Origin of the sequence: Micromonospora sp. NPDC023956, from assembly GCF_040639195.1 — a bacterium.
In the GTDB taxonomy this organism is placed as follows: Bacteria; Actinomycetota; Actinomycetes; order Mycobacteriales; family Micromonosporaceae; genus Micromonospora.
Genome location: NZ_JBEZZN010000017.1, coordinates 57672 through 113377, shown reverse-complemented (window position 1 = coordinate 113377; position 55706 = coordinate 57672). Strand labels below are relative to the sequence as shown.

The window sequence follows — 55706 nt, the reverse complement described above, 5'->3', positions numbered from 1 at the left end:
CCGCCGGCCGTGACGCAGGCGGAGGAGCCGGTCGTGACGCCGCCGGCGGACGCCGGCCCGGTCGCGCCCAGCGGTGCGGAGAGCCGTTCCGGTGAGATTCTGCCGGGGGTGGCGGTGTCCGCCCCGGTCGAACCGCCGGCCCTGCCCGTGGAGGAGAAGCCGACCCGCCGTCGCCGGGCCGCCCTCACCCCGCCGGTCGTGCTCTTCATGGCCCCCGAGCCGGAGGCGGTGCCGGTGCGGGTGACCCTGCCGGCCGAGGAGCCCGCCGCCGAGGAGACGACCGAGACCTCCCGCCGCCGGCGGCGGAGCCGCCGCGACGCCGAGCCGGTCGAGGTCGAGGTGGAGGTGGCGGCCGAGGCCGAGCCCGAGCCCGAGGTCGAGGAGGACGAGGAGGAGCCCACCGCCGACCTCGAGGACGAGGCCGCCGAGGACGACGACGAGGACGACGAGAGCGCCAACGGACGGCGTCGTCGTCGCCGGGGCCGCCGGGGTCGCGGTCGCGGCCGGGGCGGAGCCGACGAGGCCGAGGACGACGAGGCCGACGACTCGGCCCAGGCCGAGGAGGAGACCGAGGCCGAGGCCGAGACGGACGAGGAGGACGAGGAGAGCGCCGACGGGCTGACCCGTCGTCGCCGCCGTCGCCGTCGTCGCGGCTCGGGCGAGGTCGAGGCGACCGCGGACGACGGCGTCCCGACGGTGGTCAAGATCCGTGAGCCGCGCAAGACCGTCGACGAGGTGCAGGGCGTCTCCGGCTCGACCCGGCTGGAGGCCAAGCGCCAGCGCCGCCGTGACGGCCGGGAGCAGCGGCGTACCCGACCGCCGATCCTGAGCGAGTCGGAGTTCCTGGCCCGCCGGGAGGCGGTCGACCGGGTGATGGTGGTCCGCCAGCGCGGCGACCGTACCCAGATCGGCGTCCTCGAGGACGGCGTGCTGGTCGAGCACTACGTCACCCGCAACTCCTCCGGCACGATGGCCGGCAACGTCTACCTGGGCAAGGTGCAGAACGTCCTGCCCAGCATGGAGGCGGCCTTCGTCGACGTCGGGCGCGGCCGGAACGCCGTCCTGTACGCCGGTGAGGTCAACTGGGACACCACCGGCCTGGAGGGGCGGGCCCGGTCGATCGAGCAGGCGCTCCGGTCCGGCGACTCGGTGCTGGTGCAGGTCACCAAGGACCCGATCGGTCACAAGGGCGCCCGGCTGACCAGCCACATCGCGCTCTCCGGCCGGCACCTGGTCTACGTGCCGAACGGCAACGCCTCGGGCATCAGCCGGAAGCTGCCGGACACCGAGCGCAAGCGGCTGCGCGACGTGCTGAAGAAGCTGGTGCCGGACGGCGCAGGCGTGATCGTCCGGACCGCCGCCGAGGGGGCCAGCGAGGACGAACTGGCCCGGGACGTCAAGCGGCTCCAGGCGCAGTGGGAGGACATCCAGGCCAAGGCGGCCGAGGGCGGCGCCCCGGTGCTGCTCTACGAGGAGCCCGACCTGGTCATCCGGGTGGTCCGGGACCTGTTCAACGAGGACTTCCGCGAGCTGGTGATCGAGGGCGACGGGGCGTACGGCCTGGTCGAGTCGTACCTGTCGCACGTCTCGCCGGACCTGGTCGAGCGGCTGCGCCGGCACACCGGCACCGCCGACGTCTTCGCCACGTACCGCATCGACGAGCAGATCCTCAAGGGGCTGGACCGGAAGGTCTTCCTTCCCTCCGGCGGCCACCTGGTCATCGACCGCACCGAGGCGATGACCGTGGTGGACGTCAACACCGGCAAGTACACCGGTGCCGGTGGCAACCTGGAGGAGACGGTCACCCGCAACAACCTGGAGGCGGCCGAGGAGATCGTCCGCCAGCTCCGGCTGCGGGACATCGGCGGCATCGTGGTGATCGACTTCATCGACATGGTGCTCGAGTCGAACCGGGAGCTGGTGCTGCGCCGGCTCACCGAGTGCCTCGGCCGGGACCGCACCAAGCACCAGGTCACCGAGATCACCTCGCTGGGCCTGGTGCAGATGACCCGGAAGCGGATCGCCGCGGGCCTGCTGGAGGCGTTCAGCGAGACCTGCGAGTGCTGCAAGGGCCGTGGCCTGATCATGCACACCGAGCCGGTGCCGGAGAAGCCCCGGTCGGGCGGCACGCAGGAGAAGACCAAGGCGGTCGCCACGACCACCCCGGTCGCCCCGGCGCCCGCCGAGCAGAACGGCGCGTCCACGCGCCGGCGGGGGCGCAAGTCGGCCGCGCCGGAGCGGAGCACCGCCGAGGTCGAGGTCACCGAGACCCCGACCGAGACGTACCAGGACACCATGGGCTACGACCTGTCCCGGTACGAGGCCGACACGGCGGCCGCCCCCGCGGCCGCCGACGCCCAGCGCGGTGAGTCGGCCCGACTGGCCGCCGCCGACGACCCGGACGCCCTGGGCGACGGGGAGGGCGACGACGACTTCGCCGAGGCGGGCGGCGGTCGCCGCCGGTCCCGGCGGGGTGGCACGCGGCGGCGTACCCGGCCGTGAGGCGAGCAGTGGGCAGGTAGGTGGCGACAGGGCCCCGCCTCCGGCGACCGTGCCGGTGGGCGGGGCCCTGTCCCGTCCGGCAGAGAGTCGACCCGGTTTGGGGCCGAGGTCAGGCATGGCGTACTCTTGCCTGCGGCGTACTTTGGTGCGCCGAGTTCTCGCTGCCTGAGCCGCCGTGCCTCCGACGCCCGGTGAGTCGCCGCGGGAACGACCGTCAGCAGCCTCAACGACAGGGAGTCCGCCTCCGATGTACGCGATCGTCAAGACCGGCGGCAAGCAGTACAAGGTCGCCGAGGGCGACGTGATCGAGGTCGAGAAGCTCGCCGGTGCCCCCGGTGACGCGGTGAAGCTCACCGCGGTGCTCCTCGTCGACGGTGACGACCTGGTGACCGACGCGGCGAAGCTTGCCGAGGTCGCGGTGTCCGGCGAGATCGCCGCGCACACCAAGGGCCCGAAGATCCGGATCCACAAGTTCAAGAACAAGACCGGCTACCACAAGCGCCAGGGTCACCGCCAGCCGTTGACCCAGGTCAAGGTGACCGGCATCTCCAGCGGGAAGTAGGTCGTCCTCCAATGGCTCACAAAAAGGGTGCGTCCAGCTCGCGTAACGGTCGCGACTCCGCGGCTCAGCGGCTCGGCGTGAAGCGCTTCGGTGGTCAGGTCGTCAGCGCCGGCGAGATCATCATCCGGCAGCGTGGCACCAAGTTCCACCCCGGCGACCTGGTCGGCCGCGGCGGGGACGACACGCTCTTCGCGCTGGCTGCCGGCGCGGTCCAGTTCGGCACCAAGCGCGGTCGCAAGACCGTCAGCATCGTACCGGCGGGGCAGTAGTCTTCCGACGAAGCGGGCCGTGGACCTGGTGTCCCGGCCCGCTTCGTCTTTTTCTTCTTCAGTTGGGTACGTCGCGGGGTTGCCGCGGGGAGGATTGACGACGTGACGATGTTCGTGGACCGGGCCGTCCTGCATCTGCGGGCCGGCGACGGTGGGCACGGCTGTGTCTCGATCCACCGGGAGAAGTTCAAGCCCTTCGGTGGCCCCGACGGCGGCAACGGCGGACACGGCGGCAGCGTCTCGCTGGTCGTCGACCCGCAGGTGCACACGCTGCTCGACTTCCACTTCCGCCCGCACGTCAAGGCCGACAGCGGCAAGGGCGGCGCGGGCTCGAACCGGGACGGGGCCAACGGCCGCGACCTGGTGCTCAAGGTGCCCAACGGCACCGTGGTGCAGACTCCCGACGGCACCGTGCTCGCCGACCTGGTCGGTGCGGGCACCACCTTCGAGGCGGCCCGGGGCGGTCGGGGCGGCCGGGGCAACGCCTCGCTGGCCAACGCCCGACGCAAGGCCCCCGGCTTCGCCGAACTGGGCGAGCCCGGCGAGCAGCTCGACGTCGTCCTGGAGTTGAAGAGCGTCGCCGACGTGGGTCTGGTCGGTTTCCCGTCGGCCGGCAAGTCGTCGCTGATCTCGGTGCTCTCCGCCGCGAAGCCGAAGATCGCCGACTACCCGTTCACCACGCTGGTGCCCAACCTCGGGGTGGTCCAGGCCGGCGAGCACACCTTCACCGTCGCCGACGTGCCGGGTCTGATCCCCGGCGCGGCCACCGGCAAGGGCCTGGGACTGGAGTTCCTCCGGCACATCGAGCGCTGCGCCGTGCTGGTGCACGTGATCGACACCGCCACGCTCGAGCCGGGGCGGGACCCGGTCGCCGACATCGACACCCTCGAGGCGGAGCTGACCGCGTACGGAGGGCTGGAGGACCGGCCCCGGATCGTCGCGTTGAACAAGATCGACGTCCCGGACGGGCGGGACCTCGCCGAGATCGTCCGGCCGGACCTGAAGGCCCGCGGCTGGCCGGTCTTCGAGGTCTCCGCGGCGACCCGGGAGGGGCTGCGGGAACTGACGTTCGCGATGGCGGAACTGGTCGAGCAGGGCCGGCGGGCCGCGCCCCCGGCCGAGCCGACCCGGATCGTCATCCGGCCGACCGCGGTCGACGACGCCGGCTTCACCATCGAGGCGCAGGCCGACGGCTCGTACGTGGTGCGCGGCACGCGTCCGGAACGCTGGGTACGGCAGACGAACTTCGACAACGACGAGGCGGTCGGTTACCTCGCCGACCGGCTGGCCCGGCTCGGCGTCGAGGACAAGCTGGCGAAGGCCGGGGCGCAGCCCGGCGACCTGGTGCGGATCGGGGAGCGCGAGTTCGACTGGCAGCCCACCCTCTACGCCGGGGTCGACTTCGTCCCCGGCAACCGGGGCACCGACGTGCGGCTGGAGGACAAGTCGACCCGGTCCTCGGCGGCCGAGCGGCTCGCCGCCCGCAAGGCCCGCCGGCAGCGCCCGGCGGACGAGATCGAGGCCGGGACGGACGCGGACTACACCGACGACGTGGACGACGACGCCGAATAGCCGGCTGCGCTCCGGGACCGGGCCCACCGTCGGAAACCTGCGGGAAACCCGGTCGACCTACCGTGGCGGGATGCTGATCGAGACGCGTCCCGCCGGCGACCCCGAGATCGCCGCGCTGGTCACGGCGCAGCAGCGGGAGCTGCGGGAAGCCGACGGGGGACTGGACGGGCAGGTCACCGGAACCCGGGACGACATCCACTACCTGGCGGTCGTGCTCAAGGGGCGGGCGGTGGCCTGCGGCGGGGTCCAGGCGCTGGACAGCGGCACCGGCGAGATCAAGCGGATGTACGTCCGCCCGGCGTTCCGGGGACGCGGCGTCGGCCGGCAGTTGTTGGCCGCCCTCGAGGAGCTGGCCTTCCGGCAGGGGCACCACACCGTCTGCCTGGAGACCGGCACGTACCTGCCGGCCGCCATCGCCCTCTACACCTCCTGCGGGTACGCCCCGATCCCGGTGTACGGGGAGTACGTGGGCAACCCGTACAGCGTCTGCTTCGCCAAGCGGCTCCCGCTGGCCGCCTGACCCGCCGCCGTCCGCCGGCCCCGCCTCCGCTCCTGCTCCCGCTGCCACCCTTTCCGCCGCCGACGCCGCCACCGGCGCGTCGGCGGTTCGTCGTCGCACCACCCGAGTCGTGCCGGCGGTGCGGACCGCCTGAGATCGGGGTCACGCCGGATGTGGACGGACCGGAAAGAAAGCAGGCATGGACCGGCCGGCCAGGGGTAGGTCAATAGTCAGCCGACGACAGCGCCGGCGACATCCCCCCTAGTCGAACCGCGACGATTTCCTCAGCGGACGGAAGGCAGACGATGACTTACGATCCGGCAACCACGTCCTCGAACGGTACCGCAACCGGGTACGAAACGACCGGCGCGTACGGCTCGCACACCACGACCTACGAGTCGCACAACGCTCCCTCCACTTCGGACAGCGGGGTGCGCGAGCAGGCCAAGCAGGTCGGCGTGGAGGCCGCCCACGCGGGTGGCGCGGTCGCCCAGACGGCCAAGGAGCAGGGCCGGGAGGTCGTCGGAGAGGCCACCCGGCAGGCCCGCAACGTCTACGGCGAGGCCCGCACCCAGCTCGCCAGCCAGGCCGCCGACCAGCAGCGGCGCGCCGCGGGCGGGTTGCGGTCGCTGGCCGACGAGATGCGCTCGATGGCGCAGCAGGGCGGGCAGGGCGGCCCGGTGACCGAACTCGCCCACCAGGCCGCCGACCGGGTGCACGGCGTCGCGGGGTGGCTCGACGAGCGCCAGCCGGGCGACCTGCTGCACGAGGTACGCGACTACGCCCGCCGCAACCCGGGCACCTTCCTGGTGGGCGCGGCCCTGCTCGGCGTTCTCGCCGGCCGGCTGACCAAGAACATCGCGGCCACCGGCGACGACCAGCAGCCGGGTACGTACCAGCCGGTCGCCGACCCGGACCGCACCGCGGTGCTGCCGACGGAGGGCGCGTACGCGACGCCCGACCCGGGCTACGCCGACCCGCTGGCCGGTGGCTACCACCAGCCCCCGGCTCCGGGTGGCTATGCCGCGCCGACCGGTGGTGGCTATGCCGCGCCGACCGGTGGTGGCTACGTCGCCCCGGCGCCCGGTGGCTACGCCGGCCCGACCTCCGGTGGCTACGTCGCCCCGATGCCGCCGACCGGCACCGGCCAGCCGCTGCCGCCGGTCGACCAGACCGACCCGCTGCCGGGTGTCCCGTCCAGTGGGGTCAACCGTTCGTGAAGCCGCTGACCAGCCGGTACGCCCGCCCGAGGGCGCGGGCGGCCGGCGCGTACGGAAAGGAGACGGCGGCGTGAGCATGCCGACGCACCAGGGTTTCGACCCCGCGTACCAGCCCACCCCGAACCTTCACGGGCAGCACGCGGATCTGAACGGGCACCCCCAGCAGCACACCGCCGAGGAGGTCACCGGCCGTTCCGTCGGCGACCTGCTGCGGCAGGTCACCACCGACCTCTCCACGCTCATGCGACAGGAGGTGGAGCTGGCCAAGGCCGAGATCCGCGAGGAGGGCAAGAAGGCCGGCAAGGCGGCCGGGTTCTTCGGCGGAGCCGGCTTCGGCGGCTACATGGTCGCGCTGTTCCTCTCGCTCGCCCTCTGGGCCGGGCTGTCCAACGTGATGGACGCCGGTTGGGCGGCACTGATCGTCGCCGTCCTCTGGGGCGCGGTCGCCGCCGTCCTCTACTCGATGGGCAAGAAGAACGCCGAGCACGTACGCGGTCTGAAGCGCACCAACGACAGCGTGCACCGGATTCCGGACGCGTTGAAGCCCCACCCGGAGGGAGTCATCCGATGAGCACCGATCCCGACCAGATCCGCCGCGAGATCGAGGCCACCCGCAACAACCTCAGCTCCGATGTGGACGCGTTGGCGTACAAGGTCAGCCCGAGCCGCATCGTCGACGACCGCAAGCAGCGGGCGCGCGGCGCCCTGCAGAATGTGAGGGACAAGGTGATGGGAACCGCGTCGGACCTCGGCCACGCCGGCGGGAACGCCGCCCACTCGGTCGGCGACCGCGCCTCCTCGGCGGCGTCCAGCGTCAGCCACGCGGCGCACTCGGCCGCCTCGTCCGTGGGGGACGCGGCGCACTCGGTGGGGGACGCGGCGACCCGGGCCCCGCAGACGCTGCGGCGCAAGTCGCAGGGGAACCCGCTCGCCGCGGGCCTGATCGCCTTCGGCGTGGGGTGGCTGGCCTCGTCGCTGCTGCCCGCCACCGACCGGGAGCAGCGCGCCGCCACCCAGGTCAAGGAGAAGGCCCGCGAGCACTCGCACCTGGTCACCGACAGGCTGGGCGAGGTCGCCGGCGAGATGAAGGAACAGCTGCGCGAGCCGGCCCAGCACGCCACCGAGTCGGTGAAGTCGACCGCCCAGGAGGCCGTGCAGACCGTCAAGGACGACACCCGGTCCGCCGCCCACGACGTGCGGGACCAGGCCCAGCAGGCGCGCGAAGAGGTCCGGCACTGACCAGCCGTACGGACACCCGTGCGCCGCGGCTCGCGGCCACCCCCGGCTCGCCGGAGGTGGCCGCGAGCCGTTTGCGTCGACCCCACCTCGCCCGGTGTGACGTCCCGTGGATCGCGGACGGGTGCCGTCCACCTACGACCGGACCGGCGGTGGGCCGTCGGGGTCAGGTGGGCAGGGCCGGGGATCGGGTGCGGCGGGCGCGGGTGCGCAGGGCGCGGGGGGAGTGGGCGGCGAGCCGGATGCGGGTGCCCGCGTACCGCACGCCGCCGAAGACGACCCGCTGCCCGATAGCCAGCCAGGAACAGACCGCCCGCTCCAGCACCCAGAGCGGCGCGGCCAGGGCTGCGCCGGGCGGGAAGACCCGGGTACCGCCGGCCCGCCGGCGTCCCGCCTCGGCCAGCACCACCGTGGCGGCCAGCGCACCGAGGACCGGGCCGCCCCGACGCGCGACGACGGCCGCGCCGAGGGCGGGCAGCACCGCGAGGAACGCGGCCAGCCGTACCGGTTGGGCCAGGTCGTCGTACGCCTGCCGGACCCGTTGGCCGAGGAAGTGCCGGGCGGCCGGGGGCAGCCGACGGACGTAGAGACCGGCCGGGGCGGCCTCGGTGCCGCCGTACGCCCGTACGGTGCGGATCAGCTCCAGGTTCTCGAAGAGCACGTCCGGGTCGTAGCCGCCCATCGCGAGGAAGGTGCTCCGTCGCACGGCCAGGGTGCCCGGGTAGTCCGCGCCGAACGCCCGGTTCAGCAGGATCCGCCCGCTGTCCCAGTACGCGTGCCAGGGCATCGGGTCGAAGTAGTTCTGCGGGCGGACCAGGTCCACCCGGTCCAGCAGCCGGTGCACGGCGCGCAGCCCCGCCCCGTCGTACCGGACGTCGTCGTCGGCGATCACCACGTGCTCGTGCCCGGCCAGGTGGACGCCGGTGAGCACCCCGCGCACCTTCCCGTTCACGCCGTGCGGCACCGCCTCCGGTGGGACGTGTCGTACCAGGCCGTGCCAGGCGGCGGCGTGCCGGGCGTAGACCTCCGGTGGGGAGCCGTCGACGACGGTCACCTCGACCCGCGCGGCGAGGCGTCGCAGGTACCCGGTCAGCTCGGCCAATCCGGTGTCGTCCGCCCAGCGCAGGGGCAGTACGTACGACAGGGGCAGGTGGGTGGCGGGGGCGGCGGGGGCCGACCGACGCCGGATCGGGCGGGACGGGGCGCTCACGCCGCCACCCGCCGGTAGACCGAGACGTGCTGGCGGCTCCCGTCGGTGAACGGCCGGGCGGTCCAGTCCGCCCAGCGGTGCTCCCGGCGCATCCCGGCCAGTTCCGCCATCAGGTCGAGCTCCGCCGGCCAGGCGTAGCGGTGGTTGGCCGGCAGCAGCCGGATCCCGGAGGTGGTGACCCGTAGCTTGGTCGTGGTCATCCGCTGGTCCGCCGGGTGCAGGACGGCCGCCTCCAGCAGCACCTCGTCCTCGGCGACCCGGACCGGCCGCAGGGCCGTGCCGTCCCGGAAGGCGCCCGGGTCGGGCACCCACGTCTCGACGACGAACCGCCCGCCGGGGCGCAGGTGCGCGGCGGCGTTGCGGAAGCAGGCCACCTGGGCGGCCTGGTCGGGCAACGCGAAGATCGTGTTGAAGGCCAGCAGCACCAGCGCGAACTCACCGGGCACGCGGGCGGTGGAGAAGTCCCCGACGGCCACCTCGATCCGGTCGCCGTCGGGCTTCGCGCGCAGGCCGGCGACCATCGCCGGGGATCCCTCGACCCCGGCCACGTCCAGTCCGCGCCGCAGCAGGGGGAGGGCGAGCCGTCCGGTGCCGATGCCGAACTCGCAGACCGGGCCGCCCTCGGCGAGCGTGACCAGCCGGTCCACCGCGTCGTCGGTGGTGAGGTGGGCGTACGCCTCGTCGTAGACGTCCGCGACGTGCCGGCCGTACTCACTTGGGTCGAAGGACAACGGTGCTCCCGGGCGACGGTGTCACCCGGAGGCGTACCCGGGCGGCGGCACGTCCGTGCGGTGCCCGGACGGCGGTGGGCGGTTGCTCCGGGCAGGTGCCCGCAATCCGGGATACCAAACGCGCGCTGCGGCGGGAGAGTGGGCCGTTTCGGCAGCACCGGACCGGGTAGCGCAGGGACACGGACGATCCATCCCTGGGCGCCCGGTTGGAGGAGACGTTGATGACCAGCAACAGAGCGAGATGGACGCTGCTCGGCGCCGTCGTCGCCACCGGCGGGGCGGTCGGCGTCGGGCGGGCGATGGCCGCCCGACGGCACCGGCGGCAACCCGAGATGGTCGACGGTTGGTACGTGGTGCGCCGGGGGATCACGGTGGACCGGCCGGTCGAGGCCGTCGTCGGCTTCTGGACCGACCGGGAACGGCTCGACCGGGCCCTCGGCGGGTGGGCGACCCTGGAGCAGATCGACCCGAACCGGTGGCGGTGCGTGGCCCGTGACCCCGCCGACGACGGCGGGACCGAGTGGCGGGCGGACGTGACGGTGACCGGGCCGGGACAGCTGCGCTGGGAGGTGATCGACGGTCCGGTGCCCCAGGAGGGGAACGTCGACCTGACCACCGCCCCCGGCGGCCGGGGCACCGAGATCCGCGCCGAGTTGCGCTACCGCCTCGGCGGCCCGATGCGCCGGGCGCTGGGCCTGGCCCGGGGCGACGAGCCGGACCTGCGCCTGCGGACCACCCTGCGCCGGGTGAAGTCGCTCGTCGAGTGCGGCCAGGTCATCGACACGCACCGCGATCCGTCCGGTCGGAGCCCGCGGCAGGAGCAGGCGACGGACGCGGTACGCGACAAGCTGATCGCGGGAGGACGGCCGTGAAGGCACTCTGCTGGGAGGGCGTCGGCAAGCTGGCCGTCCGCGACGTACCGGAGCCACGGATCCGCGCCGCCGGGGACATCGTCGTCAAGGTCGCGGCCAGCAGCGTCTGCGGCTCCGACCTGCACCTGATCAACGGCTACCTGCCGGCGATGCGGGAGGGTGACGTCCTGGGTCACGAGTTCACCGGGGAGGTGGTCGAGACCGGGCCGGACGTCCGACGACTCCGGGTCGGCGACCGGGTGGTGGTCGGCTCCGTGGTCGCCTGCGGCGGCTGCTGGTTCTGCCGCACCGAGCAGTACTCGCTCTGCGACAACTCGAACCCGCAACCGGTCTTCACCGAGAAGCTCTGGGGGCACTCCCCGGCAGGGATCCTCGGTTACTCGCACGCGGCCGGCGGCTACTCCGGCAGCCACGCCGAGTACGTCCGGGTCCCGTTCGGTGACGTCGGGGCGTTCAAGGTGCCGGACGGGGTGCCCGACGACTCGGTGGTGTTCGCCTCCGACGCGATGCCGACCGGCTGGATGGCCGCCGACTTCTGTCACCTGACCGGTGGCGAGGTGGTCGCCGTGTGGGGCGCCGGCGGGGTCGGGCAGATGGCCGCGCGCGCCGCGCAGCTGCTCGGTGCCGAGCGGGTCGTCATGATCGACCGGCTGCCCGAACGGCTCACCACCGCCGCCGACCGGCTCGGCGTGGAGACGGTCAACTACGCCGAGACCGACGTGCTGGAGGCGCTGCGGGAGATGACCGCCGGGCGCGGCCCGGACGCCTGCATCGAGGCGGTCGGCATGGAGGCCCACGACGTCGGTCCGGCCTACGCCTACGACCGCGCCAAGCAGGCCACCCGCGCGCAGACCGACCGACCCACCTCGGTCCGGCAGGCGATCATGGCGTGCCGCAAGGGCGGCACGGTGAGCATCGTGGGGGTCTACGCCGGGTTCGTGGACAAGTTCCCGCTCGGCGCGGCGATGAACAAGGCGTTGGTGCTGCGGATGGGGCAGATGCACGCCCAGCGGTACATCCCCATGCTGCTCGACCGGATCGCCGCCGGGGAGATGGACCCCGGTTACCTGGCCACCCACCCGATGCCGCTGGCCGACGGGGTACGCGGCTACGAGATCTTCGAGAAGAAGGAGGACGCCTGCCTGCGCACCGTGCTGCATCCGCAGGCGTGACCTCCGCCCGGTGCCGGCCGTCCGGCCGGCACCCCCACCGGCCGACGGCCGGCTGCGTCCACCCCGGGGCACCCGGATGATGCGCCCCGCCCGGTCCGGTCCCGGTGCGGCACGGCGTTGACCCCGGGCTGCCCGGACGACGACGTACCGGCCCCGGCGGGGTGTGGGCCACCACCGGCCGCGTCCGCTGGCTCCTCCCCGTGGCACCGGATCCTGCTTGGCTGGGCGGAACCGGCAGCACGTTCCGACAGCAGGTGCCGGAGCGCGGCGTCCACCGACGGTGCGGGCCGGTGACGGGAGGGAACGGCAGTGAAGGACAACAGGTCGCCCCGGTGGTGGGTGGACGGGCGGCGGAACGGGCGACGGCTGCCGGTGCCGCCGCGCCTCTACACCGCGCATCTCGCCTTCGAGGCGGCGCATCTGACCGACGCACGCGAACGGGCGGTGGAGTACGCCGAGGCGCTCAGCCTGCTCCGCCCGGAGGTGGCGCTCGGCGGCGCCGCCTGTTCACCGGCGGGCGCCTGGCACCGGGCGGAGCCGCTGTTCTGCGGGACGGTCGGTCCGGACGGGGAACGCTGTGCCGACGTGAGCGGCCACCCCGGCTTCCACCACGCGCCCGGCCTCGGCGGCCTCGGGTGGGGCGACGGTGACGGTTGACCGGGATCCGACCGGGGCGACGTGGGTGTCCCGCGTGCCGGGAGCCCACGTCGCCGGTCGTCGATCCGGTCGCGGCGCCGGCTGCTCAGTCCAGGTCGAACTCGCCGTCCTGCGCACCGGCGACGAAGGCGTCCCACTCGGCCTGGGTGAAGACCAGAACCGGGCCTTCCGGCTCGGCGGAGTTGCGCATGCCGATCAGATCGTCGACGAAGGCGACCTCGACCGCGCTGTCGGAGGTGTCCCCCTCGGCGCGCTGCCAGACGGCCCGCGACAGATCGAAATCGCCCTTGGGGTGCTGACCCATTGTTGCTTCCTCCAGTGCCGGGAGTAATGGGAACACCATCCGTTCCCTCATCGGGCAGGATAAGCGGATGCCGAGCCTGAGCCGTGTAGAGGCGACTGCGCGTGGCGCGTTGATTACCGTCGAGTCCTATCAGGTGGACCTTGACCTGACCGGCGACGGCGACCGCTTCCACTCCCACGTCACCATCACCTTCCGGGCCACCCCCGGAACGGAGACCTTCGTCGAAGTCAAACCCGCCCAGCTGGTCGGGGTTCGCCTCAACGACCGGGACCTCGATCCCGACCTGCTGGTCGACGACCGCCTGCCGCTGGCCGGGCTCGCCGCGGTGAACACGCTGACCGTCGAGGCGGAGATGGCGTACTCGAACACCGGTGAGGGCATGCACCGGTTCGTCGACCCGGTCGACGGCGAGACCTACCTCTACGCCATGTCCTTCCTCGACGACGTGCAGCGCATCTTCGCCGCCTTCGACCAGCCCGACCTGAAGGCCCCGGTGACCCTCTCGGTCACCGCCCCACCGGAGTGGACGGTCGCCGCCAACGGGCCGCTCGCCGCCACGCCCGAGCCCGGACGCTGGGAGTTCGCGCCGACCGCGCCGCTGGCCACGTACTTCTTCAGCCTGATCGCCGGGCCGTACCACGTCCGCCGGACCGAGCACGACGGCATTCCGCTCGGCCTGTACTGCCGGCGCTCCCTCGCCGCGCACCTGGACGCCGACGCCGAGGAGATCTTCACCGTCACCCGGCAGTGTCTCGACCGGTTCCATCAGCTCTTCGCCGAGCGCTACCCGTTCGGGAAGTACGACCAGGCGTTCGTGCCGGAGTTCAACGCCGGCGCCATGGAGAACCCGGGCCTGGTCACCATCCGCGACGACTACGTCTTCCGGTCGGCGGTCACCGACTCCCAGCGCGAGCTGCGCGCCACCACGATCGCCCACGAGATGGCGCACATGTGGTTCGGTGACCTGGTCACCATGCGCTGGTGGGACGACCTGTGGCTGAACGAGTCCTTCGCCGAGTACCTCGGTGTCCGGGTCACCGCCGAGGCCACCCGTTTCGACCAGGCGTGGACCACCTTCGCGCTGCGCCGCAAGGCCTGGGGGTACGCCGCCGACCAGCGCCCCTCGACCCACCCGGTCGCCCCGGAGGAGGTCACCGACGCCGCCGAGGGCCTGCTCAACTTCGACGGCATCTCGTACGCCAAGGGCGCCAGCGTCCTGCGGCAACTCGTCGCCTGGCTCGGCGACGAGGCGTTCCTCGCCGGGCTGAACGCGCACTTCGCCGCGCACCGGTTCGGCAACGCCACCCTCGCCGACCTGCTGGCCAGCCTGGGCGCGGCCAGCGGACGGGACCTCACCGCCTGGGCCGAGCGCTGGCTGCGCCGGCCGCAGGTGAACACCCTGCGCGCCGAGGTGGGCCTGGACGCCGACGGCCGGTACACGCAGGTGGCGATCGTGCAGTCCGCCCCGGAGACCCATCCGGTGCTGCGCCCGCACCGGATCGGGGTCGGGCTCTACTCGGCCGACGGCACCGTCCAGCGGCGGGAGGTCGACCTCGACCCGGACACCGACGGGGGCCGCACCGTGCTGCCCGAGCTGACCGGCCAGCCGGCGGCCCGACTGCTGCTGCCCAACGACGGCGACCTGACCTTCGCCAAGGTGCGCCTCGACTCGGCCTCGGCGGACACCGTGCCGCTGGTGCTGCCGGGCCTGGCCGATCCGCTGGCCCGGGCGCTGCTCTGGGGTGAGTCGTTGCACGCGGCGATCGACGGGGAACGGCCGGTGTCCGCCGTGGTCGAGCTGATCGCGGCGGCGCTCCCCGCCGAGAGCGAGGTGATCATCGTCGAGGACGTGCTGGCGCTGATCCGGCCGCTGATCAACCGCTACCTCGAACCGGCCGCCCGGGACGCGGCCCTGGCCGAGGTGGCCGGGGCCTGCCAGCGGCTGCTGGCCGGCGCGCCGGCCGGTGGCTCGCTCCAGCTCGCCGCGGCCCAGGGGCTGATCGCGACCAGCACCGACACCGTGCTGCTCGGCGGCTGGCTGGCCGGGTCCGGGGTGCCCGAGGGGCTGACCGTCGACGTGGACCTGCGCTGGGCGGTGCTGGGTCGGCTGGTGGTGCTCGGCGCGGCCGGCGAGGCGGAGATCGCCGCCGAGGCGGCGACCGACCCCAGTGCGACCGGCGCGGTGGAGGCGGCCCGGTGCCGGGCGGCGCTGCCCGACCCGGCGGCCAAGGGCCGGGCCTGGGAGATCGTCGTCCGGGACACCGGACTGTCGAACCGCCTGGTCGAGGCGGCTGCCGAGGGCTTCTGGCAGCCCGAGCAGGCCGACCTGACCGCACCGTACGTGGCGCGGTACTTCGCCGAGATGCCGGCGGCGGCGACGCTGCGTACCCCCTGGGTCGCCGCGGACGTCGCGAAGGCGGCCTATCCCCGCTACGCGGTGGACCCGGCCACCCGGGAGTTGGCGGCGACGCTGCTGTCCCGGAACGACATCACCCCCGAGCTGCGCCGGGCGGTCACCGACGCCGACGACGACCTACGGCGCGCCCTGGTCGCCCGGACGGCGCGCGCGGTGGCGGCGTGAGGGCTCGACCGCCGGCACCGCCCACCGGTGCCGGCGCGCGGTCGGCCGGCGTCGTCACCCGGGCCGACGTGGACGCCGCCGCCGGCCGGATCGCCGGGTACGTGCGGCGCACGCCGGTGTTCGCCGTCGACCCGGCGGAGGCGGACGCCGGTGATGCGCCGCAGACGGCGGGTGCGCTCTGGTTCAAGCTCGAACAGCTCCAGCAGACCGGCACCTTCAAGGCCCGGGGCGCGGTCAACCGGATCCGGTCGGCTGCCGAGGACGGCGAGCTGACCGCCGCCGGGGTGGTCACGGCGTCCGGGGGCAACGCCGGCGTCGCGGTGGCCTACGCCGCCGCCCGGCTCGGGGTGCCGGCGGAGATCTTCGTGCCGACCATCAGCGCGCCGGCGAAGGTGCGCCGGTTGCACGCCCTCGGCGCGACCGTCGTGCAGGTCGGGCGGGAGTACGCCGAGGCGTACGAGGCGGCCACCGCGCGGACCGCCGAGACCGGCGCAACCTTCTGTCACGCGTACGACCAGCCGGCCATGGTGGCCGGGGCCGGCACCCTCGGCACGGAGCTGTGGGAACAGACCGGCGGGGTGGACACCGTGCTGGTCGCCGTGGGCGGCGGTGGCCTGGTGGCCGGGGTGGCCGCCGCCCTCGACGGGCTGGCCCGGGTGGTCGGGGTGGAGCCGTCCGGCGCGCCCACCCTGCACGCCGCCCTGGTGGCGGGACGGCCGACGGACGTCCCGGTCTCCGGGGTGGCCGCCGACTCGCTCGGCGCGCGCCGGCTCGGCCGGATCGCCTTCGACGTCGCGGTCGGGTGCGGCGTCCGGTCCCTGCTGGTCGGCGACGACGACCTGGTCGCGGCGCGCCGGTGGCTGTGGGACCGGTACCGGTTGACGGTGGAGCACGGTGCGGCGGCGGCCCTGGCGGCGCTGACCGCGGGCGCCTACCGCCCGGAGCCGGGGGAGCGGGTCGCCGTGGTGCTCTGCGGCGCGAACACCGACCCGGCCGACCTGGGATGAGCGGCAGCGGTCGCTGTGACCGCTGCCGCACCCGTGGAGCTGGGCAGCTCAGCCGCCTCCCGCCGGGCATACGATCTCCGGATGGAGGAAGACATCCGGCGGATCGGGATCATGGGTGGCACCTTCGACCCGATCCACCACGGCCACCTCGTGGCGGCCAGCGAGGTAGCCGACCGGTTCGGACTGGACGAGGTGGTCTTCGTCCCCACCGGGGAGCCGTGGCAGAAGGCCGACGAGGTGGTCAGCCCGGCCGAGGACCGTTACCTGATGACGGTGGTCGCCACCGCCTCCAATCCCCGTTTCCAGGTCAGCCGGGTGGACATCGACCGGGGCGGCCCCACCTACACCGTCGACACGCTGCGCGACCTGCACGCCGAGTACGGCCCTAAGGTGCAGCTCTACTTCATCACCGGGGCGGACGCGTTGGCCCGGATCCTCTCCTGGAAGGATCTGGACGAGATCTTCGAGCTGGCCCACTTCATCGCGGTGACCCGGCCGGGGTTCGAACTCTCCGACGCACACCTGCCCGCCGACACGGTGAGCCTGGTGCAGGTGCCGGCGATGGCGATCTCGTCGACCGACTGCCGGGCGAGAGTGGCCCGGGGCGAACCGGTCTGGTATCTGGTTCCCGACGGTGTGGTGCAGTACATCGCGAAGCGAGGGCTCTACCGGGGCCGCTAGTCGCCTGTTTCGTCCCGAGATGTCCGCTAGTCGACCGGAACTCACGCGTCACTCCCGCGCCACGTGTGAGACGCTAGAAGCATCGCACGGTTGATCGAAGGAGAACGGTGACAGTTTCCGACCGCGCCCACGAGCTGGCGACCGCGGCCGCCCAGGCCGCAGCCGACAAGAAGGCGCAGGACATCGTCATCATCGACGTGGGCGACCAGCTCGCCATCACCGACGCCTTCCTGGTCGCCTCCGCCCCGAACGAGCGTCAGGTGCTCGCCATCGTGGACGCGATCGAGGAGCGGCTGCTGGACCTGCCGGAGAAGGCGAAGCCGGTCCGGCGGGAGGGTGAGCGGGGCGGACGCTGGGTGCTGCTCGACTACGTCGACATCGTGGTCCACGTCCAGCACACCGAGGAGCGCGAGTTCTACGCCCTCGACCGGCTCTGGAAGGACTGCCCGACCGTACCGTTCGTCGACCGGGACCTGGTCGAGGCGGACGCCACCGCCGGTTCCGCAGCCCCCGCCGAATGACCCGGCTGATCGTCTGGCGGCACGGCAACACCGACTGGAACAACGCCCGACGGGTGCAGGGGCAGACCGACGTGCCGCTCAACGAGCGGGGTCGTGAACAGGCGCTGGCCGCTGCGCCGCTACTCGCCGCACTCCGTCCGGACGCCATCGTCGCCAGCGACCTGAGCCGCGCGGCCGACACCGCTGCCGCATTGGCCGCGCTCACCGGCTTGCCGGTGCACACCGACCCGCGACTGCGGGAACGCCACTTCGGGCAGTGGCAGGGGTTGCTGGTCGACGAGGTGGCCGAGCGTTTCCCCGCCGAGTACGCCCGCTGGCGGGCCGGTGACCCCGATCCGGGGGCGGGGCTGGAGAGTCTCGACGACCTCGGCAAGCGGGTCGGCACCGGGTTCCGGGCCGCGGTCGACGCCGTGCCCGGTGGCACCGTGGTGGTCGCCACCCACGGCGGCGGGGCCCGGCAGGGCTGCGGCCACCTGCTCGGCTGGGACCACCGCGTGCTGGCCACCATCCTCTCCCTCAGCAACTGCCACTGGACCGAGCTGCGGCACGACGGGGTGCGGGGCTGGCAGCTGCGGGCGCACAACGTCGGGGTGCCGACCGTGGGCGCCCCCACCGGGGTCGGCTCCGGGCGGGGCGCTCCGGTGTCCACCGAGGCGGTCTGACCGGTGACGCCGGGTCGGGCCGCCTGACCGTCCGGCCCGACGGCACCCGGGCGACCGCCGGTCCGGCCGACGCGAGGTCGGCGACCCGCCCCGACTTCGACTAGCGTGCGGGCATGCCCGTCGCGGTCGTCACCGACTCCACCGCCTACCTCCCACCCGAGCTGGTGCGTAAGCACCGGCTGACCGTGGTGCCGCTGACCGTCGTGCTCAACGGCGCGGAGGGCCTGGAAGGGATCGAGACCCGCCCCGACGACGCCACCCGGGCACTCGGCGGGCGGCGGGTTTCGGTGAGCACCTCCCGACCGGCCCCGGAGCAGTTCGGGCGCACGTACCGTCGCCTGCTGGACGAGGGGGCCGACGGGGTGGTCTCGGTACACCTCTCCGCCGCGCTCTCCGGCACCGTCGAGGGTGCCCGCGCCGCCGCCGCCGACCTCGACGGCCGGGTCGCCGTCGTGGACAGCCGGTCGGCCGGGATGGGCATCGGCTTCCCGGTGCTCGCGGCCGTCCGGGCCGCCGAGGAAGGCGTCGACCTCACCGGGGTACGCGACGCGGCGCTGGCCGCGGTGGACCGCACCCGCGTCCTGTTCTACGTCGACACACTGGAGTTCCTGCGCCGGGGCGGCCGGATCAACGCCGCCGAGGCGCTGCTCGGCACGGCGCTCTCGGTCAAGCCGATCATGCACATGGTCGACGGGGCGATCGTGTTGCGGGAGAAGGTCCGCACCGCGAGCCGGGGGGTCGCCCGCCTGGTGGACCTGGCCGTCGAGGCGGCCGGTGACGACCGGGTGGACCTGGCCGTGCACCACCTGGCCGCCCCGGAACGGGCCGACCAACTGCTCGACGCGTTGCGCGCCCGGTTCGGCGAGCGGCTGCACGACACGTACCTCACCGAGGCGGGCGCGGTGGTGGCCGCCCACGCCGGTCCGGGGCTGGCGTCGGTGGTCGTACACCGACGGACGGCCTGAGCGGTCGTTTCCACCCGGTGGCCGGGCCAGCGACGGCGGTGGCCGGTCAGGCGGCGGCCCCGTGGGACGGCGGTGGCGATCAGGCGGCGGTGGCCGGTGGGACGGCGGCCGTGGCGGTGATCTCGACCAGCTGTCCGGGGTAGCCGAGGCAGGCGACCCCGAGCAGGGTCGAGGTGTGCGGTCCGGCGGCCAGCTCGGACTCCCGGACCACCTGCCAGACCTGAGCCAACGGCGCGGGGTCGGTGGCGACGACGTACACCGTGCTGGCGACCACGTCGCGCAGGCCGCAACCGGCCGCCGCCAGCGCCGTCTCCAGGTTGGCGAGGACCTGGACCGTCTGTGCCACCGGGTCACCCGCCCCGACCAGTTCCCCGGCCGGATCGAGGGGCACCGCCCCGGCGGCGAAGACCAGCCGCGTCCCGGCCTCGACCACCGCGAGATGCGCGTAGTCCGGCGGCGGGAAGAGACCGGGTACGACCGTACGCTGCGCCATGACTGGTCCTTCCGAGCGGCTGCGACCGTGCCGGGTGATGGTGACCCGGCGCCGCCGGACGTGCCACCGATTTTCGTCCTTACCACAGCAAGGGCTTGATCAGGGCGTTGTCCACAGTGGGTCCGGTCGTCCACAGCCGGGCCCGGAGGTGCCGCCGTCGGTCTTAGCGTCGCGGCGTGTCCGACGACCAGGAGACCGAGGTACGCCGACGGCTGCGGCGGCTGCTCCCCGCGCACCCCGGCGCGCCGCACGGCGGTCCGGCGGCGCTCCGCCCCGGCACCGACCCGGACGGATCCGGCTCGCCGCCCCGGGTGGCCGCCGTCGACGAGGGCACCCCGGCCCCCGGGCCGGAGGAGAGCCCGGCTGCGCGGTCCCGCCTGCCCGGCCCGGCTCCCTTCGATCCCGGGCGGCGCGGCGTGCGTGCGCTCGCCGTCGTCGCGGTGCTGGTGGTGCTCGCGGCCGGGTTCTGGGCCTGGCGGTCCCGGCCCCGGGTGGAGCCGGTGCCCACGCCGTCGACGTCGACCGGGCCGCTGGCCGAGACCACCGCCCCGCCGGCGACCAGCGGCACGACCGAGCTGGTGGTGGCGGTCGCCGGCAAGGTACGCCGACCCGGGCTGGTCCGGCTGCCGGCCGGTGCCCGGGTCGCCGACGCGATCGAGGCGGCCGGCGGGGCGCAGCCCGGCGTGGACGTCGCCCTCCTCAACCCGGCCCGCAAGGTCGCCGACGGGGAGCTGATCGTGGTCGGTGCGACGCCGCCGCCTGCGGTGGCGCCCGCCGCGCCCGGGACCGGCGGCGCCCCCGTACCGGGCGGCAAGGTCAACCTGAACACCGCCACCGTGGCGCAGCTCGACACGCTGCCCGGGGTCGGCCCGGTGCTCGCCCAGCGGATCGTCGACCACCGCGACCGGCAGGGTGGCTTCCGGTCGGTCGGCGACCTGCGCCAGGTCGAGGGCATCGGGGACGCCCGCTACGAACAACTCAAGGACCTGGTGACGGTGTGACCCGCCCCGACCCGGCAGCACCCGACCCGGCAGCACCCGACATGGCGCACCCGGCCGGCGACCCGGCTGCCGGTCCCCCTCCCGACCTGCGGCTGGCCGGGCTCGCCGTGGCGGCCTGGCTGACCGCTCTCGCCGGACTGCACCTCTCCGCCCCGGCGGGTGCGGCGCTGGCGGTGGCCGCCGCCGGCCTCGCCGGCACGCTCGCCGTCCACCTGCTCGGCCGGCTCGGCCGACCACGCGAAGCCGCCCGGCGGTACGGGTGGATCGTCGTCGCCGCGCTGCTCGGCGTGGTCTGCGGCGGCGCGGCGACCAGTGCCCGGCTGACCGCCCGGGACGCCGCCGTGCTCCGCTCCCTGACCCAGGACCGGTCCCCGGTCACCGTCGACCTGGTGGTCCGGGACGACCCGCGTCCCGTCCGGGGCGCGGCCGGACGACCGGCCATGCTGCTGGTCCCGGCCGACCTGGTCACCGTGACCGGGCCGGACGGACGACGGGTCGACGCCCCGGTCCGGGTGCTGGTGCTCGCGACCGATCCGGGCTGGCGTCCGCTCCTGCCCGGCCAGCGGCTGACCGCCGAGGGCCGGCTCGCCGAGCCGCGCGGCGGGGACCTGACCGGGGCGGTGCTCACCGCCCGGGGCGCCCCGGTGCCGCGCGGTGAACCGGGCTGGGCGCAGCGGGTCGCCGGCACTCTCCGCGCCGGGCTGCAACGGGCCTGTGCCCCGCTCCCGGACGACCCGGGTGGCCTGCTTCCCGGTCTGGTGGTCGGGGACACCAGCCGACTGCCACCGGCGGTGGAGGAGGACTTCCGGGCCACCGGTATGACCCATCTGAACGCCGTTTCCGGTTCCAACGTCGCGATCGTGGTGGGGGCCGTGCTCCTGCTCGCCCGCTGGGGGCGGGCCGGTCCCCGGCTGGCGGTCGTGCTCTGCGGGCTCGCCCTGGTCGGCTTCGTGATCCTGGTCCGCCCGTCCCCGAGCGTCGTGCGGGCGGCCACCATGGGCGCGATCGGGCTGGCCGCACTCGCTGCCGGACGATCCCGGGCCGCACTGCCCGCCCTGGTCGCCGCCGTGACCATGCTCGTGCTGGTCGACCCGGAGCTGGCCGGTGACCCGGGGTTCGCCCTCTCCGTCCTGGCCACCGCCGGGCTGCTGCTGCTCGCCCCCCGGTGGCGGGACGGGCTGCGCCGACGCGGCGTCCCGACCGGGCTGGCCGAGGCGCTCGCCGTGCCGGCCGCCGCCCAGCTCGCTTGCGGGCCGGTGGTCGCCGGCCTCTCCGGCACGGTCAGCCTGGTGGCGGTGCCGGCGAACCTGCTCGCGGTGCCGGCGATCGCGCCGGCCACGGTGCTCGGGGTGCTGGCCGCCGTGCTCTCCCCGGTCTGGCCGGCGGCGGCCGAGTTCGTCGCCTGGCTGGCGAGCTGGCCGGCGTGGTGGCTGGTCAGCGTCGCCCGGTACGGTGCCCGGCTGCCGGCGGGCACGCTGCCCTGGCCGGGCGGCATCGGCGGTGGGCTGCTGCTGGCGGCGCTGACCATCGCGTTGCTGGTGGCCGTCCGGCGGCCGTTGGTCCGCCGGTCCGTCGCCGTGGTGGGGGTCGCGGCCGTGCTCGGCGCGTTGCCGGTCCGCCTGGTGGCGAGCGGGTGGCCACCGGCGGGCTGGGTGGTGGCGGTCTGCGCGGTCGGCCAGGGTGACCTGGTCGTGCTCCCGGTCGCGGCCGGTCGGGCCGTGGTGGTGGACGCCGGCCCCGACCCGGCGGCCGCCGACGGGTGCCTGCGCCGGCTGGGCGTACGACGGGTGTCGCTGCTGGTGGTCAGCCACTTCCACGCCGACCACACCGCCGGGGTCGACGGGGTGTTCCGGTCGCGGCGGGTGTCGGCGGTGGTCACTCCGCAGTGGCCGGAGCCGGCGGCCGGGCGGGACCTCGTCCGATCGGCGGCGACGGTGGGCGGGACGCCGGTGGCGCCGGTCGGTGCCGGGTGGACGTTCCGGGACGGCCGGGTGGAGGTGAGCCTGCTCGGCCCGCCGTACCCGATCCGGGGCACCCGGTCCGATGCGAACAACAACTCCGTGGTGCTGCTCGCCCGGGTGGACGGGGTGCGGATCCTGCTCGCCGGGGACGCCGAGACCGAGGAGCAGCGGGCGATGCTGGACCGGGTGCCCGCCGGAACGCTCCGGGTCGACGTGCTGAAGGTGGCCCACCACGGCTCCGCCTACCAGGATCCGGCCTTCCTCGACGCGACCCGTCCGGTGGTGGCGCTGGTGCCGGTCGGGGCCGACAACGACTACGGACACCCGAATCCGGCCGTGCTGTCGAGGCTGACCCGGGCCGGTGCCCGGGTGCTGCGGACCGACACCCAGGGGGACCTGGCGGTGGTGACCACCGGCGGACGCCTGGCGGTGGTGGCCCGGGGGGCGCAGCCGGGTCGTCCGTAGCGCGGATCGGCGCCTCCGGGTGCGCCGCGTTGCCGCTCCGGCCGGCTCCGCTGGTCGGCCGCTTCCGCTGCTCGGGGCTGCGGGCACTGTTCCCACCGCGCGCCGACGGCCTGTAGATTGCCCGAAAAAAAGGCGGATCGAGTTAGATGTCTGGATTTGCACTGAGTGCGGGCTCCGCCGTCGCGGCGGCGGCGAGCAGGCACGATGCGCTTCCGGAGCGTGCGAATATGGGCGGCGTGACCCCCGCCAGCCTCGCTCCCATTCTGCTCGTCCTCGGTGACGAGGAACTGCTCGCCACGCGCGCCGTTTCCCAGACCGTCGCCGAGACCCGTGCGGTCGACCCCGACGTGGACGTCCGGGAGTACCAGGCCGGCACCCTCACCGTCGGCGAGATCGCCGAGATGCTCAGCCCCTCGCTCTTCGGCGGGCGGCGGGTGCTGATCCTCCGGGCCGGCCAGGACGCCCGCAAGGACCTGGTGGCCGCCCTGCTGGCGTACGCGAAGGACCCGGACCCGGAGGTCTGCCTGGTCGTGCTGCACGTGGGCGGGGCCAAGGGCAAGGCGTTCGCCGACGGGCTGCGGGCCGCCGGAGCCACGGTGATCCCGGCGGCGAAGCTCAAGGGCGACCGGGAGCGGGTGGCCTTCGTCCGTGACGAGATCCGGCGTGCCGGGGGCAGGTGCACCGACGACGCCGCCCACGCGCTGCTCGCCGCCGTCGGCAACGACCTGCGCGAACTGGCCGCGGCCTGCTCCCAGCTGATGGCGGACACCGACGGACGGATCGGCGCCGACACGGTGGCCCGCTACTACCGGGGGCGGGCCGAGGTGAGCGGCTTCACGGTGGCCGACGCCATGATGGTCGGTGACGTACCCGCCGCGCTGGAGGCCCTGCGCTGGGCCCTGCACGTCGGGGTCGACCCGGTTCCGATCGCCGACGCGCTCGCCGACGGGGTGCGGACGGTGGCCCGGGTCGCCTCCGCCGGCCGGGGCGACCCGTACCAGCTGGCGAGCAAGCTCGGCATGCCCGCCTGGAAGATCAAAGGTGCCCAGCAGCGGGCCCGGGGCTGGACGCCGGAGGGGCTGGTACGCGCGATGCAGGTCGCCGCCGAGTGCAACGCGGCGGTCAAGGGCGGTGCGGACGACCGGGCGTATGCGCTGGAACGAGCGGTCTTCTCGGTGGCGGCGGCCCGGCAGGGCAGTACCCGGTGACCGGGCCGACGCGGATCGGATGGGCGACCCTCGCGGCGGACGAGGAACGGTACCGGCCGTTGTACGCGCGGGTCCTCGGACTCCGGTTCGTCAACCCCGGCGGGGTGCTCTGCTTCCTCTTCTTCGAGGGCGCGGTGGCGCTGGCCGCCCTGCTCGCCCTCGCCGAGCTGGTCAGCTGGTGGGCGGTGCTGCTGCTGCCGGCCGCAGTCGCGGTGATGGTCAAGCTGAACGACGTCGTGGCGGCCTCGGTGGTCCGCACCGCCTCCCTCGTCCCCGTGCAGGAGCGGGACCGGTTCCGGCGGCAGATGGAACCAGCCGTCGGGCGGGCACCGGTGCCGGCCCGACGGACGAGCCCGGCCGGACACCCCGTCGATCCGGTCACCGGAGAGGCCTCCTGGATCCCCGCAGCGGTGGTGTCGGTCCACCATCGCGGGCAGGGGAGCACGGGTACGGACACCGGACGGGGAGCGGTCGAGCCGAGCCGGCAGGCGATCGAACCCGACCGGTGGCACGCGGAGCCGGACCGTCGCCCGACCCGACCCTGAATCGTGACGGGTCCTACCGCGACGGGGAGCGGGGCGACCGGCGCCGTGCGCTGACCGGCGGGCTGGGGCGACCGTCGGCCCGGGTGGACCGTCGGCGTGGGAGTACCCGAAAAGCCGGAACCCCCCGGGGCCGGACGGCCCGGGGGGTTCCCGGTCAGATCGACGCTCGCCGGATCAGGCGGAGAGGGACCCCACGCGCTGGGCGATCGCGGACTTGCGGTTCGCGGCCTGGTTGGCGTGGATCACACCCTTGCTGGCGGCCTTGTCCAGCTTGCGGGAGGCGTCGCGCATGAGCACGGCGGCCTTCTCGGTGTCGCCAGCGGCGACGGCCTCGTGGAACTTACGGATGGCGGTCTTCAGCGACGACTTGACCGACTTGTTACGCAGCCGGCGCTTCTCGTTCTGCCGGTTGCGCTTGATCTGGGACTTGATGTTCGCCACGCGACAGCCTCGTCTTGATAGCTCGGATTTCGGTCTGCACTTGCGCGCGAAGAGCATGCGTCATCGCTGCGCGAAAAGCCAGGCTACCAGGTCCGCCGGGACGAGCCAAAACGGGCGGTGCTCCCACCGGTCGCCCCGGCTCGCCGGCGGGATCGACACCCGCCCGGCTCCGCTGTGCGGAGCCCGCTGCGCTCACCGTGCGGGCCGCCCGGCTCCGCTGCGCGGGTGCGCACAGCGCTCACCGTGCGCGGGTCCGCACAGCGCTCACCGTGCGCGGGTCCGCACCGCGCCGCCCTCCAGCGGTCCGGGGTGGGAGTCACCGTGCGGCCCGGGGTGTGCGGGGCCAGCCCCGCCGGTCGGCGAGCCAGTCGAGGGCGAGGCCGCCACTGAACAGGCGGTGCGCCCGGACCTGGGCCGAGGCGGTGCCCGGGGCGGCGTTGGCGCCGGTGAGGTAGTAGCCGGACAGGGCCGCCAGCGCGGCGTCCAACGCGTCCGGCGGTGCCCCGGCCGCCACCGGATGACCGGCGAAGAGGGCGTCCGCGTCCAGGCCACTGCCGTAGGCGGTGATCAGTAAGCCGGCCAGGTCGAACCAGGCCGGCCCCCGGCAGAGCCAGGTCCAGTCGCAGAACCACGCCCGGCCGGAGCGGTCGATCAGCACGTTGTCCAGGCGCAGGTCGCCGTGGGCCAGTCCGTCGGTCAGGGCGTACCCGGGCAGCAGCGACTCCAGCCGGACCAGCTCGGGCAGGATCGTCTCCCAGCCGCCGACGGTGGGTGCTGGCCCCGGCCGGGGCTCTCGCCCGGTGGCCACCTCGCGCCACCAGGTGAGGTCCTCCCACGCCAGGTCGGCGAGGCGGGGCAGGCCCACCGCCAGCAGGTCGGCCGGGGCAGTGGCGAGTGCGGCGGCGATCTCCGCGTACCCCGCCAGGGTCGCCCCGAGATCCGCGGCGGACCAGGGCAGCTCCGGTACCCGCCCGTCCACCGCGGTCAATCCCACCGCGAACCAGCCGGCCGCGTCCAGTGTCCACCGGGGCCGGGGAACCGGCAGCCCGGTCGGGAGCCGGTCGAGGACGGCGACCTCCCGGGCGTACCAGGCGGCCAGGTCCGGCTGGTCGGACCTCGACGCCGCCTTGACGAAGACCCGCCCGCCGTCGGCGGTCTCCAGCACCCCGGCGAAACCCCGGGTGAAACCGGCCGACATGACCCGGACCGACCGGACCGGTACGCCGAGGCGCGCGCTCACCGCGCCGCGCAGCCCGGCCGGCAGTTCCTCCCAGGACGGACGCTCGGCGGTGACCGCGTACGACACCGGGGGCAGCGAGACCTCGCGCATGACGTCCATGGTGCCGGGCGACCGGGTCGTACCGCACCCGCACACCGCACCGGTGCTGGACGTCGCCCGCCGGCTGGACGAGGTGCGCGACCGGGCCGGGTCCGCCCGCCGGCACCTCCGCCTCGCCGAGCTGTTCCCGGTGACCGCCAGGTGACGGCACGGTTCTGTCAGACTGCCACTCCATGAGGACCGACGACTTCTGGCAGCTGATCGACCGGGCCCGGACGGGTGCCGGGGAGCCCGGGGCGGTCGCCGTCCGGGCGGTCGCGCTGCTCGCCGAACGGGATCCGGAGGAGATCGTCGGGTACGCGCGCCACCAGCAGCGGGTGCTGGCCGCCTCGTACCGGGTCGACCTCTGGGGTGCGGCGTACCTGATCAACGGCGGCGCCTCCGACGACGGGTTCGAGTACTTCCGGGGTTGGCTGATGACCCAGGGGCGGGCGGTGTTCGCCCGGGCGGTCACCGACCCGGACTCGCTGGCCGAGCTGCCCGGGGTGCGCTCCGCCGCGCTCACCGGCGAGGAGTTCGAGTGTGAGGACATGCTGACGGTGCCCTGGGAGGCGTACCGGAAGGCGACCGGGGCGGAGCTGCCGGCCGAGCGGGACCGGGTCGTCCCGCCCGACCTGAACGACTTCTGGGACTTCGACGACGAGGAGGAGGCCCGGCGCCGGCTGCCGAGGCTGGCCGCCCTCTTCACCGAACCCCCCGCCGAGTAACGCGCCCTGCCCTCCGCCCCACCTGCCGCCCCCGGCCGAGGTGGTGGCAGCGCACCCCCGCTCATCGCGGAGCGGTGCCGGGTGGCCCCTGCTACCACGCGCGGGGGAGGGCGTGGAGGAGCGCTCCGACCGCTTCCGGGCGGACGTGGGAGCATAGAGGGGGCCGGCGGCACGCCGGCCTGCTCACGTCACGCCGACCAGAACGGACCGCTGTGCCACCGATGCCCTCCGGCGCGAACGCTCCTGGTGCCACCGACCCGGGGCGGATCAGGAACTTCTGCATCATCGCCCACATCGACCACGGGAAGTCGACCCTGGCCGACCGGATGCTCCAGCTCACCGAGGTGGTGGATCCCCGGCAGATGCGCGCGCAGTACCTCGACCGGATGGACATCGAGCGGGAGCGCGGCATCACCATCAAGAGCCAGGCGGTTCGGATGCCGTGGACGGTGCGGGAGGGCGAGAGCAAGGGCGAGCACGCCGTCCTGAACATGATCGACACTCCCGGGCACGTCGACTTCACCTACGAGGTGTCCCGGTCGCTGGCCGCCTGTGAGGGCGCGGTGCTGCTGGTCGACGCCGCCCAGGGTATCGAGGCGCAGACCCTGGCGAACCTCTACCTGGCACTCGAGAACGACCTGCACGTCATCCCGGTACTCAACAAGATCGACCTGCCGGCCGCCCAGCCGGAGAAGTACGCCGAGGAGCTGGCCCACCTGATCGGCTGCCAGCCGGAGGACTGCATCCGGGTCTCCGGCAAGACCGGCGAGGGCGTGGCGTACCTGCTGGACGAGATCGTCCGGCAGTTCGTCCCGCCGGTCGGGGAGGCCCAGTCTCCCGCCCGCGCGATGATCTTCGACTCGGTGTACGACGTCTACCGGGGCGTGGTCACCTACGTCCGGGTGATCGACGGGCGGATCAGCGCCCGCGACCGGATCAAGATGATGTCCACCGGCGCGGTGCACGAGCTGCTGGAGATCGGGGTGATCTCCCCGGAGATGCAGAAGGCCGAGGCGCTCGGCGTCGGCGAGGTGGGCTACCTGATCACCGGCGTGAAGGACGTCCGCCAGTCCCGGGTGGGTGACACCGTCACCATCAACTCCCGGCCGGCGTCCGAGGCGCTCGGGGGCTACAAGGACCCGAAGCCGATGGTCTACTCGGGTCTCTACCCGATCGACGGTTCGGACTACCCCAACCTGCGGGACGCCCTGGACAAGCTCAAGCTCAACGACGCCGCGCTGACGTACGAGCCGGAGACCTCGGGCGCGCTCGGCTTCGGCTTCCGCTGCGGCTTCCTCGGCCTGCTGCACCTGGAGATCATCCGGGAACGGCTGGAGCGGGAGTTCAACCTGGACCTGATCTCCACCGCGCCGAACGTGGTCTACCGCGCCATCCAGGAGGACGGCGAGGAGGTGGTGGTCACCAACCCGAGCGAGTACCCGACGGGCAAGATCGCCGAGGTGTACGAACCCACCGTGCGGGCCACCGTGCTCACCCCGAACGACTACGTCGGCGCGGTGATGGAGTTGTGCCAGGGCCGGCGCGGCAGCCTGCTCGGCATGGACTACCTCTCCGCCGACCGGGTGGAGCTGCGCTACACGCTGCCCCTCGCGGAGATCATCTTCGACTTCTTCGACCAGCTCAAGAGCCGGACGAAGGGGTACGCCTCGCTCGACTACGAGCCCTCCGGCGAACAGTCCTCCGACCTGGTCAAGGTGGACATCCTCCTGCACGGCGAGCCGGTCGACGCGTTCAGCGCGATCGTGCACAAGGACAAGGCGTACAACTACGGCACCACGATCGCCGCGAAGCTGCGCGCCCTCATCCCGCGCCAGCAGTTCGAGGTGCCGATCCAGGCGGCCATCGGCAGCCGGGTCATCGCCCGGGAGACCATCCGGGCGATCCGCAAGGACGTGCTCGCCAAGTGCTACGGCGGCGACATCAGCCGGAAGCGCAAGCTGCTGGAGAAGCAGAAGGAGGGCAAGAAGCGGATGAAGATGGTCGGCCGGGTGGAGGTGCCCCAGGAGGCGTTCATCGCCGCCCTCTCCTCCGACAACGACGGTGACGGTAAGGGCGGCGGGAAGAAGTAACGCCACCGGCGGTCACTCTCCGTATCGAACAGTGGGTCCAGGTCGACCCGCGTGAAGCGCTCCCAGGGCCGTCCGGCCCCGCGACCCGCGTACCGGAAGGAATTTTTCCGGATGCGGACGACGCGGGTCCGGGCGGCCTTTACCGTGTCTGAGCTGGCCTTTTGCCGGCCTTCCAGGTGGCTCCCAGGTGGTCCTTCGTCGTTCCTCGGGCCCGATGTCCGGTTGTGCCGGTTTGAGATTTCGCGGCTCCGGGAACTTAGCGGTCACCACAGGAACAACACACTTCGTGACAACACATTGGAGGAGGGCGACCGTGGAGCTCACCGTCTGGGGAATCATCACTGCGCTCATCGTTGGTCTCATCGTCGGCGCGCTCGGCCGTCTGGTCGTCCCGGGCCGGCAGAACATGCCGATCTGGCTGCACATGCTGATCGGTGTCGGTGCCGCCCTGCTCGGCACGATCCTGGCCCGCGCCATCGGTGTCGCTGACACCGCGGGTGTCGACTGGCGGGAGCTGCTCTTCCAGATCGCCTTCGCGGCCATCGGTGTCGCGCTGGTCGCCGGTGTCGGCCGTCGCCGCCACGTCACGCACCGATAACGATCCCCGCGTACCCGCGAAGGGGCGCCCGGCCACCAGGCCGGGCGCCCCTTCCGTCTGTTGTACGTTCGCTCCGCAGCCACCCCTGTCGTAAAGGAATTTTACCGACTATGGTGCGGCGGAGAAGGTTTGTGCCAGACGGCGCGAGGGAGAAGTGGCGTGAACAGGTGGAAACGGCTGGCCCCGGTCACCGCCGTCGTGGCCTCGGCCGCGATGTTGATCGCCGGCTGTGGTGGCTCCGACGAGGGTGAGTCAGCTGATAACAGTAAGTTGACGGTCTGGATGATGGGCGAGGGAAGCGAGGCGCAGACCGCCTTCCTCGACGGCGTCGAGGCCGAGTTCAAGAAGAAGCACCCCGATACCGACGTGGTGGTGCAGTACATCCCCTGGCTCGAGGCGCCGAAGAAGTTCCAGGCCGCGCTCGCCGGCGGCGAGGGGCCGGACATCACCGAGCTGGGCAACACCGAGACGCAGGGCTGGGCCGCGCAGGAGGCGCTGGCCGACCTCAGCGGCCGGATGGACGGCTGGGCCGACGGCAAGGACATCCTGCCCGACCTGGTGAAGAACGCGCAGCTCGACGGCAAGCAGTACGGCCTGCCGTGGTACGCGGGCGTGCGGGCGATGTACTACCGCACCGACTGGTTCGCCGAGGCCGGCGTACAGCCGCCGACGACCTGGGACCAGCTCGTGGCCGCCGCCAAGGCGGTGCAGGCCAAGAAGCCGGGCACCTACGGGATCGCCCTGCCGGGCAACTCCGAGCTGCCCTTCTACTCGTTCCTCTGGAGCGCCGGGGCGGAGATCGCCACCAAGCAGGGCGACACCTGGAAGTCCGGCTACAACACCCCGGAGGCCCAGAAGGCGGTCACCTTCTGGACCGACATGGTGACCGTGCACAAGGTGGCCCCGCCGGCCGCCGCCGGTTGGAACGAGATCGACGCCCGTACCCAGTTCGCCACCGGTAAGGCGGCGATGGCGTTCGGCGGCAGCTGGCAGCAGGGCGCGATCAAGAAGGACAACCCCGAGATCGAGAAGGTCTGGGGCACCTTCCCCATCCCCGGCCCGGACGGCAAGCCGGCTCCGGCCTTCGCCGGTGGCTCCGACCTGGGCATCTGGGAGGACAGCGAGCGCAAGGACCTGGCCTGGGACTACCTCACCGTGCTGCTGAACAAGAAGAACGCCAAGACCTTCGCCGACAGTCTGGGCTTCTTCCCGGTCTACCAGGACCTGGTGACCGGCGGTGGGTACGCCGACGACAAGGTCATGGCGGCGTTCGCCACCACCCTCCAGAACACCAAGCTCACGCCGCTCACCCCGAAGTGGGTGGAGGTCAGTCGGACCAAGACGACGACCCAGGCGATGAACAGCTCGGTGATGAAGGGCCAGAAGACGGTGCAGCAGGCCACCGCCGACGCGGCGGCCGAGATGGAAAGCATCCTCAACGCCAAGTGAGCACCCTGACCGACACACCGAAGGCCGCCGCCCCGCAGGAGAAGCCCGCGCGGCGGCGGCCCCGGGTGGACCGCCTGCCCTACCTGCTGCTCCTGCCCAGCCTGGTGATCATCGCGGTGCTGCTGCTCTGGCCGCTCGGCCAGGTGGTGTGGATGTCGTTCCACAAGTTGAACAACGTCCGCCAGCTGCGCGGTGACCGGGAGTGGCCGTGGATCGGACTGGAGAACTACGTCCAGATCCTCAGCGACCCCTTCTTCCGGACGGTGCTGCGCAACACCGTGCTCTTCGCGGTGGCCAACGTGGCGCTGACGATGATCCTGGGCACCCTGGTCGGGCTCCTGCTCAACCGGCTCAGCAAGCGGATGGCGACCTTCGTCGGCAGCTGCGTGATGCTCGCCTGGGCCACCCCGGCACTGACCGGCACCATCGTCTGGAAGTGGATCTTCGACGACACCAGCGGCCTGGTCACCTGGCTGTTCAACGCGCTGCCGGACGGGCTGTCCCAGGCGCTCTTCGGCCGTACCGACTGGACCGGCTACGGCTGGTTCAACTCGCCGCTGCTCTTCTTCACCATCCTCACCCTGGTGGTGGTCTGGCACTCGTTCCCGTTCATCGCGGTCAGCGTGCTCGCCGGGTTGAAGAGCGTGCCGAGTGAACTGCACGAGGCGGCCCGGGTGGACGGGGCCGGTCCGTGGCGGGTCTTCTGGAAGGTCACCTTCCCGCTGCTGCGCCCGGTCTTCGGCATCCTGATCGTGCTCTCCACCATCTGGGACTTCAAGGTCTTCACCCAGCAGTTCGTGCTGGCCGGCGGCACCCAGGACCGGCCGACGTTCATGCTCTCCATCTACTCGTACGCGGAGGCGTTCTCGCCGCCGCCGAAGTACGGCCTCGGCGCGGCCATCGCGGTGATCCTCACCGTGATCCTGCTCGTGGTGACCGGCTTCTACGTCCGCATGGTGCTCAAGCAGGAGGAGGAGTGATGCGCGGCACGCTCGTGAAGCGGATCGCCCTCAACGGCGCCGGGCTGCTGGTGGCGCTCTTCGCGGCCTTCCCCGTCTACTGGATGATCGCGACGTCGCTCAAGCCCAACCGGGAGATCTTCTCCTCGACCCCGCGACCGGTGCCGACCGAGCCGACGCTCGCCCACTACAAGAGCATCCTCACCGGCAACCTGATCCCCGGCGTCAGCTTCGCGGACTTCTTCCTGAACAGCGTCCTGGTGGCCGGGGCGACGGTGCTGCTCAGCGGCCTGGTGGCGCTGCTCGCGGCAACGGCCGTGGCCCGGTTCCGGTTCAAGCTCCGGACCAGCTTCCTGATCATGCTGCTGATCGTCCAGATGATCCCGCTGGAGGCGCTGGTCATCCCGTTGTTCCTCATGATCCAGCGGCTCGGCCTCTACAACACGTTGCCCAGCCTGATCCTCACCTACCTCGGCTTCTCGCTGCCGTTCGCGGTCTGGATGCTGCGCGGCTTCGTGGCCGCCGTGCCGAAGGAACTGGAGGAGGCGGCGGCGATCGACGGTGCCAGCCGGGCGCAGATCTTCCGGAAGGTCCTCTTCCCGCTGGTCGCCCCCGGCCTGGTGGCGACCAGCATCTTCTCCTTCATCACCGCCTGGAACGAGCTGATCTTCGCGTTGACCTTCATCAACGACCAGGACCGGTACACCCTCCCGGTGGCGATGACGTTCTTCTTCGGGCGGGACGACACGGCGTGGGGGCCGGTGATGGCCGCCTCCACGATCTTCACCCTCCCGGTGATCATCTTCTTCCTGGTGGTCCAGCGCCGGATGGTGTCCGGCCTGGTCGCGGGCGCGGTCAAGGGCTGACGGGTCAGGAGAAGCGTTCCACCGTGACCGGGATCAGACCCCGCAGGCGCAGCGCGGTGGTCAGCTCCCGCAGCACCGGTCCGATGCTGTCGTCCTGGGGGGTCGCCAGGTCGACGGTCAGGTCCAGGCAGTACGCCCCGAGCACGCCGAGCCGGCGCAGGTCCCAGCGGTAGGCGTCGGCGCCGACCCGCCGGCGGGCGGTGCCGACGACCCCGTCCGCCCGGGTCGGGTCGGTGCGGCTCATCGGCCAGAGCGCCGCCAGGTGGGCCAGGTCGCCCGGCCCCAGCTCGTTGGCGAACAGCACCCGGTACATCCGGGTGCTGTGGAAGCCGGGGGTCACCCGGGCCGGGGAGAGCAGCAGCGGAGCCGTGGCCGGGTGGGTGTTCCCCACCCGCAGGTGACCGCGCAGGGTCGCCTCGTCCGGGAGCGGGCCCCCGTCGAGCTGGCGGTAGACGACCTCGGCCCGGTGGCGGGGCACCCCGACCACCCGTCCGCGTAGCTCGGGGTCGGTCCGCAGGCTTCGGCTCAGGCCGGGTGACGTCCACCAGCCCGGTCCGCCCGGCGTCCACGCGGCGCTGTCCACCCGGAGCACCGAGTGGTCCGCGCCGAACCGGAACTCCTCGACCACGATCCCCTCCGGCGGGGCGTCCCGTCGGTCGTCCGGCTGCTGGGGATGGACCAGGTAGTAGTCCAGCGCCGGCTCGGCGGGTCGGGGCCGTCGGACGGAGACCGGCGAACGGTCGGCCGCTGCGTCGCCTTCGGTACGGGACATCGCCACGTGCCCATTCTGGACCGGTTCGCACCGATGCCGGAAAACGACTCGCCAGCCGCCCGGGGCTCGGTCGTAGGCTGACCGGTATGACGGGGCGGGTGGTTTCGGTGAACCTCGCGGTGGTCACCGAGGCGGAGTGGGCGGGTGACGCCAGCGGGCGCAGTGGCATCGACAAGCGGCCGGCGGCCGGGCGGGTTCCCGTCCGGGTCGACGGGGTGGTCGGTGACTTCATCGCCGAACGGGCCCACCACGGCGGCCCCGAGCAGGCGGTGTACGCGTACGCCACCGAGGACGCCGAGTGGTGGGCGACGGAACTGGACCGGCCCGTGCCGCCGGGGCGATTCGGCGAGAACCTCACCACCCTCGGAGTGAACGTCACCGGGGCGGTGGTCGGCGAGCAGTGGGCGATCGGATCCGCGCTGCTCCAGGTCACCAAGCCGCGTACGCCCTGCCGGACGTTCGCCGGCTTCTGGGGCGTACCGGATCTGATCAAGCGGTTCGGCGCGCGGGCAGCCCCCGGGGCGTACCTACGGGTGCTCCGGTCCGGTGAGGTCGGCGCCGACGACCCGGTGGAGGTGCGGGACCGCCCGGCACACGGCGTCACCATCGGAGAGGTGTTCCGGGCCCTGAACCGGGAGCCGGAGCTGCTGCCCCGACTGCTCGACGTACCGGAGCTGCCCGCGCCGATCCGGGAGAAGGTCCGCCGCCGGCTGGGTGTCGCCCCCGGTCCGAGCTGACCGCGGGAGCCGCTGTCACCCGGAGAAGGGCGACAGGGCTCCCGCAGTCGCCCGAGGGCGGGTGCGGCAGCGTACGGTCAGCGCAGCCAGGGGATGTTGCGGTTGAGCTGACCGCGTTCCTTCAGCTCCTTGCGCAGCGGGATCTCGTCGTCGATGTACCCGTTCCAGTTGATGCCCCAGTAGTTCGCGGTGTGGGTGCCCTCACCGCAGAGCTGGCGCTGCACGGGCGTGCGGTTGGCCCACCACTCGCCGTCCTTGTCGATGTGCAGCTCGTCCAGCGGGCGGATCCACCGGTAGGTGTAGCCGACGAAGAGCATCTTGCGGGTGATGGTCGACAGGTTCGTCGACCGGGAGTGCCACTGGCGGCGGTCGAAGATGAAGGCGTCACCCGGGTTGGCGGTGATCTCCACCGTGCCCTCCGGGTCCGGGTTGTGCACGGTCAGGTCGTCCGGCCGGGGCAGCGAGTTCCACAGGTGGCTGCCCGGGATGACCTTGGTCGCGCCGCGTCCCTTCTCCGACAGGTCGGAGAGCACGTAGGCGACCTTCAGCGAGAACATCGGCCGGGGCAGGTTCGGGTCCATCGTCTCCGGGTCGGAGTTCTGCCGGTACCCGTCCTGGTGCCAACCCCAGTACGGCTTCTCCGGCTCGAGCGCCGGCGGGGTCACGTCCAGGTGGTTGTGGTGGGTGTAGATGTTCCACCCGGCCAGTCCCCACATGTACGGGAAGGCGATCGGGTGGGTGAGCAGGTCACCGAAGAGCTCGTCCCGCTCCAGGAAGCCCAGCAGGTGCAGGGTGCCGTCCTTGGTGGTCGTGCCCTTGGCCTTCTCCTCCTCGTAGACGCGGTCCACCGCGGCCTCCAGGGCGGCCCGGTGATCCTCCGTCAGCACGTTGCGCAGCAGAAGGAACCCCTGCTCGTGGAACTCTTTGCGATCAACATCGCTGATCGGCTCGTAACCGGTCCGGTCACCGTAGTCGAACACCGCCGTCACCCCTCCCCGAGGAATCCGCCATTTCTGGCACAGATCGCCGATGGTAACGCGCCGTCGCCATGGTCGGCTTCCGACACCCGACCAGCGGGAACTGGCCTGACGGTGGACCGTCCAGCGGTGGGACGCCGGGGGAGGACCGGCAGGGCGGCCCGGAGGGAGACGGAGGTCACGCCTCGTCGAAGACCTCGGCGACCACCCGGGCGTCCTGCCGGTCCCGGTCCGAGGTCCGGGACCAGGTGCCCCGGCTGGCCGTCCACTCCAGGTCGGCGAAACGGACCCGCTTGACCCCGTGGTCGTGGGCGTGGGACACCAGCCAGTGGGCGTACCGCCAGCCGTCGCGGGGGTCGGCGGCGGGCACGGTCAGCCCGGTCAGCTCGGCCGCGTCGACCGTGCCCGGCAACCCCCAGTCCAGGGTGAGGCTCTGGGTGAGCGCGGTCGCCGCGGCGACGCCGCGCATCGTCGGCGTACGACCCACGGTGCAGGCGACCGCGGCGGTGGCGTCGCCGAGCAGCGCCCGGGTGAGGACCTCCGACTCGTCGGACCACTTCTGGTACGCCTCGGGGAAGGCCGACCGCTGGACCGCCTGGGCGGCGTCGGTGACCCGCATCTCCTCCCAGCCACGGACCTTCTTGAGCCCGGCGTAGAACTTGTTGGCGGCGTAGCGGGGGTCGCGGATCTGCTCCGGCGTGCCCCACCCCTGGCTGGGCCGCTGCTGGAACAGCCCGATCGAGTCCCGGTCGCCGCCGGCCAGGTTCTCCAGCCCGGACTCCTGGTAGGCGGTGGCGAGCGCCACCACGACGGCCCGCTCGGGCATGTTCCGCTGGATGCCGATCGCCGCGATGGTGGCCGCGTTCGCCATCTGCTCCGCGTTGAGCCGGACGTGACCCTCGGCCCGGACCGTGCAGCTGCGTCCGGCGATCGGCAACCGCAGGTTGTCACGGACGTCCCGGAGGACCAGGTAGATCCCGATGCCGGCGATGACGGCGACGACGAGGCTGGTTGCCACAATTGCCCGAGTTCGCACCCACACCTCCTGATCGACAGTCAGCCAAGCGTACGTCCCGCCTACCACCGGTCCGTTTCCGTCGACCGGTTCGCCCCGGGACTGTCCCGGCTGCACCCCGATGTCCGGCCGGCCGTCCTCCTCCACCTACCCGGCGTCGAGGGCCTCCACCCACCGGGTCGGCCGCTTCTCCCGGAAGGCCAGCACCCCCTCGCGGCCCTCCTCGGAGAGGAAGTAGCCGGTCGAGACGGCGGCGAGGTGGTCCAGCTCACGGCGCAGGTCCGTCTCGGCCGTCCGGCGCAGCAGGTCCTTGGTGCCGGCCAGCGCCCCCGGCGCGCCCTTGACCAGGGCCGCGCACCAGCGGGCCACCGCGTCGTCCAGGTCGCCGGCCGGCACCGCCGTGGTGACCAGCCCGACCTCGGCGGCCCGCCGGCCGTCGAAGGTCTCCCCGGTCAGGTACAGCTCGGCCGCGGCCCGGGAGGTCAGCCGGGGCAGGACGGTCGCCGAGATCACCGCCGGGATCACCCCGATCCGCACCTCGGTGAAGGCGAAGGTCGCGTCCTCGACGCAGACCGCCAGGTCGGCGGCGGCGATCAGGCCCAGCCCGCCGGCCCGGGCGGGGCCGGCCACCCGGGCCACCACCGGCTTCGGGCACTCCCGGACCGCCACCAGCACGTCGCCGAGCTTCCCGGCGGGCACGCTCCCGCTCGCGTACGCCGCGGCGGTCTCCTTCAGGTCGGCGCCGGAGCAGAACACCGGGCCGGTGTGGTCGAGCACCACCACACGGACCGAGGGGTCGGCGACCGCGGCGGAGAGGCCGTCGAGCAGCTCGGTCATCAGGGGCGTGGAGAGCGCATTGCGGTTGCGCGGGCTGTCCAGGGTGAGCGTGGTCACCCCACGGGCCGTCGACACCCGGACGAGCGGGTCGGGAGAGGTCATGTGAGGGCACACTAGTGGCCATGCCCGGCGTCCTTCCAGAAGGCGAATCCGTCCCGACCGACGGGTCGCTGCCGCCGTCCGCCCTGCGCGCGGTCGGCGCGCGGGGGTTCGGGGTCTACGTCCACGTGCCGTTCTGCGCCAGCCGCTGCGGCTACTGCGACTTCAACACGTACACCGCCGGCGAACTCGGCGGCGGGGTGAGCCGGGAGACCTACGCCGACACCGTCCTGGCCGAGCTGGCGCTCGCCGCCCGGGTGCTCGGGGACGCCACGCCGCCCCGGGTGGACACCGTCTTCGTCGGCGGTGGCACGCCCACCCTGCTCCCCGCCGACGACCTGGCCCGCGTCCTCGACGGCATCGACCGCACCTGGGGACTCGCCGCCGACGCCGAGGTCACCACCGAGGCCAATCCGGAGTCGGTCACACCGGAGTCGCTGAAGACGCTGCGGGCCGCCGGGTACACCCGGATCTCGCTGGGCATGCAGTCGGCCGCGCCCGGGGTGCTCGCCGTACTCGACCGGAAGCACTCCGCCGGGCGGGCCACCGCCGCCGCGACCGAGGCCCGCGACGCCGGGTTCGACCACGTCAACCTCGACCTGATCTACGGCACGCCGGGGGAGCGGGCCGAGGACTTCGCCGCCTCGCTCGACCAGGTGGTCGCCGCCGGGGTGGACCACGTCAGCGCGTACGCCCTGATCGTGGAGGAGGGCACCCGGCTCGCCGCCCGGATGCGTCGGGGCGAGCTGGCGTACCCCTCCGACGACGTGGCGGCGGACCGCTACCTCGCCGCGGAGGCCGCCCTCGACGCGGCCGGTTTCTCCTGGTACGAGGTCTCCAACTGGGCCCGGACGCCCGCCGCCCGGTGCCGCCACAACCTGCTCTACTGGACCGGCGGCGACTGGTGGGGCCTCGGCCCGGGGGCGCACAGTCACGTCGGCGGCGTGCGCTGGTGGAACGTCAAGCACCCGAGCGCGTACGCGGCGAGACTGGCCGCCGGGGGCTCGCCCGGCCAGGCGCGGGAGGTCCTCACCGCCGACGAGGCGCACATGGAGGACGTGATGCTCCGGCTCCGGCTCGCCTCCGGGCTACCGTTGTCGGTCCTCGACGCCCCCGGCCGGGCCGGGGCCGAGCGGGCCCGTGCCGCCGGCCTGCTCGCCGAGGCCGAGTACGCCGCCGGGCAGGCGGTGCTCACCCTGCGTGGCCGCCTGCTCGCCGACGCCGTCGTGCGCGACCTGTTGCCCTGACCTGGCCTGACCGGGCCCGGCCGGGGTCTCCCCGAACGGGCCCGACCGGGCGGGTCACTTCACGAAGTTCCGGGTCATCGGGTACTGGTAGAGCAGGTCCTGGTTGGCCTTGAGCGCGGCGACGATGCCGAGCACGATCGGCACGATCGCGAGCAGCAGCGGCACGAAGAAGAGCAGGCCGCAGGTGATCCCGGCGATCAGCCAACCCACCAGGATCGCGACCGCCCAGGTGATCTGGAAGTTGAGCGCGGCGACGGCGTGCGCGCGCACCGCCGGGGACTGCTGGCCCCGGAGCAGGAGCACGATCAGCGGGCCGACCCAGCCGAAGAGGGTGGCACCGACCACCATGCCGATCGGACCCCCGACGTGGGCGAGCACCGCCCAGGTCCGGTCCTCGCCTCCGGGCGATCCGGGTGTCGGGTGCGGTCCACCGGTGCCCGGCGGCGGGTAGCCGCCCGGACCCCCGGTCGGCGGCTCTCCCGACGCCCCGGGCGGCGGAAAGCCCGCCTGCGGCCCCGGCGGGTAGCCGCCCTGCTCCCCGGACGGCGGGTAGCCGCCCTGGTCACCGGGCGGCGGGTAGCCGCCCTGGTCACCGGGCGGCGGGTAGCCGCCCTGGTCACCGGGCGGGAAATGGCCGCTCTGGTCGCCGGGCGGTGGATAGCCGGTCGCGGCGAAGTGCCCGCCCGAGGTCGGGTGGTCGGCCGTCGGGTCGTGAACCGTCGTCGGCGGTTCCGGGGCGTAGGCGGCGTGGCGTTCCGCTGACGGTTCGTCACCCGGTGACCCGTAGCGCTGCGTCGGCGGCTCGTACGAAGGCGCGGAGAGGTTCTCCGTCGGCGGCTCGTACGACGGCGTCGACCAGTTCTCGGTCGGTGGCTCGTACGCAGGCGGGGCCAGGTGCGCGGTCGGTGGCTCGTACGACGGCGCGGAGAGGTTCTCCGTCGGCGGCTCGGGCGTCGACCAGCTCCGGGTCGACGGGGTCAGGTTCTCCGTCGGCGGTTCGGGCGGCGTCGACCAGTTCTCCGTCGGCGCTTCGGGGGCCGGCGCGGAGAGGCGCTCGGTGGGCGGCTCGGCGTACTGCTCGGTGGCGGGCTCGTGGGGCGGCCCGGACCGACCGCCGGACGGGGTGGACCCGCCGGGTGGGGGATACCCGGACGCCCCGTCCGCGCCGGACAGTGGGGTGGTCGGCTCCTCGGGCGTCGACGGGGCCCCGGACGGGGCGAGCGGCATGGTCGGCTCCGGCGGGTACCGGCCGGGGTCGCCCTCGCCGGGCGGGCGCGGCGGTTCAGTCATGCCGGTCACGGTAGGGGCTCCGGGCAAGCCGCGACCAGCGGGACACCGTCCGGATCACCCGGACGGACCGCCACCGTGCCGGGCGGGCCGCGGGGTACAGGTCGACACCGATCATCGCGTCCCGGGGGTGGGCCGACGTAGACTGGCACTCGTTACAGTCGAGTGCCAGGGGCGCGGTCCCTCGCGGTCGGCGGCCGCCACCGGTCGTCGCCGATGGCGGACGTGCACCGCACGACCCTGGGTGCCGACAGGCGTAGGAGGTGGGGAGAGTGGGTCTCGACGACCGGAAGCTCGCCGTGCTGCGCGCGATCGTCGAGGACTACGTCGCGACCCAGGAACCGGTCGGCAGCAAGGCGCTGGTCGAGCGGCACCAGCTCGGTGTCTCCCCGGCAACGGTCCGCAACGACATGGCCGTGCTGGAGGAGGAGGGCTACATCCGGCAGCCGCACACCAGCGCCGGACGGGTGCCCACCGACCGCGGCTACCGCCTCTTCGTCGACCGGCTCAGCCGGGTCAAGCCGCTGAGCCCGGCCGAGCGTCGGGCGATAGAGCGGTTCCTGGTCGGTGCGGTCGACCTCGACGACGTCGTCCACCGCACCGTCCGGCTCCTCGCCCAGCTCACCCGCCAGGTGGCCGTGGTGCAGTATCCGAGCCTGGCCCGTTCCTCGGTGCGGCACCTGGAGCTGGTGCCGATCTCCACCACCCGGTTGATGCTGGTGATGATCGCCGACACCGGCCGGGTCGAGCAGCGGCTGGTGGAGCTGCCCGCGCCGGTTCCCGCCGACGACGTCACCGACCTGCGGCGGCTGGTCAACGAGAAGCTCTGCGGCACCCGGCTGTCGGACACCCCGCCGCTGGTGCAGGCGTTGGTGGAGGAGGTCAGGGTCGGGCTGCGTCCGACGATGACCACGCTCGCCACCGTCCTGCTGGAGACCCTGGTCGAACGGCACGAGGAGCGGATCGCGCTGGCCGGCACGGCCAACCTGACCCGGGGCGGCCTGCTCGACTTCCATGGCTCGTTACGGCCGATCCTCGAGGCGCTCGAGGAGGAGGTCGTCCTGCTCAAGCTGATCGGCGAGGTCGAGCCGAGCACGACCCGGATCCGGATCGGCGACGAGAACGAAATCGACAACCTGCGGGGTACGTCGGTGGTCAGCACGGGTTACGGTCCGGGTGCCACCATCGTGGGTGGGCTGGGCGTGCTCGGCCCGACGCGGATGGACTACCCCGGCACCATCGCCACGGTACGCGCCGTGGCACGCTACGTGGGCGAGCTGCTGGCCCAGAACTGACCAGTCAGGGCCGACGGCCGACTCGGGCCGACGACCGGCGCAACGCGAGACGAACATGAGGACACGGAACGCAGTGGCCAGGGACTACTACGGCATCCTCGGCGTCAGCCGGGAAGCCTCCGACGACGAGATCAAGCGCGCCTACCGCAAGCTGGCGCGGCAGTTCCACCCGGACGTCAATCCGGACCCGGAGGCCCAGGAGAAGTTCAAGGACATCAACGCCGCGTACGAGGTCCTCTCGGACGACCGGAAGCGGCAGATCGTCGACCTGGGTGGCGACCCGCTCGCCCCGGGCGGCGGCGGGGCCGGTCCGGGCGGGCCGGGCGGCGCCGGACCGTTCGTCGGCTTCCAGGACATCATGGACGCCTTCTTCGGCGGGGCCACCGGCTCGCGGGGGCCGCGTCCGCGCACCCGTCCCGGGGCCGACGCGATCCTGCGGCTGGAGCTGGACCTGAACGAGACGGCGTTCGGCGTCGAGGCGCCGATCACCGTCGACACCGCGGTGCTCTGCACCACCTGCTCCGGCGCGGGCACGGCCGCCGGCACCCACCTGGCCACCTGCGAGGCGTGCGGTGGGCGGGGTGAGGTGCAGTCGGTGCAGCGCACCTTCCTCGGCCAGGTCGTCTCGGCCCGGCCCTGCACGGTCTGCCAGGGGCACGGCACCACCATCCCGCACCCCTGCCCGACCTGTGCCGGTGACGGCCGGGTCCGCACCCGCCGCTCGCTGACCGTCAAGATCCCGGCGGGCGTGGAGGACGGCATGCGGATCCGCCTCGCCCAGCAGGGTGAGGTCGGCCCGGGTGGCGGCACCGCCGGCGACCTCTACGTCGAGATCCACGAACGGCCGCACGACGTCTACTCCCGCAAGGGCGACGACCTGCACTGCCGGGTGACGGTGCCGATGACCGCCGCGGCGCTCGGCACCCGACTGACCATCAAGACCCTGGACAGCGAGGAGATCGTCGACGTCAAGGCGGGCACCCAGCCGGGCAGCACGATGCGGTTGCGCGCCCGGGGCGTACCGCACCTGCGCGGCACCGGCCGGGGCGACCTCTACGTCCACCTCGACGTGCGGACTCCGACCAAGCTCGACGCCGACCAGGAGCGGATGCTGCGCGACTTCGCCAAGACCCGGGGCGAGGAGGTCGCCGAGCTGAGCAAGCAGGGCGGCTTCTTCTCCCGGATGCGGGACGCGTTCAACGGGCACGGCTGAGTGTCGGCGCCGCTGTTCCTGGTCGAGGCGCTGCCCGTCGCCGACACGCTGACCCTGGGCGGACCGGAGGGTCACCACGCGGCCACCGTGCAACGGCTCCGGGTCGGCGAGGAGCTGCTGCTCGCCGACGGCCGGGGCGGCACGGCCGCCGCCGTGGTCACCGCCGTCGGCCGGGGCACTCTCGACCTGGCCGTCACCTCCCGGGGGTACGTCGACGCGTCGGTCCCCCGGATCGTGGTGGTGCAGGGCATCGCCAAGGGCGACCGGGGCGAGCTGGCCGTCCAGGCGATGACCGAGGCCGGGGTGGACGAGATCGTGCCCTGGGCGGCGTCCCGCTCGGTGACGCAGTGGCGCGGCGAGCGGGGAGTCCGGGCCCGGGAGAAGTGGACGGCGACCGCCCGGGAGGCGGCGAAGCAGGCCCGCCGGCCCTGGCTGCCCGTGGTGGCCGGGGCCCCCGACGAGTCGACGGCGACGGTCGCGGCCCGGATCTCCGGAGCCGCCGCCGGGTACGTGTTGCACGAGGAGGCACAGGACCGGCTGACCACCGTCGAGCTGCCGACGACCGGTGAGATCGTGCTGGTGGTGGGACCGGAGGGCGGGATCGCCCCGGCCGAGGTGGACGCCTTCCGGGCCGCCGGAGCCCGTCCGGTCCGGCTCGGGCCGGCGGTACTGCGCACCTCCACCGCCGGGGTGGCGGCGCTCAGTGTGCTCGCCACCCGCCTCGCCCGCTGGTGACCGGGGCCACGCTCACAGGCGCGGGAAGACCTGGACGGTCTCCTCGTCGGGACTGAGGTCGAGCCCGGCCGGGCCGACGATGAGCGGGTCGGGGGTGCCGAGCACGTCCCGGTCCTTGTCGGTGTAGTCGAAGCGGTTGAGCACGTGGCGCATCGCCTCCAGCCGGGCCCGCTTCTTGTCGTTGCTCTTGACCACGGTCCACGGCGCGTCGGCGGTGTCGGTGTAGAAGAACATCGCCTCCTTGGCCTCGGTGTACTCGTCCCACTTGTCCAGCGAGGCGACGTCCATCGGGGAGAGCTTCCACTGCCGTACCGGGTCGACCTGACGGATGGCGAACCGGGTGCGCTGTTCGTTCTGGGAGACCGAGAACCAGAACTTGACCAGCCGGATGCCGGAGCGGACCAGCATCCGCTCCAGTTCGGGGGCCTGGCGGAGGAACTCCAGGTACTCCTTGCGGGTGCAGAAACCCATCACCCGCTCCACCCCGGCCCGGTTGTACCAGGACCGGTCGAAGAGCACGATCTCGCCGGCCGCCGGCAGATGGTGCAGCCAGCGCTGGAAGTACCACTGGGTGGACTCCCGCTCGTTCGGCTTGACTAGGGCGACCACCTTGGCCCCGCGCGGGTTGAGGTGCTCCATGAAGCGCTTGATCGTGCCGCCCTTGCCGGCCGCGTCCCGCCCCTCGAAAATGATCACCATCCGCTCGCCGGTCTCCTTGATCCAATCCTGGAGCTTGAGGAGTTCGATCTGGAGCAGCCGCTTGTGGTGGTCGTACTCCTCGCGCGGCATGCGCTCGTCGTACGGGTAGTCCTCGCGCCAGGTGTCCACCGGGCTGCCGTCCGCGCGGAGCAGCACGGGGTCGTCGTCGTGGTCGTCGACCACCTGGTAGTCGGCGGTCAGGTCCAGCAGCTCGGCGTCGGCCATGTCGGAGGTCCTTACCCCGGAACCGGACCGTCAGCCGTCCCGGAAGCTGGGAGTTCGCTGGGAGGATAGCCTCAGGAACGCAGGTAGGACGCGCCGTTCAGGTCGACGATGGTGCCCGAGGCCCACTCCGCCTCCGGTGCGGCGAGCCAGTGCACCGCGGCGGCGATCTCCTCCGGCTGGGCCACCCGGTCGAACGGGCTCTGCGCCCGCACCGCCGCGCCCCGGGGCGACTTGAGGTGCTCGTTGGTCATGTCGGTCTCGACGAAGCCGGGCGCCACCGTCGCCACCGCGATGCCGTACGGGGCCAGCGCCACCGCGAGGGACTGTCCCATCGCGTTCATCCCCGCCTTGCTCGCGCCGTACGCCGGGTTGCCCGGCTCCCCGCGGAACGCCCCCCGGGACGAGACGTTGACGATCCGGCCGCCCCGGCCGCGCATGTGCTGGGCGGCGCACCAGGCGGCGTTGGCCGCGCCGAGCAGGTTGGTGTCGACGATCTGCCGCCAGCGCTGCTGCCACTGCTCGTACGTGGTCTCGAAGACCGGGTGCGGCGGATCCGCCGGGCCGAACACCCCGGCGTTGTTGACCAGCACGTCCAGTCCGCCGAGCCGGGCCGCCGCCTCGTCCACCGCGGCCCGGACCGCGTCCGGGTCCGCCAGGTCGGCCCGGACCACGACGTGTCCGTCGCCGGGCAGATCCGCCCGGAGCCGTTCGGCCAGTTCCGCCGAGTCGCGGTGGTGGATCGCCACCCGGTCGCCGCCCGCCGCGAACCTGCGGGCCACCGCCCGGCCGATGCCGCGCGAGGCCCCCGTCACCAGTACCGCCCGAGATTCCACCCGTCCATGATCCCCGACCGCCGTCCCCCGCTCGGGCCGGGGCCGCTGGACGACCTGGACGACCTGCGGCGACATGCCGGCCCGGCTCGGCGGGATGCCGGTGACGCCCGGCGGCCCTACCATGCGTCGATGAGTTCCGACTGCCTGTTCTGCCGCATCGTCGCCGGGGAGATCCCGGCCACCATCGTCCGGGAGACCGCGACCACGCTGGCCTTCCGGGACATCGACCCGAAGGCCCCGGTGCACGTGCTGGTGATTCCCAAGGTGCACTACGCCGACGTGGCCACGCTCGGCCAGGGCGACCCGGAACTGGCCGGCCAGGTGCTCGCCACCGCCGCCGAGGTGGCCGAGGCCGAGGGGCTGCTCGCGGACGGCTTCCGGCTGCTGTTCAACACCGGTGGGTACGGCGGCCAGGAGGTGTTCCACGTGCACGCCCACCTGCTCGGCGGCGTGCCACTCGGCCCGATGCTCGCCCGCTGAGCCCCGGCACCCGCCCTCCGCGGTGGTAGGGAGGGACCCGCTGCTGAGCAGCGAGCGGCAACCGGGACCCCCTCCCTACACTTGCGGGGTGGTGGAGATCAACGTGCGGCTGGGGCGGATGGTGCGGCAGGTGCAGGCCGGTGCCCGGGTGCCGGCGCTGTCGGTGGCCCTGCACCGGGCCGACCGGCCACCGTGGAGCATCACCGTCGGTGCCACCGGCAACGACGCCCCGCTGACCCCGCTGACCCCCTTCCGGATCGGCTCGGTCACCAAGACCTTCACCGCCGTCCTGGTGCTCCAGTGCCGCGACGAGGGCCTGCTCGACCTGGACGACCCGGTGGGACGGCACCTCGACGTGCCCGCGCACGGCGAGATGACCGTCCGCCGGCTGCTGTCGCACACCTCGGGCCTGCAACGGGAACCGTACGGCGACATCTGGGACACCCTGCGGGCCCCCGGTGTCGAGCAGCTCCTCGCCGACCTCACCCGGGCCGAGCGGGTGCTGCCCCCGGCCCGCCGCTTCCACTACTCCAACCTGGGGATGGCCCTGCTCGGGGAGCTGGTCGGGAGGCTGCGCGGCGGCACCTGGGTGGAGGTGCTCGCCGAGCGGGTTCTCGCGCCGCTCGGGCTGACCGCCACCACCACCCGGCCCGGTCCGCACGCGGCCACCGGGTTCCTGGTCGATGCGTACTCCGACCACGTGCGGCCGGAGCCGCCGACCGACTTCGGCGCGGTGGGGCCGGCGGCGCAGCTCTGGAGCACGGCGGGGGACATGGCCCGCTGGGCGGCCTTCCTGGCCGACCCGGTCGCGCTGGATCCGACCGGCGCGGTGCTCGCTGCGGCGACCCTGGACGAGATGCGCTGGCCGCGTACGGTCACCGACGAGACGAACTGGGTCGACGGCTTCGGCCTCGGCCTGATCCTCGTGCCGCAGCCGAACCGGGTGCTGCACGTCGGGCACGACGGGGCGATGCCCGGTTTCCTCGCCTCGGTCTACGGCCGACGGGGCGGTGACGGGACACCGGCGGCGATGGGCTGTGCGGTGCTCGGGTCGGCCGGCACCGCCCGGCCGATCTTCGATCTGCCGCACCGGCTGCTCGCCGCCTCGGTGGAGCACGACCCGGCCGACATCGAGCCGTGGTCGCCCGGGGAGCCGGCCCCGGAGGTGTACCGGGATGTGCTGGGCCGCTGGTGGGGCGAGGGTTTCGAGTACGTCTTCTGCTGGCGGGACGGGGCGCTGCGGGCCCGCGGGGCGGAGGATCCGCCGGGTAAGCCGGCGGCGGTCTTCGCGCCGCTGCCGGACCGGCCCGACGTGCTGCGGACGGTTTCCGGGCGCGAGGTCGGGGAGCTGCTCCGGCTGACCCGGGACGAGCGGGGGACGGTGCGCCGGATGCACTGGGCGACCTACCGCTTCACCCGGGACCAGCAGACCTTCGACGGGTACGACGTGCGCTGGCCGGGTCAGGGCTGAGCCGGGACGCCTCCCGGCCCCGGCCGCCCGGGCGGCTTCGGCGTGCCGGGACGGCGGTTCGTCGACCCACGGCGAGCGCGACGGGGACCTGGCCGGGACGGCGGTTCGTCGACCCACGGTGAGCGCGAGGTGCCGGGGCCGGCGGATGCCGACCCCGGCCGTGCGGCGCGAGGGCTCAGCCGATCGTGGCCAGCGCCGGCCAGCTGTCCCGGAAGACCTGGGCGCCCGCGGCGCCGAAGCCGCCGAAGTTCCGGTCGACCTGCGCGGCCTCCGCGCTGGCCGGGTACGGGTTGGTGCAGCCGGTGCCCGCGCTGCCGCCGGACATGAGCAGTTGGCACTGGCCGTTGTAGTTGTCGGGCAGGCCGAGGATGTGCCCGATCTCGTGCGTCATGATCCGCAGCGGGGCGTACTGCTGCGCCTGGGCGGTGTCGATGACGACGTAGCCGTTGCCCAGGCTGCGCCGGACGGCGTACGAGCCGCCGCCGGTGGTGTAGTAGATCATCAGGTTCGAGCCGCACTTCGACATGGTCAGGTTGTTGGTGTAGTTGTTCCAGATCGACGCGGCCTGGTCGGCGATGCCGGCGTACGGCCCGGCCTGGCTGGTGTTGTAGCAGACGGTGGCGTTGACGACCTCGGCGGCGGCGGGGGCGGGGTTGGCCAGTCCGAGGCTCAGCACGGTGGCGGCACCGGCGACGAGGGTGGCGAAGCGGCGGCCGATCCTTCGTGGGGACACGAGTCACACTCCGTTCAGGGTGGGAGACGGGGGGTGAACGAATCCTAGGGATAGGCAGGCATCGATATCAATTCTGCCCGTTATGATGTTGATCAGATATAATGCTGGCTGATGTCGCGATCATGGCTTTCCTGGCGATCTTCTGGCGCCGCCCACCGCGGTGGCGAGGGAAATGGGCCGGGTGTCTCCGGTACCGACCCGATACCATGGGAGTAACGTCCGTACGCCGAGCCAGCTCAGGCCGGCGCCGAGAGCGAGAGCAGGTGGCGCAGGGCCCGACGGCCCGACCTATGACCGGCACCCCACCTCCCGGCCCGTCCCGGGCGCAGACCAGGATCACCGTCTCCGATCCCAAGATCATGGTCAACCTCCTCGGCGCGGGCGACGAGATCCTGCGCCTCGTCGAGCGTTCGGTCGACAGTGACGTGCACGTCCGCGGCAACGAGATCACCATCACCGGTGCGCCCGCGGACAACGCCCTCGCCGAGCGCCTCTTCGGTGAGCTGCTCGAACTGATCGAGAAAGGCGAGACACTGACCACTGACGCCGTGCGGCGTACCGTCGGCATGCTCGAGCAGGGCGGCACGGAGCGGCCCGCCGAGGTCCTGACGCTGAACATCCTCTCCCGGCGCGGGCGCACCATCCGTCCGAAGACGCTGGGGCAGAAGCGCTACGTCGACGCGATCGACGTGCACACCATCGTCTTCGGCATCGGCCCCGCCGGTACCGGCAAGACCTACCTCGCGATGGCGAAGGCCGTGCAGGCGTTGCAGGCCAAGCAGGTCAACCGGATCATCCTCACCCGGCCGGCGGTCGAGGCGGGGGAGCGGCTGGGCTTCCTGCCCGGCACCCTCAACGAGAAGATCGACCCGTACCTGCGCCCGCTCTACGACGCGCTGCACGACATGCTCGACCCGGAGTCCATCCCCAAGCTGATGGCGGCCGGCACGATCGAGGTCGCGCCGCTGGCCTACATGCGCGGCCGGACGCTGAACGACGCCTTCATCATCCTCGACGAGGCGCAGAACACCACGCCCGAGCAGATGAAGATGTTCCTGACCCGACTGGGCTTCGGCTCCAAGATCGTGGTCACCGGCGACATCACCCAGGTCGACCTGCCGGGCGGGACGAGCAGCGGTCTGCGCGTCGTCCGGGAGATCCTCACCGACGTCGAGGACGTGCACTTCGCCCAGCTCTCCAGCTCGGACGTGGTCCGTCACCGGCTGGTCGGGGAGATCGTCGACGCGTACGCCCGGTGGGACGCCGAGCGGGAGAACCAGCAGGGACAGAGCGTGCACGCGGTGCCGGGCCGGGCCGCCCAGGGCGGCGGCCGCGCCGGTCGCCGCCGCTAGAGCAGAGGAAAGACGTGTCCATCGAGATCGCCAACGAGTCCGGTGTCCCGGTCGACACCGACGCCGTACTCGCCGTCGCCCGGCACGCCCTCGACGAGATGGGGGTCAACCCCCTCGCCGAGCTCTCCGTGCTCCTGGTCGACATCGACTACATGACCGAGCTGAACCACCGCTGGATGGGCGGCGACGGCCCGACCGACGTGCTGGCCTTCCCCATGGACGAGGGCAGCGTCGACCACGGGCCGGGGGAGAGCACCGGCCCGGCCGGCGAGCCGGCCCTGCTCGGTGACATCGTGCTCTGTCCGGAGGTGGCGGCCAAGCAGGCGGCCACCGCCGGGCACAGCGCCGCCGACGAGCTGCACCTGCTCACCGTGCACGGGGTGCTGCACCTGCTCGGGTACGACCACGCCGAACCGGAGGAGGAGCGCGAGATGTTCGGGCTCCAGGCGAGGCTGCTCGCCAGTTGGCGGTCGACCCGAGCCACGTGATGGACACGCCGATACTCGCCGCCGGCGCCACCGCCGGCCTGCCCGACCTGCAACTGCTGATGTTCGCCGCCGGCCTGGTGGTGGCCGCCGGCGTCATCGCGGCGACGGAGGCGGCGCTGGCCGCCATCTCCCCGGCCCGCGCCGCCGAACTGGCCCGGGACGGGGTACGCGGCGCGCGTACCCTCCAGGTGGTCGCCGCGGACGTGGTCCGCCACCTCAACCTCCTGCTCCTGCTCCGACTGCTGGCCGAGCTGACCGCGACCACCCTGGTGGCCCTGGTCGCGGTGGACACCTTCGGCGCGGGCTGGCGGGCCGCCCTGGTCACCGCCGGGGCGATGACCGTGATCAGCTTCGTGGTGGTCGGCGTCGGGCCGCGCACGATCGGCCGCCAGCACGCCTACGCGGTCGGCCGGACGGTCGCCCCGCTGGTCCGCTGGCTGGGCCGGGTGCTCAACCCGCTCGCCTCGCTGCTCATCCTGATCGGCAACGCGGTCACCCCCGGCAAGGGGTTCCGGGAGGGGCCCTTCGCCACCCAGGTGGAGCTGCGCGAACTGGTCGACCTGGCCGAGCAGCGCGGGGTGGTGGAGCACGGCGAACGCCAGATGATCCACTCGGTCTTCGCCCTCGGCGACACCATCGCCCGTGAGGTGATGGTCCCGCGTACCGAGATGGTGTGGATCGAGGAGAGCAAGACGCTCGGTCAGGCCCTGGTGCTCTTCCTGCGCTCCGGGTTCTCCCGGATCCCGGTGATCGGCGAGAACGTCGACGACGTGCTCGGCGTGCTCTACCTCAAGGACGTCATCCGGCGTACCCAGGGCGGCGGAGCCGACGCCGAGGGGACGCCGGTGGCCGAGCTGATGCGCCCGGCGACCTTCGTACCCGAGTCCAAGCCGGTCGACGACCTGCTCTCCGAGATGCAGGCGGCCCGCAACCACCTGGTGATCGTCGTCGACGAGTACGGCGGCACCGGCGGCCTGGTCACCATCGAGGACATCCTCGAGGAGATCGTCGGCGAGATCACCGACGAGTACGACATCGAACGCCCCCCGGTGGAGCACCTGCCGGAGAAGGGGGCGGTGCGGGTGACCGCCCGGCTGCCGGTGGAGAATCTGGGCGAACTGTTCGACGTGGAGCTTCCCGCCGACGAGGTGGAGACCGTCGGTGGCCTGCTCGCCCAGGCGCTCGGTCGGGTACCCATCCCGGGCGCGGAGGCGGAGGTCGCCGGGCTGCACCTGGTCGCCGAGGGCACCACCGGTCGGCGGAACCGGATCGACACCGTGCTGGTGCGCCGGGTCGGCCCGACCGACGAACAGGAGAGCCCGGGGCGGGGTGAGCAGGCCGAGCCCCGGGGAGGACACCCGAACCGTTCCGAGGAGAGGCAACCCGCCGATGCCTGAGTCACCCGCCGTACCGTCCGTTCCCGCCCCGACCGACTTGAGCGTCGAGGACGCCAAGCTGGTCACCCTCGCCCGGGGGGCGCGGGGCCGGGTCGGTGCCGTCGAGGGCGCGGCGGTCCGCGACCAGGACGGCCGGACGTACGCCGCCGCGAGCGTCTCGCTGCCGTCGTTGGCCGTCACCGCTCTCCAGTTGGCGGTCGCCTCCGCGGCGGCGGCCGGCGCGTCGCGCCTGGAGGCGGCGGTGGTGGTGACCGAGGCGTCGACCCTGGACACCGCCGGGCACGCCGCCGTACGGGATCTCGCGACGGACGCGCCGATCCACCTGGCGGCCCCGGACGGCACCGTCCTCGGCACGGTGGTCGAGTGACCCGCCGTGAGGACGCCGGCCGCCGTGAGGACGCCGGCCGCCGTGAAGACGCCGGTCGACGCGACGGGGCGGGCTTTGGCGGCGTGGGCTCCGGCGGGACGGTCGGCGGTGACCGGCCCTACCGGGCGGGGTTCGCCTGTTTCGTCGGGCGGCCGAACGCCGGCAAGTCGACCCTGACCAACGCCATCGTCGGGCAGAAGATCGCCATCACCTCGAGCAAGCCGCAGACCACCCGGCACGTCATCCGGGCCGTCCTGCACCGGCCGGACTCCCAGCTCGTCCTGGTGGACACGCCCGGCCTGCACCGTCCCCGGACGTTGCTCGGCGAACGCCTCAACGACCTGGTCCGGTCCACCTGGAGCGAGGTCGACGTGATCGGCCTCTGCATCCCGGCGAACGAGCCGGTCGGGCGGGGTGACCGCTTCATCACCGGTGAGCTGGCCGAGCTGAAGGCGACCGTCCTCGCGGTGGTCACCAAGACCGACCTGGTCGACAAGAGGCGGCTGGCCGAGCAGTTGCTCGCGGTCAGTGAGCTGGGCGAGTTCGCCGACGTGGTGCCGGTCAGCGCGGTCTCCGGGCACCAGGTGGACACCCTGGTCGAGGTGATGACCGGCTACCTGCCGCCCTCGCCGCAGCTCTACCCGGACGACATGCTCACCGACGACCCCGAGCAGGTGCTCGTCGCCGAACTGGTCCGGGAGGCGGCCCTGGAGGGCGTCCGGGACGAACTGCCCCACTCGATCGCGGTGATCGTCGAGGAGATGATCCCCGAGGGCCAGGTCATGAAGATCTACGCCGACGTGTACGTCGAGCGGTCCAGCCAGAAGGCGATCGTGATCGGCCACCGGGGCAGCCGGTTGAAGGACGTGGGCACCCGGGCCCGTCGGCAGATCGAGGAACTGCTCGGCACCCGGGTCTACCTCGACCTGCACGTCCGGGTGGCGAAGGACTGGCAGCGCGACCCGAAGCAGCTGCGCCGGCTCGGTTTCTGACCGACGGCCGACATCGGACGGGCGGGGCCGGGCTGGCCCCGCCCGCCCCCGCTGTCAGGTCGCCCCGCCCGGGGCGACGGTCGGCGGGGCGATCGTCGGCGGCCAGCGGGCGGTAGGCGGCGGGCGGCAGGCGGCAGGGCGCCGGGCGGCAGGGCGCCGGGCGGCAGGGCGCCGGGGGCCGCACTACGGCCTGCGGTTGGGGACCGAACCGCACTTCGAGGCTTTTGTGGGATTCCTCACTTTCAATCGCCCAGGCCGGGCGTTTCCCGCCAGCGGTGCGGAGGGTAGGACGAGAACCCGTCCTTGCCCCCGGACATAGACGCAGGCTGATGCGAAACCGATACCTGGATCTGCTGCGCTTCCTTGCGATCATCCGAGTCGTGGTCTACCACGTCACCGGGTGGGCCACGCTCACCCTGGTCTTCCCGGCCATGTCGGTGATGTTCGCGCTGGCCGGCTCGCTGATGGCCGCCTCGCTCGACCGCTCCGGTCCCGCCGCGGTCGGCCGACGGTTGCGCCGGCTGCTGCCCTCGCTCTGGGTGGTCGCGGCGATCTTCGTACCGGCCATGGCGATCAGCGGTGGGCTGTCGGTGAACTGGCGGCTGCTGCTCTGGCTCTTCCCGATCACCGATCCGCCGGTCAACGGCTGGGGCGCCCTCGCCCTCAGCGTGATCTGGTACCTACGCGACTACCTCTGGTTCGTACTCGTCTCCCCGGCGGCGCTCTGGCTGTTCCGGCGGGCCCCGCTGCCCACCCTGCTCGCCCCGTACGTGCTGCTGGTCGTGGTCGAGTTGGGCTTCCCCGGCGCGCCGGTCGTGCTGCGCGACTTCGGCCTCTACTTCGGCGCGTGGCTGCTCGGCTTCGCCCACCACGACGGCATGCTGCGCCGGCTCTCCCGACGGCTGCTGGTCGCCGTCGCGGCACTGCTGGCTACCGCCGGCGGCGCCTGGGTCCTCACCCACCCGGGAGCGCGCGGCTACGACCTCAACGACATCCGGATCGGCAACGCTCTCTGGGCGGCGGCGTTCGTCCTGATCGCCCTCGGGTTCGCCCCCTCCGCTGCGGCCTGGGTAGACCGCAACGCCCTGTTCGGCCGGGCGGTGACCGTGTTCAACCGGCGGGCGCTGACCGTCTACCTCTGGCACATGCCCTTCGTGGTGGCGCTCACCCCGCTGGTGGACGTGGTCGGCTGGTCCCACCAGGACCTGCTCGGCCTCGCCATCCGGGTGGTGCTGGTCTTCCTCCTGGTCGGGGTGGTGACCGCGCTGGTCGGCTGGGTCGAGGACGTCGCCGCCCGCCGTCGGCCCGAACTGCTGCCCGGCGGGCGACGTACCCGCCCGGGGTCGGCCCCACCCGCCGACGCCGCCCCGACGGCCGCCGGCGGGCCCGGTGCCGGGCCCGGACCGGGCGCCGTGCCCCGCCCCCGCCCCACCGCCGGTGCCGTGACCCGTTCCGGTTCCGCCGGCGGGATGCGGGTCGGACCCGACGCGGAGGCGGTCTCCCCGGCCGAGGCCGCCTCGGTCCGGTGAGCCGACCGGGCGCCACCCGGATCACGGGGGACTGCGGCCGGCGGGGAGAATGGTCCGGTGGCCGGGTACCGCCGACAGCTCTACCGCGACGACGCGGTGGTGCTGCGCGTCCAGAAGCTCGGCGAGTCGGACCGGATCATCACCCTGCTCACCCGCCGGCACGGCCGACTGCGCGCGGTGGCCCGGGGGGTCCGCCGCACCACCTCCCGCTTCGGCGCCCGACTGGAGCCGTTCGGCCACGTCGACGTCCAGCTCGCCGGGGACCCGAAGGGCAACCAGGGCAGCTCGCTGCACACCGTCAGCCAGGTCGAGGGAATCGACCTGTACGGCAAGCGGTTCCTCGGTGACTACCCCCGCTACACGGCGGCCAGCGCGATCGCCGAGACCGCCGAGCGGCTCACCCCGGTCGAACGGGAGCCCTCGCTGCGGCTCTTCCAGCTCACCCTGGGCGCGCTGAAGTCGCTGGCCCGTGCCGACCACGACACCACCCTGGTGCTCGACGCGTACCTGCTGCGCGGGATGACGCTGGCCGGCTGGGCGCCCGCGCTGGTCGCCTGCGCGGTCTGCGGAACGCCCGGTCGGCACCGGGCGTTCTCCGTACCGGCCGGGGGGTGTGTCTGCCCGGACTGCCGCCCACCCGGCGCGGCCCACCCCGCCCCCGCCACCGTCGACCTGATGTCCGCACTGACCACCGGCGACTGGATGGTCGCCGACGCCACCCCCACCGCCGTACGCCGGGAGTGCAGTGGACTCGTCGCGGCGCACCTCCAGTGGCACCTGGAACGCGCGTTACGCTCGCTGCCGCTGGTCGACCGGGGCACCCCGACGACCGGCCCGGTCGGGTCGCGCGGCAGCGACGGGCCGGTGGAGCGGGTGTGAGCAGGGGGAGTACCGAGTGATCCGATCGATGAGGACGGGCCGGCGCACGCCGACGCCGCCGACGCCGCACCCGTCCGGGGCCCGGCCGCCGGCACTGCCCGCCGAGGCGCTGCCGAAACACGTCGCGGTGGTGATGGACGGCAACGGTCGGTGGGCCAAGGAGCGGGGGCTGCCCCGCACCAGGGGCCACGAGGCGGGCGAGTTCTCCCTCTTCGACACCGTCGAGGGCGCGATCGAGCTGGGCATCCCCTACCTCTCGGCGTACGCGTTCTCCACCGAGAACTGGCGACGTTCCCCGGACGAGGTCCGCTTCCTGATGGGCTTCAACCGGGACGTCATCCGGCGTCGTCGGGACCAGCTCGTCGACCTGGGCGTCCGGGTGGTCTGGTCGGGGCGGGCCGGTCGGCTCTGGAAGAGCGTGATCGGCGAGTTGCAGACCGCCGAGGAGATGTCGAAGGACAACTCCACGCTGACCCTCCAGTTCTGCGTCAACTACGGCGGCCAGGCCGAGATCGCCGACGCCGCCGCCGCGATCGCCCGGGACGCCGCCGCCGGCAAGCTGGACCCGGCGAAGGTCACCGAGAAGACCGTCGCGAAGTACCTCTACCACCCGGAGGTCCCCGAGGTGGACCTCTTCCTGCGTCCCTCCGGCGAGGAGCGGATCTCCAACTTCCTGCTCTGGCAGAGCGCGTACGCCGAGCT

The 55706-nt window shown here is 73.1% G+C and carries 57 protein-coding genes (2 of these 57 cut by a window edge); 43 read left to right on the top strand and 14 right to left on the bottom strand.

The features are described 5' to 3' along the window. From AB0F58_RS26000 to AB0F58_RS25965, 8 genes are all read left to right on the top strand, one after another. Window positions 1–2502: the 3' portion of an Rne/Rng family ribonuclease gene (locus tag AB0F58_RS26000; RefSeq protein ID WP_357148038.1), read on the top strand. 462 nt of this gene lie to the left of the window's left edge; only the last 2502 of its 2964 coding nucleotides appear in the window; its start codon lies beyond the left edge, outside the window; its stop codon occupies window positions 2500–2502. A 247-nt stretch (window positions 2503–2749) separates the two neighbouring features. Continuing rightward, window positions 2750–3064, top strand: coding sequence for a 50S ribosomal protein L21 (gene rplU / locus AB0F58_RS25995; protein ID WP_088982529.1), 315 nt, complete (start codon window positions 2750–2752; stop codon window positions 3062–3064). 11 nt (window positions 3065–3075) lie between these two features. Further along, entirely contained in the window at window positions 3076–3333 is a 258-nt protein-coding gene (gene rpmA / locus AB0F58_RS25990) for a 50S ribosomal protein L27 (protein ID WP_091651848.1), read from the top strand. 102 nt (window positions 3334–3435) lie between these two features. Beyond that, on the top strand, window positions 3436–4905 hold the full coding sequence (gene obgE / locus AB0F58_RS25985) for a GTPase ObgE (RefSeq protein ID WP_357148033.1): 1470 nt from the start codon (window positions 3436–3438) through the stop codon (window positions 4903–4905). A 70-nt stretch (window positions 4906–4975) separates the two neighbouring features. Next, window positions 4976–5425, top strand: a complete 450-nt coding sequence (locus tag AB0F58_RS25980; RefSeq protein ID WP_357148031.1) for a GNAT family N-acetyltransferase — start codon at window positions 4976–4978, stop codon at window positions 5423–5425. A gap of 284 nt (window positions 5426–5709) precedes the next feature. Next, on the top strand, window positions 5710–6624 hold the full coding sequence (locus AB0F58_RS25975) for a hypothetical protein (RefSeq protein ID WP_357148028.1): 915 nt from the start codon (window positions 5710–5712) through the stop codon (window positions 6622–6624). Window positions 6625–6694: 70 nt separating this feature from the next. After that, the gene (locus AB0F58_RS25970) at window positions 6695–7195 is read left to right on the top strand and encodes a phage holin family protein (RefSeq protein ID WP_357148024.1); all 501 of its coding nucleotides are present in this window, start codon (window positions 6695–6697) and stop codon (window positions 7193–7195) included. Beyond that, window positions 7192–7863: a DUF3618 domain-containing protein gene (locus AB0F58_RS25965; RefSeq protein ID WP_357148021.1), complete on the top strand. Its 672-nt coding sequence runs from the start codon at window positions 7192–7194 to the stop codon at window positions 7861–7863. The genes AB0F58_RS25970 and AB0F58_RS25965 overlap by 4 nt, the downstream gene beginning before the upstream one ends. Before the next feature lie 163 nt (window positions 7864–8026). Here AB0F58_RS25965 and AB0F58_RS25960 read toward each other — a convergent pair whose 3' ends face one another. Next, complete coding sequence (locus AB0F58_RS25960; protein ID WP_357148018.1) at window positions 8027–9070, bottom strand: glycosyltransferase family 2 protein; 1044 nt, start codon at window positions 9068–9070, stop codon at window positions 8027–8029. Next, a complete protein-coding gene (locus AB0F58_RS25955) occupies window positions 9067–9801 on the bottom strand; it encodes a class I SAM-dependent methyltransferase (RefSeq protein WP_357148014.1) in 735 nt (244 codons plus the stop codon). The genes AB0F58_RS25960 and AB0F58_RS25955 overlap by 4 nt, the downstream gene beginning before the upstream one ends. A gap of 221 nt (window positions 9802–10022) precedes the next feature. Between AB0F58_RS25955 and AB0F58_RS25950 the strand changes: the two genes are divergently transcribed. The 3 genes from AB0F58_RS25950 (at window position 10023) to AB0F58_RS25940 (ending at window position 12502) form a co-directional block, all read left to right on the top strand. Further along, the gene (locus AB0F58_RS25950; protein ID WP_357148011.1) at window positions 10023–10673 is read left to right on the top strand and encodes a cyclase; all 651 of its coding nucleotides are present in this window, start codon (window positions 10023–10025) and stop codon (window positions 10671–10673) included. Beyond that, window positions 10670–11845 (top strand): zinc-dependent alcohol dehydrogenase, encoded by a 1176-nt coding sequence (locus AB0F58_RS25945; protein ID WP_357148008.1) that lies wholly within the window; start codon window positions 10670–10672, stop codon window positions 11843–11845. Before AB0F58_RS25950 ends, AB0F58_RS25945 begins: the two co-directional genes overlap by 4 nt. 309 nt (window positions 11846–12154) lie before the next feature. Continuing rightward, window positions 12155–12502, top strand: coding sequence for a hypothetical protein (locus AB0F58_RS25940; protein ID WP_357148005.1), 348 nt, complete (start codon window positions 12155–12157; stop codon window positions 12500–12502). An 85-nt stretch (window positions 12503–12587) separates the two neighbouring features. Here AB0F58_RS25940 and AB0F58_RS25935 read toward each other — a convergent pair whose 3' ends face one another. Continuing rightward, complete coding sequence (locus AB0F58_RS25935) at window positions 12588–12806, bottom strand: DUF397 domain-containing protein (protein WP_242793706.1); 219 nt, start codon at window positions 12804–12806, stop codon at window positions 12588–12590. Window positions 12807–12873: 67 nt separating this feature from the next. Here AB0F58_RS25935 and pepN point away from each other — a divergent pair, with 67 nt between their 5' ends. The 6 genes from pepN to AB0F58_RS25905 all read left to right on the top strand — a co-directional run bounded on the left by pepN (window position 12874) and on the right by AB0F58_RS25905 (window position 19223). After that, complete coding sequence (pepN, locus tag AB0F58_RS25930) at window positions 12874–15387, top strand: aminopeptidase N (RefSeq protein ID WP_357148001.1); 2514 nt, start codon at window positions 12874–12876, stop codon at window positions 15385–15387. Then, a complete protein-coding gene (locus tag AB0F58_RS25925; protein WP_357147998.1) occupies window positions 15384–16394 on the top strand; it encodes a serine/threonine dehydratase in 1011 nt (336 codons plus the stop codon). The genes pepN and AB0F58_RS25925 overlap by 4 nt, the downstream gene beginning before the upstream one ends. 81 nt (window positions 16395–16475) lie before the next feature. Continuing rightward, window positions 16476–17075 (top strand): nicotinate-nucleotide adenylyltransferase, encoded by a 600-nt coding sequence (nadD, locus tag AB0F58_RS25920; protein ID WP_357147995.1) that lies wholly within the window; start codon window positions 16476–16478, stop codon window positions 17073–17075. A gap of 107 nt (window positions 17076–17182) precedes the next feature. Then, window positions 17183–17596, top strand: a complete 414-nt coding sequence (gene rsfS, locus AB0F58_RS25915) for a ribosome silencing factor (RefSeq protein ID WP_357147991.1) — start codon at window positions 17183–17185, stop codon at window positions 17594–17596. Continuing rightward, entirely contained in the window at window positions 17593–18258 is a 666-nt protein-coding gene (locus AB0F58_RS25910; RefSeq protein WP_357147988.1) for a histidine phosphatase family protein, read from the top strand. The genes rsfS and AB0F58_RS25910 overlap by 4 nt, the downstream gene beginning before the upstream one ends. Before the next feature lie 113 nt (window positions 18259–18371). Further along, entirely contained in the window at window positions 18372–19223 is an 852-nt protein-coding gene (locus tag AB0F58_RS25905; RefSeq protein WP_357147986.1) for a DegV family protein, read from the top strand. A gap of 79 nt (window positions 19224–19302) precedes the next feature. Here AB0F58_RS25905 and AB0F58_RS25900 read toward each other — a convergent pair whose 3' ends face one another. Beyond that, on the bottom strand, window positions 19303–19716 hold the full coding sequence (locus AB0F58_RS25900) for a RidA family protein (protein ID WP_357147983.1): 414 nt from the start codon (window positions 19714–19716) through the stop codon (window positions 19303–19305). Window positions 19717–19892: 176 nt separating this feature from the next. Between AB0F58_RS25900 and AB0F58_RS25895 the strand changes: the two genes are divergently transcribed. The 4 genes from AB0F58_RS25895 (at window position 19893) to AB0F58_RS25880 (ending at window position 24896) form a co-directional block, all read left to right on the top strand. Beyond that, window positions 19893–20717, top strand: coding sequence for a helix-hairpin-helix domain-containing protein (locus AB0F58_RS25895; protein ID WP_357147981.1), 825 nt, complete (start codon window positions 19893–19895; stop codon window positions 20715–20717). A 41-nt stretch (window positions 20718–20758) separates the two neighbouring features. Then, a complete protein-coding gene (locus AB0F58_RS25890; RefSeq protein ID WP_357148087.1) occupies window positions 20759–23143 on the top strand; it encodes a ComEC/Rec2 family competence protein in 2385 nt (794 codons plus the stop codon). 227 nt (window positions 23144–23370) lie between these two features. Further along, window positions 23371–24351 (top strand): DNA polymerase III subunit delta, encoded by a 981-nt coding sequence (holA, locus tag AB0F58_RS25885; RefSeq protein ID WP_357147978.1) that lies wholly within the window; start codon window positions 23371–23373, stop codon window positions 24349–24351. Next, the gene (locus AB0F58_RS25880) at window positions 24348–24896 is read left to right on the top strand and encodes a hypothetical protein (protein WP_357147975.1); all 549 of its coding nucleotides are present in this window, start codon (window positions 24348–24350) and stop codon (window positions 24894–24896) included. The genes holA and AB0F58_RS25880 overlap by 4 nt, the downstream gene beginning before the upstream one ends. 174 nt (window positions 24897–25070) lie before the next feature. Here AB0F58_RS25880 and rpsT read toward each other — a convergent pair whose 3' ends face one another. After that, window positions 25071–25337 carry a 30S ribosomal protein S20 gene (gene rpsT, locus AB0F58_RS25875; RefSeq protein WP_357147973.1) on the bottom strand — a complete coding sequence of 89 codons (267 nt, stop codon included), beginning with the start codon at window positions 25335–25337 and terminating at the stop codon, window positions 25071–25073. A 316-nt stretch (window positions 25338–25653) separates the two neighbouring features. After that, window positions 25654–26667 (bottom strand): phosphotransferase, encoded by a 1014-nt coding sequence (locus AB0F58_RS25870; protein WP_357147970.1) that lies wholly within the window; start codon window positions 26665–26667, stop codon window positions 25654–25656. Here AB0F58_RS25870 and AB0F58_RS25865 point away from each other — a divergent pair. The 7 genes from AB0F58_RS25865 to AB0F58_RS25835 all read left to right on the top strand — a co-directional run bounded on the left by AB0F58_RS25865 (window position 26666) and on the right by AB0F58_RS25835 (window position 33345). Next, entirely contained in the window at window positions 26666–26821 is a 156-nt protein-coding gene (locus AB0F58_RS25865) for a hypothetical protein (protein ID WP_357147967.1), read from the top strand. The two genes, AB0F58_RS25870 and AB0F58_RS25865, sit on opposite strands and share 2 nt — an antisense overlap. Before the next feature lie 28 nt (window positions 26822–26849). Beyond that, the gene (locus tag AB0F58_RS25860; RefSeq protein ID WP_357147964.1) at window positions 26850–27383 is read left to right on the top strand and encodes a DUF4240 domain-containing protein; all 534 of its coding nucleotides are present in this window, start codon (window positions 26850–26852) and stop codon (window positions 27381–27383) included. 212 nt (window positions 27384–27595) lie between these two features. Beyond that, entirely contained in the window at window positions 27596–29473 is a 1878-nt protein-coding gene (gene lepA, locus AB0F58_RS25855; RefSeq protein WP_357147961.1) for a translation elongation factor 4, read from the top strand. 313 nt (window positions 29474–29786) lie between these two features. After that, on the top strand, window positions 29787–30071 hold the full coding sequence (locus tag AB0F58_RS25850; RefSeq protein WP_357147958.1) for a GlsB/YeaQ/YmgE family stress response membrane protein: 285 nt from the start codon (window positions 29787–29789) through the stop codon (window positions 30069–30071). Between the two features lie 159 nt (window positions 30072–30230). Continuing rightward, entirely contained in the window at window positions 30231–31520 is a 1290-nt protein-coding gene (locus tag AB0F58_RS25845) for a sugar ABC transporter substrate-binding protein (protein WP_357147955.1), read from the top strand. Continuing rightward, window positions 31517–32500 (top strand): sugar ABC transporter permease, encoded by a 984-nt coding sequence (locus tag AB0F58_RS25840; protein WP_357147952.1) that lies wholly within the window; start codon window positions 31517–31519, stop codon window positions 32498–32500. The genes AB0F58_RS25845 and AB0F58_RS25840 overlap by 4 nt, the downstream gene beginning before the upstream one ends. Next, the gene (locus AB0F58_RS25835) at window positions 32500–33345 is read left to right on the top strand and encodes a carbohydrate ABC transporter permease (RefSeq protein WP_357147949.1); all 846 of its coding nucleotides are present in this window, start codon (window positions 32500–32502) and stop codon (window positions 33343–33345) included. Before AB0F58_RS25840 ends, AB0F58_RS25835 begins: the two co-directional genes overlap by 1 nt. Window positions 33346–33349: 4 nt before the next feature. On the opposite strand, the gene AB0F58_RS25830 is transcribed toward AB0F58_RS25835, so the two are convergent. After that, window positions 33350–34123, bottom strand: coding sequence for a hypothetical protein (locus AB0F58_RS25830; RefSeq protein WP_357147946.1), 774 nt, complete (start codon window positions 34121–34123; stop codon window positions 33350–33352). An 80-nt stretch (window positions 34124–34203) separates the two neighbouring features. Here AB0F58_RS25830 and AB0F58_RS25825 point away from each other — a divergent pair, with 80 nt between their 5' ends. Continuing rightward, window positions 34204–34854, top strand: a complete 651-nt coding sequence (locus AB0F58_RS25825; RefSeq protein WP_357147944.1) for an MOSC domain-containing protein — start codon at window positions 34204–34206, stop codon at window positions 34852–34854. A 77-nt stretch (window positions 34855–34931) separates the two neighbouring features. Here AB0F58_RS25825 and AB0F58_RS25820 read toward each other — a convergent pair whose 3' ends face one another. From AB0F58_RS25820 to AB0F58_RS25810, 3 genes are all read right to left on the bottom strand, one after another. Beyond that, window positions 34932–35834 carry a phytanoyl-CoA dioxygenase family protein gene (locus tag AB0F58_RS25820; protein ID WP_357147941.1) on the bottom strand — a complete coding sequence of 301 codons (903 nt, stop codon included), beginning with the start codon at window positions 35832–35834 and terminating at the stop codon, window positions 34932–34934. 175 nt (window positions 35835–36009) lie between these two features. Then, window positions 36010–36873, bottom strand: coding sequence for a hypothetical protein (locus AB0F58_RS25815; RefSeq protein ID WP_357147938.1), 864 nt, complete (start codon window positions 36871–36873; stop codon window positions 36010–36012). A 120-nt stretch (window positions 36874–36993) separates the two neighbouring features. Continuing rightward, window positions 36994–37785: an enoyl-CoA hydratase family protein gene (locus tag AB0F58_RS25810; RefSeq protein WP_357147935.1), complete on the bottom strand. Its 792-nt coding sequence runs from the start codon at window positions 37783–37785 to the stop codon at window positions 36994–36996. A 20-nt stretch (window positions 37786–37805) separates the two neighbouring features. Between AB0F58_RS25810 and hemW the strand changes: the two genes are divergently transcribed. Then, entirely contained in the window at window positions 37806–39029 is a 1224-nt protein-coding gene (gene hemW, locus AB0F58_RS25805; protein ID WP_357147932.1) for a radical SAM family heme chaperone HemW, read from the top strand. A gap of 54 nt (window positions 39030–39083) precedes the next feature. Here the strand turns inward: hemW and AB0F58_RS25800 are convergent, their stop codons facing one another. Further along, a complete protein-coding gene (locus tag AB0F58_RS25800; protein ID WP_357147929.1) occupies window positions 39084–40319 on the bottom strand; it encodes a DUF4870 domain-containing protein in 1236 nt (411 codons plus the stop codon). A 269-nt stretch (window positions 40320–40588) separates the two neighbouring features. Here AB0F58_RS25800 and hrcA point away from each other — a divergent pair, with 269 nt between their 5' ends. The 3 genes from hrcA to AB0F58_RS25785 all read left to right on the top strand — a co-directional run bounded on the left by hrcA (window position 40589) and on the right by AB0F58_RS25785 (window position 43559). Then, a complete protein-coding gene (gene hrcA / locus AB0F58_RS25795; RefSeq protein WP_357147926.1) occupies window positions 40589–41611 on the top strand; it encodes a heat-inducible transcriptional repressor HrcA in 1023 nt (340 codons plus the stop codon). Between the two features lie 73 nt (window positions 41612–41684). Beyond that, the gene (dnaJ, locus tag AB0F58_RS25790; protein ID WP_357148084.1) at window positions 41685–42824 is read left to right on the top strand and encodes a molecular chaperone DnaJ; all 1140 of its coding nucleotides are present in this window, start codon (window positions 41685–41687) and stop codon (window positions 42822–42824) included. Further along, window positions 42825–43559: a 16S rRNA (uracil(1498)-N(3))-methyltransferase gene (locus AB0F58_RS25785; protein WP_357147922.1), complete on the top strand. Its 735-nt coding sequence runs from the start codon at window positions 42825–42827 to the stop codon at window positions 43557–43559. 12 nt (window positions 43560–43571) lie between these two features. Here AB0F58_RS25785 and ppk2 read toward each other — a convergent pair whose 3' ends face one another. Both ppk2 and AB0F58_RS25775 read right to left on the bottom strand, forming a co-directional pair. Beyond that, window positions 43572–44483 (bottom strand): polyphosphate kinase 2, encoded by a 912-nt coding sequence (ppk2, locus tag AB0F58_RS25780; protein WP_357147919.1) that lies wholly within the window; start codon window positions 44481–44483, stop codon window positions 43572–43574. 71 nt (window positions 44484–44554) lie between these two features. Next, complete coding sequence (locus AB0F58_RS25775) at window positions 44555–45316, bottom strand: SDR family oxidoreductase (protein ID WP_357147916.1); 762 nt, start codon at window positions 45314–45316, stop codon at window positions 44555–44557. 129 nt (window positions 45317–45445) lie between these two features. Here AB0F58_RS25775 and AB0F58_RS25770 point away from each other — a divergent pair, with 129 nt between their 5' ends. After that, entirely contained in the window at window positions 45446–45796 is a 351-nt protein-coding gene (locus tag AB0F58_RS25770; RefSeq protein ID WP_357147913.1) for a histidine triad nucleotide-binding protein, read from the top strand. An 88-nt stretch (window positions 45797–45884) separates the two neighbouring features. Next, window positions 45885–47267, top strand: a complete 1383-nt coding sequence (locus AB0F58_RS25765) for a serine hydrolase domain-containing protein (protein WP_357147910.1) — start codon at window positions 45885–45887, stop codon at window positions 47265–47267. 175 nt (window positions 47268–47442) lie between these two features. On the opposite strand, the gene AB0F58_RS25760 is transcribed toward AB0F58_RS25765, so the two are convergent. Next, window positions 47443–48000 (bottom strand): snapalysin family zinc-dependent metalloprotease, encoded by a 558-nt coding sequence (locus AB0F58_RS25760; protein WP_357147907.1) that lies wholly within the window; start codon window positions 47998–48000, stop codon window positions 47443–47445. A 290-nt stretch (window positions 48001–48290) separates the two neighbouring features. Between AB0F58_RS25760 and AB0F58_RS25755 the strand changes: the two genes are divergently transcribed. The 8 genes from AB0F58_RS25755 to AB0F58_RS25720 all read left to right on the top strand — a co-directional run. Continuing rightward, window positions 48291–49352, top strand: a complete 1062-nt coding sequence (locus AB0F58_RS25755) for a PhoH family protein (RefSeq protein WP_357147904.1) — start codon at window positions 48291–48293, stop codon at window positions 49350–49352. Between the two features lie 14 nt (window positions 49353–49366). Further along, window positions 49367–49840: an rRNA maturation RNase YbeY gene (gene ybeY / locus AB0F58_RS25750; protein ID WP_357147901.1), complete on the top strand. Its 474-nt coding sequence runs from the start codon at window positions 49367–49369 to the stop codon at window positions 49838–49840. Beyond that, window positions 49840–51237: a hemolysin family protein gene (locus AB0F58_RS25745; protein WP_357147898.1), complete on the top strand. Its 1398-nt coding sequence runs from the start codon at window positions 49840–49842 to the stop codon at window positions 51235–51237. Before ybeY ends, AB0F58_RS25745 begins: the two co-directional genes overlap by 1 nt. Next, a complete protein-coding gene (locus tag AB0F58_RS25740) occupies window positions 51230–51604 on the top strand; it encodes a cytidine deaminase (RefSeq protein WP_357147896.1) in 375 nt (124 codons plus the stop codon). The genes AB0F58_RS25745 and AB0F58_RS25740 overlap by 8 nt, the downstream gene beginning before the upstream one ends. Window positions 51605–51687: 83 nt before the next feature. Further along, on the top strand, window positions 51688–52596 hold the full coding sequence (gene era / locus AB0F58_RS25735; RefSeq protein ID WP_357148081.1) for a GTPase Era: 909 nt from the start codon (window positions 51688–51690) through the stop codon (window positions 52594–52596). Between the two features lie 329 nt (window positions 52597–52925). Beyond that, window positions 52926–54125 carry an acyltransferase gene (locus AB0F58_RS25730; RefSeq protein WP_357147893.1) on the top strand — a complete coding sequence of 400 codons (1200 nt, stop codon included), beginning with the start codon at window positions 52926–52928 and terminating at the stop codon, window positions 54123–54125. Between the two features lie 57 nt (window positions 54126–54182). Continuing rightward, window positions 54183–55004: a DNA repair protein RecO gene (recO, locus tag AB0F58_RS25725; RefSeq protein ID WP_357147890.1), complete on the top strand. Its 822-nt coding sequence runs from the start codon at window positions 54183–54185 to the stop codon at window positions 55002–55004. A 28-nt stretch (window positions 55005–55032) separates the two neighbouring features. Then, window positions 55033–55706, top strand: the 5' portion of a protein-coding gene (locus AB0F58_RS25720; protein WP_357148078.1) for an isoprenyl transferase. It continues 136 nt past the right edge of the window; 674 of the gene's 810 nt are visible here — the first part of the coding sequence; its start codon is at window positions 55033–55035; its stop codon lies off the right edge, out of view.

Excerpts from the sequence above, each read along its gene's own strand:
- AB0F58_RS25740 (WP_357147896.1), top strand. The coding sequence starts at position 51,230 with ATGCCTGAGTCACCCGCCGTACCGTCCGTTCCCGCCCCGACCGACTTG.
- ppk2 (WP_357147919.1), bottom strand. The coding sequence starts at position 44,483 with ATGGCCGACGCCGAGCTGCTGGACCTGACCGCCGACTACCAGGTGGTC.
- AB0F58_RS25950 (WP_357148011.1), top strand. The coding sequence starts at position 10,023 with ATGACCAGCAACAGAGCGAGATGGACGCTGCTCGGCGCCGTCGTCGCC.
- AB0F58_RS25810 (WP_357147935.1), bottom strand. The coding sequence starts at position 37,785 with ATGACCTCTCCCGACCCGCTCGTCCGGGTGTCGACGGCCCGTGGGGTG.
- AB0F58_RS25890 (WP_357148087.1), top strand. The coding sequence starts at position 20,759 with ATGGCGCACCCGGCCGGCGACCCGGCTGCCGGTCCCCCTCCCGACCTG.
- AB0F58_RS25860 (WP_357147964.1), top strand. The coding sequence starts at position 26,850 with ATGAGGACCGACGACTTCTGGCAGCTGATCGACCGGGCCCGGACGGGT.
- AB0F58_RS25935 (WP_242793706.1), bottom strand. The coding sequence starts at position 12,806 with ATGGGTCAGCACCCCAAGGGCGATTTCGATCTGTCGCGGGCCGTCTGG.
- AB0F58_RS25965 (WP_357148021.1), top strand. The coding sequence starts at position 7,192 with ATGAGCACCGATCCCGACCAGATCCGCCGCGAGATCGAGGCCACCCGC.
- AB0F58_RS25755 (WP_357147904.1), top strand. The coding sequence starts at position 48,291 with ATGACCGGCACCCCACCTCCCGGCCCGTCCCGGGCGCAGACCAGGATC.
- hemW (WP_357147932.1), top strand. The coding sequence starts at position 37,806 with ATGCCCGGCGTCCTTCCAGAAGGCGAATCCGTCCCGACCGACGGGTCG.
- AB0F58_RS25910 (WP_357147988.1), top strand. The coding sequence starts at position 17,593 with ATGACCCGGCTGATCGTCTGGCGGCACGGCAACACCGACTGGAACAAC.
- AB0F58_RS25870 (WP_357147970.1), bottom strand. The coding sequence starts at position 26,667 with ATGCGCGAGGTCTCGCTGCCCCCGGTGTCGTACGCGGTCACCGCCGAG.
- rpmA (WP_091651848.1), top strand. The coding sequence starts at position 3,076 with ATGGCTCACAAAAAGGGTGCGTCCAGCTCGCGTAACGGTCGCGACTCC.
- AB0F58_RS25865 (WP_357147967.1), top strand. The coding sequence starts at position 26,666 with ATGACGTCCATGGTGCCGGGCGACCGGGTCGTACCGCACCCGCACACC.
- AB0F58_RS25730 (WP_357147893.1), top strand. The coding sequence starts at position 52,926 with ATGCGAAACCGATACCTGGATCTGCTGCGCTTCCTTGCGATCATCCGA.
- AB0F58_RS25975 (WP_357148028.1), top strand. The coding sequence starts at position 5,710 with ATGACTTACGATCCGGCAACCACGTCCTCGAACGGTACCGCAACCGGG.
- AB0F58_RS25770 (WP_357147913.1), top strand. The coding sequence starts at position 45,446 with ATGAGTTCCGACTGCCTGTTCTGCCGCATCGTCGCCGGGGAGATCCCG.
- nadD (WP_357147995.1), top strand. The coding sequence starts at position 16,476 with ATGGAGGAAGACATCCGGCGGATCGGGATCATGGGTGGCACCTTCGAC.
- holA (WP_357147978.1), top strand. The coding sequence starts at position 23,371 with ATGGGCGGCGTGACCCCCGCCAGCCTCGCTCCCATTCTGCTCGTCCTC.
- AB0F58_RS25800 (WP_357147929.1), bottom strand. The coding sequence starts at position 40,319 with ATGACTGAACCGCCGCGCCCGCCCGGCGAGGGCGACCCCGGCCGGTAC.
- AB0F58_RS25980 (WP_357148031.1), top strand. The coding sequence starts at position 4,976 with ATGCTGATCGAGACGCGTCCCGCCGGCGACCCCGAGATCGCCGCGCTG.
- AB0F58_RS25825 (WP_357147944.1), top strand. The coding sequence starts at position 34,204 with ATGACGGGGCGGGTGGTTTCGGTGAACCTCGCGGTGGTCACCGAGGCG.
- AB0F58_RS25900 (WP_357147983.1), bottom strand. The coding sequence starts at position 19,716 with ATGGCGCAGCGTACGGTCGTACCCGGTCTCTTCCCGCCGCCGGACTAC.
- AB0F58_RS25905 (WP_357147986.1), top strand. The coding sequence starts at position 18,372 with ATGCCCGTCGCGGTCGTCACCGACTCCACCGCCTACCTCCCACCCGAG.
- pepN (WP_357148001.1), top strand. The coding sequence starts at position 12,874 with ATGCCGAGCCTGAGCCGTGTAGAGGCGACTGCGCGTGGCGCGTTGATT.
- AB0F58_RS25745 (WP_357147898.1), top strand. The coding sequence starts at position 49,840 with ATGGACACGCCGATACTCGCCGCCGGCGCCACCGCCGGCCTGCCCGAC.
- AB0F58_RS25835 (WP_357147949.1), top strand. The coding sequence starts at position 32,500 with ATGCGCGGCACGCTCGTGAAGCGGATCGCCCTCAACGGCGCCGGGCTG.
- rplU (WP_088982529.1), top strand. The coding sequence starts at position 2,750 with ATGTACGCGATCGTCAAGACCGGCGGCAAGCAGTACAAGGTCGCCGAG.